This window comes from Idiomarina zobellii (assembly GCF_900100855.1).
GTDB classification, from domain to species: domain Bacteria; phylum Pseudomonadota; class Gammaproteobacteria; order Enterobacterales; family Alteromonadaceae; genus Idiomarina; species Idiomarina zobellii.
The window spans coordinates 1-57,183 of sequence record NZ_FNCB01000014.1 but is presented as its reverse complement, the minus strand read 5'-3'; the positions used below and the strand labels follow the sequence as shown (position 1 = coordinate 57,183).

Sequence of the window (57,183 nt, the reverse complement as noted above, 5' to 3'; positions counted from 1 at the left end):
CGGCGCTGCCGGCACTGAAGCTCATTTCAGCAGGCAACGAGGAATTGCGTCAGGCGCGGGCAAGACGTTTGGTGCAACTAACGTTTCGCTGGTTTATTGGTGTCATGAAGTGGACGGGTGTGTTCAACTTCGACTTCAAAGCGGTAGAGCAACTTAAACAGGTGAAAGGGCAGGTTATTATTGCGAACCACCCTTGCCTTATTGACGTAGTGGCGCTTATTTCCTTTGTGCCCAACCCAGATTGTGTCGTTAAGTCACATTTATGGAAAAACCCTTTTATGAAGGGGGTGATAAAGTCGACCGGTTACTTGAGTAATGAAGACCCGGATGAACTGGTGAAGGACTGTCAGGAGTCGCTCGAGCAAGGCTGTAACCTAATTATATTCCCGGAAGGCACACGTACAACGCCCGGTGAGAAGATTCGGTTTCAGCGGGGGGCAGCGCATTTAGCGTTGCGCACAAAAGCGAAGGTGACGGCGCTTTGGGTTGACTGCTCGCCAGTCACACTGATTAAAAATGAAATGTGGTATCAGGCGCCTAAAGAAAAACCAACACTTTCTGTTCATTATTTAAAAGAAATTGATACCCAAGCGTATCGCGATGAAGAAAAACTGAGTATTGCCGCACGCCACTTAACGCGTGACTTGCAGAATTTTTATGAAAAGGTGTTACAAGATGACAGACAGTCTGAAAACAGAGATCAAGCAGTTGATTATCGAGTCGTTGGATCTTGAAGATGTAGAAGTATCCGATATTAACGACTCAGCAGCACTATTTGGCGACGATGACGATGGCTTAAACCTGGACTCTATTGACGCATTAGAGTTGGGGTTAGCCATTAAGAAACAGTTTGATGTAAAGCTGGATGCGAATTCGGCGGAGACAAAAAAGCACTTTTATAGCGTGGATACCATAGCTGACTTTGTTGCGGCAAATCGCGGTTAATGAACGAGGGAAAGATGAAAACGAAAGACGAAGTATACGCTAGACTCACCCAGATTCTTGAAGAGGACTTCGAGATTGAGTCGGATGAAATCGCATTAGAAGCCAACTTATATGAAGATTTAGATTTGGACTCGATTGATGCGGTAGACCTGGTCGTTAAGCTACGCGAAATTACGGGTAAGAAAATTAGCCCCGATGCTTTCAAAGCCGTCCGCACAGTAGATGACGTTGTCAACGAAGTTTATAAGCTTGTTCACGGCGAATAATGAAACTCTTGCTGCGCACGTTAATCAGTATAGTGCTGATTGCCTACCCACTTTTAGTCTGGTGGTTAGCGCAGCAAGGATTAACTGACGGGCTGCTATTAATCCTGCTTGCCGTACTTGTGTCACAAGTGGCAATTCAAGGTATAAAAAACCCCAGGAGCTGGGTGTCAGCAGTCGTTCTTATTGTGGTCGCTATCACCTTCTTGTTTACTGACCAGCTTACCAGTGTATTGCTTTACCCTGTTTGGATGAACGCAGCAATGCTGACTGTCTTTTTACTGTCTTTATGGTTCAAGCCTGCCGTCATCACTCGCCTGGCTCGCTTAATGGAAGGGGAGTTATCGGAAAAAGCCGTTGCTTACACCGAAAAGGTCACTTGGGTCTGGGTGGGCTTTTTTCTGGTGAATGGTGCCGTTTCACTGGCCACGGTGCTCTATGGCGATATGGACATCTGGACTCTTTATAACGGATTTATCGCCTACGTGCTGATGGGCTTATTGTTTATTATTGAATGGAGTGTTCGTCGTGTTGTTAAAGACAAACACTAACTGCTGGGAGCTGTCCTGGCAGGCATTAAATGCGCCTTGTATGCAAACACCGCAAGGTGTCGTTTGCGCTCAGCAATGGCTTAATGATGTGCGCGGCGCCGCTCAATGGCTGGACGACCACTCTGGCAGAGTACTTTTGTACCGCAGCGATCTCTACGAGTTTAGTGTTTGGTTCTTTGCGTTCTTAAGCCTTGGCCGCGATATCGTATTACCCTCGAACGATAAACCAGTAACCCTGGCTGAACTAAGCCAAAGTTATGATGTGAGGGTGCCGTCAAAGTTACCAGACCTTAGTGAGCAGCAACAGCTTCAGACGTTGAGCGGCTCGTTAGACAGTCAGTTAACGTTTTTCACATCAGGCAGTAGCGGTAAGCCCAAACCGGTCATCAAAACAATTCGTCAGCTGCTCAATGAAGTTGAGACGTTGGAAGCGACCTTTGGCGAGTTGATAGCGGGTAGCCGTATAGTTTCAACCGTCACCCATCAACATATTTATGGTTTGTTGTTTACGGTATTGTGGCCGTTAGCCAGTGGTCGGGTCGTGAACACACAGTTAATTGAGTATCCGGAGCAGCTTGCCGAAGTGCTAGCGGATGACGGTCAGCGTCATGTATTGGTCGGTAGCCCTGCACACTTACAACGTCTTGATAATCTGGACGAGCTGAGTGCCCGGAATGAGGCGTTAAAGGCCATTTTCTCATCGGGCGGGCCGCTACCGGAACAGGTCCCCATCGATTTTAAAAAGCATGATTTAGTTGTTCCTATTGAGGTTTATGGCAGTACCGAAACCGGCGGTATTGCCTGGCGTCAGCGTAACAACGGCGGCGAGGCATTTACCCCGCTTGTTGGTGTTAAAGTCCGGGCCACCGAGCACGGCGTTTTGGCTGTGACATCACCTCATCTGGCGAACCCAGAGGATGAATTTATCTCTGAAGATCAGATAAAAATCGAGCAACAGGGTCGCTTTCATTTGTTAGGCAGAAAAGACACCGTGGTAAAAATTGCTGAGAAACGTGTGTCTTTAAATGAAGTTGAGCGCTTCACCCTCCAACAAGACTGGGTAAGTCAGGTAAAGGCTTGTTTGCTGGAAGGTAAACGCAATGAAATTGGCTTGGTGATAATACTGACGGACTCTGGCAGAAAGGCGCTGGAAAGCGAGGGACGCTTTGCTGTGCGTCAGGCATTAAGGCATCATTTGCAACAACGCTTTGAAAAAGTCGTGGTCCCCAAACGGTTTCGCTATGTTTCTGCGCTCCCAATTAACGATGCCGGAAAAGTCACTCAGGCCGCACTGCAAAACCTCTTTACCGACGTAACAAGGAATGACTGAAATGAAAACGCAGCTACCGGAATTTTCATCCTTGAGCGAGCGAGTGAACGATGCTGATAACGCTGAAATAGTCGGCAGTTTTCGGTTGAGTGAAGACTGTATCTATTTGCAGGGGCACTTTCCATCGGCGCCCATTCTTCCGGGCGTTACACAGCTTGACTGGGTGGTTCAGCTGGCATCGCAGCACTGGTCTACACCGGTCAGCATTCAGCGGGTTGAGGTGTTAAAGTTCAACGATATGATTTTACCCGGTGCCGACGTTGACTTGGTGATACAGCGTAAACGAAAAGACTGCATTACGTTTAACTATAAAAAAGGCGACACGGCGTTATCGTCCGGTCGTTTGGTGTTTTAAGTGACTGTTATGTCTGAGCCGAAGTTTTGCTTTCTCGTTCCAATTTATAATCACCACCGCACTATCGAAGCAACGGTGGAGAAGCTGTTGAGCTATGCGGTGCCCATTATTATTGTTGATGATGGCTCTAACGAAGAGACAAAAAAAGTACTGTTTCAGCTGGCTGAGCGTTTTGCATCCGAGGTGTTGCTGCATACGCTTCCTGAGAACAGTGGTAAAGGCGGTGCTTGCCTGGAGGGTTTCAGGGTCGCTTCAGAACAAGGGTATACTCATGCGCTGCAAATTGACGCTGACGGTCAGCACGACAGCGCTGATATTCCTCAATTTTTAGAACTCGCTAAACAGCGGCCAGAGGCGTTAATAAGCGGACATCCGCAGTATGATGATTCCATGCCAACCGCCCGTCGAATTGGCCGAAAGATTACGCATTTTTGGGTGCATATTGAAACACTCTCTATGTCAGTGAAAGACACCATGTGCGGATTTCGAGTGTACCCGTTAGCGGCTACCACTGAACTTATGGATAAGGTCAACATTGGCACGCGAATGGACTTCGACATCGAAATTATGGTTAGGCTGTATTGGCGGGGAGTACCCGTTTTGTTTATCCCCACTAAGGTTATTTACCCGGAGCAGGGGCAGTCACATTTCCGAGCATTTAAAGACAATGTGAAAATATCCTGGCTACACACCCGGTTGTTTTTCGGGATGCTGCCAAGAGCGCCGATGCTATTGGCCAGAAGGTTTAAGAGCTAGATTATGGCAGAGCAGCATTGGGCAAAAACCGAAGAGCGTGGCAGCTATTGGGGTATTCTTTTTGTCCTAAGAGCCTACCAGTACGGTGGACATTGGCTGATGCGTTTGGTGTTGGCACCTGTTATTACCTATTTCTTTTTAACGGGCAAAGCGTCGCGGCGAGCGTCCTGTCAGTTTTTAAAGCGAGTCCATGAATTTGCGGGGGGCAAGAGCCCGTTTACCCAGCCGCCCGGTTGGCGGAAAAGCTGGTATCATTTCTGGCAGTTTGGTTTGCATGCCCTGGAAAAGATTGATGCCTGGGTAGGCAAATCTCCAAAATATGCCGTCCGCAACTGTGGCGATACGCAATTCTCTGAACTGGAAAAGCGACCCGAAGGCGGGCTGCTTATTGGCAGCCACCTGGGGAATCTCGAGGTGGCCAGAGCAATGGCGGGTAAGAAGTACAGTCGACGGTTGAATGTGCTGGTGTTCACCCAACATGCCCAGTCGTTCAACAAGGCTTTAAAAGCTGTTAATCCGAAGGCCGATATAGACCTTATTCAAGTGACTGACATTGATATGGGGCTGGCCATTATGCTTAAAGAGCGCATTGATAATGGCGAGTATGTCGTTATTGTCGGCGACAGAACGTCGGTAACAGCACCAAGGCAGTCAGTCACTCATGAGTTTTTGGGGCAGCCAGCGCCATTTGCTTTGGGGCCGTGGATACTCGCGAGCGTGCTAGAATGCCCTGTGTACTTTTTATTCTGTTTGAAGAACCCGGAAGACGGTAACTACGATCTGTATTTAAATTTCGCTTGTGAGCAGTTAAAGCTTCCGCGAAAGCGTCGGCAAGAGGCATTACAGCCGGTGCTGAAGCAATACGCCGAGCAATTAGAGCAGCTCGCTATTCGCTACCCATACCAGTGGTTTAATTTTTTTGATTTTTGGCATAAGGACAGTCAGTAGTATGACGACATCAAACGTTTGTTTTGGCGAACAGCCGGTCACCATAGAAGATGTTGTAGCGCTTGCTAACAATGAGGTGACAGCAACCTTGAGTAAAGCGCCGGAGTTTGTTGCCCGAATTGACGCTGGTGTTCGTTTCCTCGATGACTTGTTAGAGCAGGATGGCGTGATTTACGGCGTGACCACGGGCTATGGTGACAGCTGTACCGTTTCTGTACCTGACAACCTGGTTTCAGAGCTGCCTATTCATTTAACACGCTTCCACGGCTGTGGGTTGGGCGACTACTTTAACGAGCAGGAAACGCGCGCTATTTTGGCGGTGCGCCTGGCATCGCTGACTCAGGGTTATTCAGGAGTGAGTCGGCCGCTGTTAGAACGTTTGGTACTGATGCTGAATGAAAATATGCTGCCACTAATTCCGAAAGAGGGCAGTGTTGGCGCCAGTGGTGATTTAACACCGCTGTCTTATATTGCTGGCGCTTTAATTGGCGAGCGGGATGTCCGCTTTAACGGTGAAATTATGACAAGCGCGGAAGCCTTCAAGGCTCTGGGTGTCGAACTTCATAGGCTGCGCCCCAAAGAAGGTTTAGCGATAATGAATGGCACGGCGGTGATGACCGCACTGGCTTGTCTTGCCTGGGATCGTGCCGACTATTTAACGCGCCTGTCTAGCCGTATTACTGCGTTAGCCAGCATTGCATTAGAAGGTAATTCAAACCATTTTGACGAACTGCTGTTTGCCGTTAAACCGCATAAAGGCCAGCAACAAGTCGCCAAGTGGATACGTGACGACTTGAATCATCATGAGCATCCGCGTAATTCCTCCCGGTTGCAGGATCGCTACTCCATTCGCTGTGCGCCGCACATCATTGGTGTGTTGAAAGACGCTTTACCGTGGTTCAAAGACACCATTGAAAACGAGCTGAACAGTGCTAACGATAACCCGATTATTGATGGCATTGGCGAACATGTTTTGCATGGAGGCCACTTCTACGGCGGCCACATTGCTATGGTCATGGACTCGATGAAGGCAGCTATAGCAAATCTGGCCGATTTGCATGACCGGCAAATGGCGTTGTTGCTTGATACGAAAATGAATCATGACTTGCCATCGAATTTATCGGCGGCTGAAGGCGAGCGAAAAGCGATTAACCATGGCTTTAAAGCGGTGCAAATTGGTTGTTCTGCCTGGACAGCAGAAGCATTGAAGCTGACTATGCCAGCGAGTGTTTTTTCACGCTCTACTGAATGTCATAACCAGGATAAAGTCAGTATGGGAACCATTGCCGCTCGCGATTGTATGCGGGTACTCGAGCTCACGGAGCAAGTGACAGTGGCCACCTTGTTAGCGTCCTACCAGGGCAGTGTTCTGCGCGAACGTATGGCAGGGAAGCTGCGTGAAACCGGGCCAGAGTTGGCGGCAATGCGAGCGTCGCTAGCCGCTGAATTCGAACTGCTAGTAGAAGATAGACCGCTGGAACACGAACTTAGAGGCTGGTTAGAGAAAATTCGCAGCAAACCATGGAACCTGTATGGGGAGTCCGCATGAAGCAAGCCAGTTTAACCATTAATGTGCCATTTTTTGATGTCGACGCCATGCAGGTGGTTTGGCACGGACATTATATTAAATATATTGAAATGGCACGCAGCGAGCTGCTGAGAACTTTCGACTACGACTATCCCACGATGGAGGCTAACGGGCACCTGTGGCCGATAGTCGACTTACGTTTGAAGTATGTTGCCTCGGCCACTTACGGTCAGGACATTCGGGTGACGGCAACATTGGTCGAGTGGGAGCACCGGCTGAAGATGAATTACGAAATTCGCTGTGTTGAAACCGATGAGTTATTGACCAAAGCGACCAGTGTGCAAGTGGCTGTCTGCAAAAACACAAAAGAAATGCTGTTTGAGTCGCCGGATATCGTATTTGAAAAGCTTGGGGTCACACGCTCATGATGCGTTTATTCGTACTAATTCTGGCGTTAATGCTAACTGCGGGCGTGAAAGCGGAAACAGCAACTTCTGAACAGGCACTAAAAAAGCTATCAGAGCAAGCTCAGCCATTGCCGCTGACAGTCATATTTGAGCAGCGTAAGTATTTGTCGGGTTTACCCAGAGCGCTAGTGAGCTCTGGCGAAATGACCATTACTGAAGAGGCCATTTTGTGGGAAACGCAGAAGCCACAGAAACAATCATTAAAAATAACTGAGCAGGGCATTTTTAAAGGTTCACAGCAAACGTCAGCAACGGGCAGTGAAACCATCGCTGAGTTGCTGCTGGCGATTCTGAAACAGGACGAACGAGTTCTGCAAGAGCAGTTTAGTTTGAGCTTACAAAAAAACTGCGTACAGATGGTGCCAAACTCCGACACACTGGCTGGTGTCATGCAACGTATCCTCAGTTGTGGTAATACGCGGGTCGAGCGTGTCGAATTGCACGAAACGAACGGCAATAGAACCGAAATAAACTTTGCTGAGGCGCCGCAGTGAAACGGGTGAGTCGCGTTGTCTCCCTATTAATACTTCTGGGTCTACTGGCGGCGGGCTTAAGCCAGCAGTTACCCAAAGTCAGTTGGCAAAGCAGCTTAGCGGATGCGTTACCCAATCAAGTGTCAGAAACCCAGCGCGCTTATCTTGAGAGCCAGCAGCCCAATACACAGCAATTACTGATTGCTTTCGAGCAAAGCGGACATATAGCTGGCGAACTACGCGCGACAGTGGAGTCGGAGGTTGCTGTATTGCTACAGCGTGAACCGACGTTAAAACGAGCCGAGCTGACAGACACCAAAGCGTTTTTATCATTTTACCGTGAGCATGCGGGGCGTTTGGCCACGAGACAAGATACTGAGCGGTTACGTGCGGGGCAGTTCGGTGGGCTTATTAGCGATGCTCAAAGCCTGTTGCAAAGTCCTGAACCCGTATTGGTTCCAGTGACTCAAGACCCTTTATTGCTGACACAGCGCTACCTTAAGAGCTTACCGGATTTAATGCCGGGCTATAAAAACCATAAAGGTCTTTATAGCCGCACTGACGGAGAAACGGTGCAAGTACTGGTGCCACTGCAAATTGCGGGTGACGCATTAAGCATTAACCAGACACAACAAGTGGTTGCTCAGCTTAATGACTTTATCAGTGCGGTAAAGCAAACCGATGCTGACATAAGCAGTTATCGAAGCGGCTTAATTTTTCACGCGGATGCTGGCGCTAAGCAAGCCAAACAGGAAATGACTTGGTTTGGTGGGCTGTCTTTATTATTGGTTCTAAGTGTTTTAATTTGGGTGTTTCGCTCCCCCTTCCAGCTGTTTTATACACTAAGTTTACTGGCTGTTGCGTCGGCCTTTGGGCTACTGGCAACGCTGTTTTGGTCGTCTTCACCGCATGTGCTGATGTTGGTATTTGCAACCAGCTTCATCGGTCTGTGTATTGATTATGTTATCCATGGGTTTATTGCGCGCAGTCACGGAGCGTCAGCCTGGAAAGCATTGACCCCTGCACTTTGGTTGGGTGGTTTAACAACGATAGCCGGCTACGTTCTGTTGTTAGCGGTTCCGCTTCCTCTGTTACAGCAGCTGGGTGTGTTTATGGCGGCGGCATTATTCAGCGCGGTTTTGTTGGTGACTCTTACCTTGCCTTGGTTACCTAAACCTAAGCAACCGCAAGCGAAATGGCAGCGGTTTTGTGAAAAAGCCGAAACAGGGTATTGTCGACTACAACGACAACTACCGAGTCGTTGGCTAACGGTGCTGCCGGTGATCACGGTGGTCATTCTGATAGCCGCTCATGCATCTAATGACAGCGTCCGTTTGCTAGCCAGCTCCCCCAAACCGCTGTTAGAAGAAGAAAACTATTTGCGAGAGCATACGTCGTTTTATTTCAGTCCCGAGGTTATCCTTGTCGCCGGCGATACTCGTCAGCAGGCGCTTGAAAGAACCAGTCTTGTCGACGAGAGCTATCACGCCATTGGTATTAGCGACTATTATTCGCCAACTTCCCAGCAGCAAGATGTCATCGAGCTGCAACAACAGCTATTTGAATCCAGTGAAGGCGTTGCTTTTTTGCAGTGGTTGGGGATATCAGCACCCAAACTTAATGCTGCAGACGCAGTTCATCCGCTCGAACACCAGTTTTTGTACCCTTTTAACGACCGTTGGCTAAGTGTTGTGCGCCTACAACAGGGGAACGCCGCTGCGAGTTTTTATGACAAACCGTGGGCGCAAGTTTTCGACCCAATAGAGCATGCCTCTAGTGCGCTGGGCGAATACCGGCAGTCTATGCAGGTTTGGTTGGGCGCGCTGTTGGCTTTAAGCTTCTTTGTACTGTTTATATTCCTGAATCGGGGAGCGGCACTAAAAGAGAAAGCGAAAGCTTCCTGGCAGGTATTCAGTGTTATTTTGCTGTCGGTGTCTACGGCATTACTGGTTGCGCAATTAAGCCAACCGTTGAACCTGTTCCATTGGATAGGTGCCATGTTTGTGCTAGTTCTGAGCATTGACTATGGCGTGTTTTGCGCTAGTAGACTGCAACGCTCACACGCACTACAGGCTATTTACTTATCGGCTTTAACCACGTTAGTGGCTTTTGGCGCACTGACGTTCAGTTCAACACCGGCAATAGCCGCCTTTGGGCAAGTGGTCATGGTAGGCGTATTTGTGAGTGTGCTTTTTTGCCCGTTGATAACAACTGCCCCAACAAAAGACGTTAAAAAGGACGAAGGACAATGAAGGATCAAATCTACGATGTGGCTATTATTGGCGCGGGCCCGTCTGGGGCTACGGCCGCCGCCATGCTGGCTGATGCCGGGAAAAAGGTACTGGTGATTGAGCGTCAGCAGTTCCCTCGCTTTTCTATTGGTGAAAGTTTACTGCCACAGTGTATGGCTTATTTACAGCAAGCCGGGTTGGAAAGCCTGGTGACAGAAAACGCTGATGAGCTCGGTTTTCAGTTTAAAAATGGCGCGGCTTTTTATTGTCAGGGGCAGCATGTGAACTTCGACTTTCGAAAGAAGTTTAGTGAAGGACCAGGCACTACGTTTCAAGTAAAACGCGAACGTTTTGATCAACTGCTGATTCAAGGCGCAGCAAACAAAGGTGCGCAGGTTGAACATGGTGTGACGCTAACCGATATCGACTTTTCGTCGCCTGACTTTGTCTCTCTGAGCGTCACAACAGAACACGAGAGTTTTGATATAAAAGCGGCTTATGTACTTGATGCCAGCGGCTTTGGCAGGGTTCTGCCAAGATTATTGTCGTTGGAGTCTCCGTCAGACTTTCCGGTTCGGCAGGCGGCATTTTGCCATGTAAAATCAGACTTGGCGGGTGGCAACTTTGACCGCAACCAAATACTCATTACGGTTCACCCGACCAATCCGGAAATTTGGTATTGGCTGATTCCTTTCGCCGATGGTACCGCGAGTATTGGTGTGGTTGGCGCAGAGCAGCTGTTCGCGGAGCATGACAGCCCGTCCGATAAACTCTGGAGTAAGGTCAAAGAAGAGCCTTACTTGCTTGAAGTGTTGGGGAATTATGAAGTCACCCGCCCTGAGCAATGCATCACCGGTTATTCAGCTAGTGTGAGTCGCCTTTACGGAGACCGCTTTGCGCTGTTAGGCAATGCCGGCGAGTTTCTGGACCCGGTCTTTTCGTCGGGTGTGACAATAGCAATGAAGTCATCATCGTTAGTTGTACCGCTTGTTTTAAAAGAGTTAGAAGGGCAAAAGCAAGACTGGGAAAACGATTTCAGCAAGCCGTTGCGGGTTGGCATTTCAACGTTCAGAACCTTTGTGGAAGGATGGTATGATACGCGTTTCCAAAAGGTAATTTTTTACCCGGAACAGCAACAACAAGTGAAAGAAATGATTAGCTCCATATTAGCCGGCTATGCTTGGGACGAGAAGAACCCATACGTTAAGGAAAGCGAACGTCGCTTAAACGTATTAGCGGAGTTGTGTGCATGACCGGTGTGTTTCGGTGTGTAACGCTAGCCTTAGTGCTTTTCGCTGTCGCGGGTTGCGCGACTCTGGGCAGTAAAGACCGTTTGCAGGTACCGGTGGGCGCAGGTTATTACAGTTTACAGTGGCAGTGGCCGGGTGAGCCTTTGCAGGTGTGGCAGGAAGTCCGGTGGTCACAAAAAGCAGAGCAGGTGAAAAATCGAGAGTTCGTGGTTTCTGTGTTACTAGAAAGTGAGCGCTTGTTACTCGTCGCATTGTCACCGTTGGGGAATGAGCTGTTTCGCTCAGAGCTCACTGCCTCAGGACACAGCTTTAAAGGCTCCGACTTTCTTGATGAACCCAAGTTAGCATTACAGGTTTGGGCCGATTTACAGCTTGCGTTATGGCCGTTAGAAACAGTAAACGCTCACATGTCGTCTGGCGCGCTGCAACCAGAAAATGGTCGCAGAAACTTACGAGACGACGGTGAGCTGGTTTGGTCCTCAGGGGTTACAATGAACACCAGTGGCACCATAGAAAATAAGCAACGGGGCTATGAGTTGACGGTTAATACATTACAGTACGACGTGTTAGATAATGATGAAAATTAGCCTCAGTAAGCCCGGTGCCGTTTGTGCCGCCGGCGTATCATGCGATGACATTTGGTCTGCCGCACTTGCGGGAGACAATACAGGACTGTCGTTGGCAAACGACAAGCTTAACGACGGCAGTGGCTATTATCATGGCAAAGTAGCGGATAATAAGTTGCCAGCGTTGAGTGAGCTCCCCGTAACTATGCGAACCCGAAATAACCAACTGCTGCTCTGCGCTTTAAAGCAAATTGAGGTGCCACTACGGACTGTCATTGGGCAGGTTGGGGCGCACCGTGTTGCTGTGGTTTTAGGTACCAGTACCTCTGGTATTGCATCAGGAGAAGAGGCGCTGGCACACCATGAGCAACATGGAGAGCTGCCTGACACGTTTAATTATAAAATGCAGGAAATGGTGGCTCCGGCTGAGTGTCTGGCCGAGGTGATGGGCATTGAAGGACCGACCTACGGGATCTCGACAGCTTGCTCATCGAGCGCAAGAGCCTTTATGAGTGCACGCTCATTACTGGCGTCTGGGTTTGCGGACGCTGTTGTAGTGGGGGGTGTTGACTCCTTATGCAAGCTGACTCTGAATGGTTTTAAAGCGTTGGAATCAATGGCGGCTGAGCGCTGTAACCCATTCAGCATTAATCGCAGCGGTATTACCATTGGCGAGGCTGCAGGGGTGTTTATAGCCACACGGAAAGAAGACGGTCTGCAGGATGACTTGGTGTGTTTAACGGGCGCTCAATCGACCTCTGATGCGCATCATATGTCAGCGCCCCATCCGGAAGGACGAGGAGCCGTTGCCGCCATGCGTGGCGCGTTGTATGAGGCGGGTATTGAAACCGCAGACCTTAGCTATATCAACTTGCACGGTACAGCCACGCCGCTTAACGACAAAATGGAAGCTCATGCGGTCACTGAACTCGGCTTGCAGGATATACCGGCTAGCTCAACCAAGGCACTAACAGGGCATACGTTGGGCGCAGCTGGCGCAACAGAAGCAGTGATGTGCTGGCTGGCGCTGGAGCGACAAAATGGATTGCCCAAACATGTCTGGGACGGTCAGCAGGATCCTGACATCAAACCGCTGAACCTGTATCAAGGTGAGCCGCTTGCTAAAACGGTTAATCATTGCCTGAGCAACTCGTTTGCGTTTGGTGGTAATAATGTTTCGCTTGTATTTAGTAAGGGTGAACTGTGACTTATACACTCAATGAATTAATTAAGCACCAACCACCAATGAAGCTCATTGATGAGTTGATATCGGTGGATGACACAAAAGGACGTTGTCGGCTGACAGTCACAGAAGATAACTTGTTTTACAATGATGTATTAAAAGGTCTGCCAGCACACGTTGGTATTGAGCTTATGGCGCAGAGTATTGCTGCGGTTGCGGGTAACCGACACAAAAGCCAGGGTGATGACATCAAGTTAGGCTTTTTATTAGGGACTCGAAAATACACCTGTGACATCGAGTGTTTCGATGTCGGGCAAAGTTATGACGTAGATGTTGAAGAAATTCATGCCGAGGAATCGGGTTTGAGTGTTTTTGAGTGCAGTATTTCTCAGCAAGAGGCTGTAGTAGCCAAAGCGAGGCTTAATGTGTATCAGCCACCCGATGAAAAAGCATTTATAGAGGAAAATTATGGCGACTAAGATGACGACAAAAGAGGCTAGCGATAACAGTCATCGCGTTTTAGTTACAGGCTCTGGCAAAGGGATTGGGCGCGCTATTGCATTGCAGCTTGCCGAGGACGGCTATGATATTGCTGTGCACTGTCGCTCCGATCGCGCATCCGCGGAAAAGGTCGTGGCGGAGATAGAAGCGCTGGGACAAAAAGCATCACTTTTGGTTTTTGATGTTAGTGACAGAACGGCCGCTAGAGAGGCTATAGAATCAGACATTGAACAACACGGGGCCTATTACGGCGCAGTGTGTAACGCGGGCGTGACTCGTGACGGTGCCTTCCCTTCGTTAACAGAAGATGACTGGGACAGTGTGTTGGAAACGAACTTAGGTGGCTTCTATAATGTATTGCATCCGCTCATTATGCCAATGATTCAAAAGCGTAAGGGCGGCCGCGTTGTGACAATTGCATCAGTTTCAGGGATTGCCGGTAACCGCGGGCAAGTGAATTACAGCGCCTCGAAGGGCGGTGTTATTGCGGCGACAAAAGCATTGGCATTGGAGCTGGCAAAGCGCAAGATCACCGTTAACTGTGTGGCACCGGGACTTATTGAAACTGATATGACAGAAGAACTGGAACACGAGAAACAAATCATGTCGATGATTCCGCTACGTCGAGCAGGTAAACCTGAGGAAGTTGCCGGTTTGGTCGGTTACTTATTCCAGCCGTCTGCTGCTTATATCACGCGACAAGTATTCTCAGTTAATGGTGGGTTAGTGTAATGAAACGGGTTGTCGTAACAGGGATGGGCTGCGTAACTGCCTTTGGTGATAACTGGCAGGATTTTCGTCGGCAGTTAGAGGCGGGTAAAAATGCGGTTGTCACTATGCCGGAATGGGAGCGTTTTGAAGGCTTAAATACGCGCTTAGCTGCACCTATTCAACCGCCTTTTAAAAAACCGAAACATTATTCGCGCAAAGCGGTGCGCTCAATGAGCACAGTTAGTTTGATGGCTACCCGCGCGACAGAAATGGCGTTAGAAGATGCCAGGCTACTGAATGATGACTGTATTACCGACGGGCGCTGCGGGGTTGCTTATGGCTCTTCAACGGGCGATACCGAGCAGATGAAAATCTTCGGAAATATGCTATCCACAGGCGATATGACCGGCTTGAATGCTACAACCTACATAAAAAGCATGGGCCACACTACGGCTGTGAATTTAGGTGTTTTTTATGGTGTAAAAGGGCGAGTTCATACCACCAGCTCGGCCTGTACTTCCGCATCACAAGGCCTGGGTTATGCTTATGAAGCCATTCGCTATGGTCATCAGAAAGTGATGATAGCCGGTGGTGCTGAAGCACTGTGTCCGTCCGAAGCTGTAGTATTTGATACTTTATACGCGACCAGTACCCGCAATGACGAACCCGAAGCGACACCGCGCCCGTTCGACAAAAACCGTGATGGCCTGGTAATAGGCGAAGGCGCGGGTACTTTCATACTGGAAGAATTAGACCATGCTCTTGAGAGAGGCGCGCCCATTTATGCTGAGCTAGTGGGTTTTGGAACCAACTCAGATGGAGCCCACGTGACTCAACCGACGGCTGAAACAATGGCTGTAGCCATGAAGCTAGCGCTGGAGCAAGCGCAGCTAAGCCCAGATGCTATCGGATACGTAAATGCGCACGGAACGGCGACTGACCGCGGTGATGTTGCCGAGTCGAATGCCACCGCATCTGTTTTTAACCGGGCGGTGCCAATCAGTTCATTAAAGAGTTACTTAGGGCATACATTAGGTGCTTGCGGCACTATCGAAGCCTGGGCATCGATAGAAATGATGAAAGACCAATGGTTTGCACCTACCGTTAATCTAAGTGATGTGGATGAAGAATGTGGAAAGCTGGACTATATTGTCGGCAAGGGACGTAAGCTCAATACTGATTATGTCATGACAAACAATTTTGCTTTCGGTGGTATTAATACATCACTGATCTTTAAACGTTGGAATAACTCTAATAAATAAGGAAATACTCATGAAAAACTTACTTGTTGCTAGTGCTTTGTTTGCCGCTGCGTTACTGTCGTTCTCAGCGGAAGCCAGAGATGATGTGGTTACTTTGGAAATTAAGCCAGCAGTAGAGACTGCCAAGGCAAAAGAAGCTCTACATGATGTGCCTTTCTATTTTGCGGGGCAATCGCACCCGGAAGTGGCTCAATCCATGGGCGTTATTAGCACAAGCCGTAAGACGAACGCTTTTGGTAAGTCAGACCGAGAAGCCTGTGAATGGGTGTTGTTGTCGGCACTAAAAGTATTACAGGAAAACGCTCGTGAAAATGGTTACGACGCAGTGATTAACATTAAGTCGAACTACAACCATAATGAGTTTGCGAGTGCCGAAGAGTTTCAATGTGGCGCAGGTTTCTTAATGGCCGGCGTTGCGCTAAAAGGTGAAGTCGTTAAGTTCAAATAAGGATAACAACAATGAAATACTTACTAGGAGCGGTTGCCGTAAGTTTGCTGACAGCCTGCTCACAGTCACCAAGCAATGATGAAGAAGTGAATAATCAGATGCAGTATCCGGAAACGCGTAAAGGCGATGTCGTAGACACCTACTTTGACACTGAAGTAGCAGACCCGTATCGCTGGTTAGAAGACGACCGTAGCGAAGAAACGGAAGCTTGGGTAAAAGCGCAAAATGAAGTGACTTTTAGCCATTTGGAGAAAATTCCATTCCGCGAAAAAATTGAAGAGCGCTTAACGGAATTGTGGAATTATGAAAAAGTCAGCGCGCCTCGTTTTGAGGGTGACTACATCTATTTCTACAAGAACGATGGTTTGCAAAACCAGTATGTTGTTTATCGTAAGAAAAGTGAAGACGCCGAAGCGGAAGTCTTTTTAGACCCGAACAAGTTCAGTGAAGATGGCACAACGTCGCTGGCTCAGCTAACGTTCAGTGAAGACGGCTCTATTGCGGCTTATTCTATTTCTGAAGGCGGCAGTGACTGGCGTAAAATTATTGTGATTGACGCAGAAACTGGCGACCAGCATGAAGAACCGTTAGTGGACGTGAAGTTCAGCGGTATTTCGTGGAAGGGCAACGAAGGTTTCTACTACTCAAGCTATGACAAACCGGAAGGCAGTGAGCTGTCAGCAAAAACAGACCAGCACAAGCTGTATTACCATGAGATTGGTACGCCTCAGTCTGAAGACGACCTAATTTTCGGTGGTACGGAAGCTGAGAAGCACCGCTATGTTGGTGGTTATGTCACTGAAGACGATCGTTTCCTGGTGGTTTCGGCCGCTAATTCGACATCTGGTAACAAGCTGTACATTAAAGATTTGACTCAGCCGGACTCTGAACTGGTCTTGGTTGACGGTAACATGGACTACGATACTTCAGTACTGACAAGTCAGGACGGTACCTTGTATCTAGAGACCAATATGGATGCGCCTAACGGTCGTGTTGTTACCGTGGATGCGAGCAACCCAACACCTGAAAACTGGCAGGACTTTATTGCACACAGCGAGCATGTGCTGAATCCATCAACCGGTGCGGGTTATATCTTTGCAGAGTATATGGTTGATGCGGTATCCAAAGTCGAGCAATACGACTACGACGGTAAGAAAGTGCGTGACATCGCATTGCCGGGAGTAGGTAGTGCGAGTGGCTTTAGTGAAAAGAAAGACGCTGAAAAAGTGTATTACAGCTTCACGAACTACAGCACGCCAAGCACCATATACGAGATGAACCCTGAAACGGGAGAGTCGACCGTGTACGAAGAATCGGGCGCAGACTTTGACCCTAACCAGTATGTGAGTAAGCAGGTGTTCTATACGTCTAAAGACGGCACTGAAGTGCCTATGATCATCACTCATAAAAAAGGTGTTGAGCTAAACGGTACGAACCCAACTATTCTATACGGCTACGGTGGCTTCAATATTAGTCTGACACCAAGTTTCAGCATTGCTAATGCAGCTTGGCTGGAAATGGGCGGTGTTTATGCGGTTGCCAACTTACGTGGTGGTGGTGAGTACGGTAAAGAGTGGCATAAAGCTGGCACTAAGATGCAAAAGCAAAATGTGTTCGATGACTTTATTGCGGCAGCGGAATATCTGATAGAAGCAGACTATACTTCGTCTGAGCGCCTGGCAGTTCGTGGTGGCTCAAACGGTGGCTTGCTGGTTGGTGCGGTAATGACACAGCGCCCTGAGCTGTTTGCGGTTGCGTTACCAGCGGTGGGAGTTTTGGACATGCTTCGCTATCACACCTTCACTGCGGGTGCAGGCTGGGCGTATGACTATGGTACAGCAGAAGACAGTAAAGAAATGTTTGAATACTTGCTGAACTACTCGCCAGTGCATAACGTAGAACAAGGTGTTGAGTATCCGGCAACGCTGGTTACTACGGGTGATCATGATGACCGGGTGGTGCCTGCCCATTCCTTTAAGTTCGCAGCAGAGCTTCAGGATAAAGCCGGGGGCGATAACCCGCAGTTAATTCGCATTGAAACCAATGCGGGCCACGGTGCAGGAACACCAGTTTCAAAAACGATTGAGCAGTATTCGGATATTTTCGGCTTTACGCTCTATCACATGGGCTTCGAGTCACTTCCTAACGAATGATAGGAGACTAATATGAACGTATTAAAATTAACCGCGATGGCAGGTGCGGCGGCATTGTTAGCCGCTTGCAGTGCCGAAGAAACGGAAACACAGTGCACAACGGCGCCACAATCAGAGTGGATGGATCAAGAACAGTTCCAGGCTGGTTTAAAAGAGCAGGGCTATGACATTAATGAGTTTAAAGTCACTCCCGGCAACTGCTACGAGATTTACGGCAAAAACCAGGCAGGCGAGAAGGTAGAAATTTACTTCAATCCTGTTGATGGCAGCGTTGTAAAAGAAGAGAAAGAGTAAGTTAATGAGTAAGCCAGTGGTGATTTGGGATAAGTTTATCCGCATTTACCACTGGCTTATTGTTATTGGCTTTACGCTAAATTATTTTGTACTAGAGCCAGGTGAAGCGGTCCATCAGTGGATTGGTTATAGTGTTTGGGCTTTAGTATTTGCTCGTGTTGTCTGGAGCTTCGTTGGGCCTCAGCGAGCAAGGTTGAGTGATTTTTTTCCGACCTCTAGACGAATATCTGAACATCTGCGTGAACTTAAAAATCGCAAGATTCCTAAAGAATCCGGGCATAACGCTGTTGGCGGTATGTTGATACTGCTGTTTTGGTTATTGCTTTTAGCGCAGGGCATTACCGGTTTTCTGCTCGAAGAAACAGACACCTTCTTTGGCAGTACGCTTGTCGAAAATATTCATGAATACATTGCCCATAGTTTATTTATAGGCGCTCTTATTCATGTTGCCGCAGTGCTTTTGACAGGTTGGTGGGGTCGCATTGAGCTTATAAAGCCCATGATTACAGGGCGTCGTAAATCTTAAATTTATAACAACCGTTCATCTTTTCTTTTATTAAAAACTACCGTAGAATCCTGCTTATAATCAGTGTTTAAAAAGTAGACAGGTTTGGAATCATCCCCTTTATTGGCGGCCCAGCCAATATACGACAGAAAAAACCGTTTTTACGCGGTAGAACTGTTGTACCGAAGCGCCATTCATTTATCCGCCGAAACCGTGGGCGATACCGCTGCTACCAGTGAGGTGGTGTTTAACCTTTGCGCGGGCATCACTGAGCAAACCACTCAGTACGATGCAACGGCTTTTATTAATGTTTCCAGCGACTTTCTGCTGTCTCAAAGCTTCCTGCCTATAGAGCCTGATAAGGTCGTTATTGAGCTTTTAGAAACCATAAAGCCAACGCGAGCTGTTGTGAATGCGGTAGCACGCTGGCATGAGAAGGGCTTTCGCTTTGCACTCGATGACTTCGAGTTTGACCCTGCCTGGGAGCCGTTACTAAAGTACGCGTCTTACATAAAGGTGGATGTGTCTACCGTCACTATTGACCAGGTTCGAGCCTTTAAACAGGAAACCACTACCTTCAAAGGCAAGTGGTTAGCAGAGCGAGTGGAAGACGAGGCGACCAAAAACGCATACGAAGAACTGGGTTTTGACTTGTTTCAGGGCTACTACTTCGCTAAGCCGGAAGTCATCTATGGTACTCGCCTAGAGCCGTCTTCCCTGCAGCTCGCAAAAGTGCTGTCTTTATGCTTTGAAAAAGAGCCGGATTTGACTGAGTTGTCGCGAGTGATATCAGAAGATCCTAAGTTGTCTGTCAGCCTTCTTAAAATTGTAAATAGCCCTTTGTATCCAACGGCGAGCCCAATTACCCGGGTCAAAGATGTGATTATGCGACTGGGTATTGAGAAACTGCGCCGCTGGATAGCGCTCATAGGCTCTGTAGCGGCTAGTAGTCAGGAAGCATCACGCATGGTGCTGGTGAGGGCACAAATGTGCTACGAACTGGCGAAAGGGCAGAGAAATAAAGACTTAGATCCTGATCAATGCTATTTCGTGGGGTTGCTATCAGGTATTGATATCATGTTGGGGGTGGATAAAAAGGCGTTTTTTGAAAAGTTGCCTCTGTCACCTGAAACACAAGCAGCAGTGAATAATTTAAAAGGGCCTATGGGTCAGTGTTTGAGTATTGCGTTGAAACTGGAACGCCTGATTCAAATGAAGCAGCGACTGGAAACTATCCAGCCGCGTCTGTTATCAACCTACCGCTCTGTATCCAATAACGTACAAGAGTTATTTAATACCATTTAAGCGCTGGCGTTTTTGGCCAACTGCTGGATTTTTCCAACAATAGCTCTTAATCCATTCCCACGTGTTGGTGTAATGTGGTTTTCTAGGTCAAGCTGGTTAAAGTACTGGTCAATATCAAACGCCAAAATCTGTTCAGCCGTTTTGTCATGGTAAGCCGCCATAACCAATGTTAGTAGCCCCTGCACAATGACCGCATCACTGTCGACGTGAAACAGCAACTTCCCGTCTTTCTCTTCACTAATCAGCCAAACATTACTCTGACAGCCGCGTACCAGATACTCTTCTTTATGCTGCTCTTCCGGCAAGCCTGGTAGTGCCTTGCCAAGATCAATAATGTATTGGTAGCGCTGTTCCCAGTCGTCCAGGAATTCTAAATCATCAAGAATTTCGTCAGTTGTTGGTAAGTTCATGGCTAATTCGGTATTCCTGTTTAGAAAAACACACCAGCTTCAAGCTGCGCTTCTTCGCTCATCATATCGCGCGACCAAGGAGGATCGAACACTAGGTTTACATTGACCTTGTCAACATTCGGCACCAGTGAGACACGATACTCAACGTCACCGACCAGTACTGGTCCCATGCCGCAACCCGGCGCGGTGAGAGTCATATCAATATTAACCCGCGAACTGTCTTGGTCTATATCGACTTTATAAATAAGCCCAAGCGACACTAAGTTAATGGGAATTTCCGGGTCGTAGATGGTTTCCAGTGCATCCCAAACTTGTTGCTCAGAAATTTGACCGTCTTCTGGCGCGGGAAAGTCGAGTTTCTCCGGCTTGCGGCCAATGGCGTCGCCATCGGTGCCGTCAATGCGCAGCATATTACCCTGCCAGGTCACGGTGTAATTACCGCCCAAATCTTGGGTAATATTAACAAATTCCCCTTTGGGAATGATTTTAGGTTCGCCGGATGGCACCTTACGCGCTTTGACTTCGCGTAAGGTATTCACCATTTTCTGTTGCATGCTGTTGTTATCTTTCCCGTTTAGGTAACGCTGAAGCTTTCGCCACAACCACATTCGTTAACAACATTAGGGTTGTTAAACTTAACAATGCCGTTAATACCCTCTTTGACGTAATCGATTTCTGTATTACGCACCAGTTCCAGCGCGTTGGGTGCAATAGCAACCTTAATGTTATCGTTAATTTCCACGACTTCATCACCGTCTTGAATGGCATCAACAGAGTCAAGAACGTAAGCATAACCTGTGCAGCCGCTCTGTTTGGTTGATAAGCGAATCAAATTGCCCGATTCGTTTTTCAGTCGTGACTCAAAATACTTAATGGCACTGTCCGTCATGGAAATAAGTGATGACGAAGGGCTAAAAGTTTCTACAGACATTGTGTCCTCCTGCCGTTAGGCTAGCATCATACGAGCTTTGTTGATGCCCGCAAAGAGCTGATCAACTTCGTCTAATGTATTGTAGATGGTAAATGACGCACGTGCGGTACCCGGCACATTCAGGCGCTTCATCAATGGTTGTGCACAGTGGTCGCCGGTGCGAATCGCAATACCTTGCTTATCTAACAAGAAACCGATATCAGCCGGGTGTGCACCCTCCAGAACAAAACTGAGTACGCCAATTTTATTGGGGGCGTCACCAATAATTCTCAAGCCTTCAGTTTGCTTAGCTAATTCGGTCGCTCGTGCCAGTAACGCTTGTTCGTGAGCGCGTATTTCTTCCGCGTCGTACTGCTGAATCCAGTCAAGTGCTGCGGCCAGGCCAATAACGCCTGCTATGTTCGGCGTGCCTGCTTCTAAACGGTTAGGAAGCTCGCCCCAGGTTGCATCCTGATAGCTAACGGTAGCAATCATTTCGCCGCCAACTAGCCACACTGGCCAGTCATTCAAAACATCGAACCGACCCCAAAGGACGCCAATGCCGGTGGGACCAAATACTTTATGGCCTGAAAATGCGTAAAAATCGCAACCAATATCCTGAACGTCTATTGCACCGTGAGCAACGCCCTGGGCTCCATCAATTAAGACTAAGGCGCCTTTGCTTTTAGCCGCGGCAGTCAGTTCTTTAATTGGGTTTACAGTACCTAGCGCGTTGGATACATGCGGCATGGCAACAAAAGCGGTGTTGTCACTCAATAACTCATGAAACGCATCAACATTAAGTTCGCCATTGTCATAAATGGGCACAACTTTTAGGGTAGCGCCAGAGCGTTTACAAGCCTGTTGCCAAGTGACCAAATCAGCATGGTGCTCCATTTCGGTGACCATGACTTCATCACCGGTTTTCAATCGTTGCGCAACGCCGTTAGCGACTAAGTTAATACCTTCAGTTGTACCGCTGGTCCAAATCACTTCTTCGTTACGGTTCGCATTAATGTATTTTGCAACCGTTTGGCGCGCAGCCTCGTAACGGCGTGTTGCTTCGTCTGACAGGTAATGAGCACCGCGATGCACGTTAGAGTTGCACTGCGTGTAATAGTCCACCAAGGCATTGATAACTGCCTGCGGCTTTTGAGTCGTAGCGGCGTTGTCTAAGTAGACCAACGGGCGACCATTCACTTCGCGTGACAAAATGGGAAACTGCTTGCGAATGTCTGCAACACTTAGGCTCATTGCTGCTCCATCATACGCTCGAAGCGTTGCTTAAGTATTGGCTGAAGCCAGTCTGCTAATGCGCGATTTGGCATTTGGAAAAGCAGCTCCTGTACAAAGCCGAAGTTAAGCATAACCAATGCCTGCTGCTTGTCGATACCGCGAGTCAGCATGTAATAAAGAGCTTCTTCATCAATTTCTGCGACAGTAGCACCGTGAGCACACTGAACATCGTCCGCGTAAATTTCCAGCTCAGGTTTGGTATTAATTTGTGCGCCACGAGTGAGTAACAAGTTACGGTTGTTCAGCTCAGCCAGGGTTTTTTGCGCATGGCGATGTATGTGAATACGACCGTTAAATACCGCTTTTGCCTTGTCGCCAATAATGCCGCGCGCATTTTCTTCGGTGGTACCGTTAGGCTGCGCATGCTCTATGGTGCTGTGTAAGTCGAAATGCTCTTTCGGTGCCAACAAATAAATGTTGTTGAACTTTGCAAAGGCGTGCTCGCCTGCGTGTTCAATATCGACATCCAGACGTGTCAGCTGAGAGCCGTACCCAACTAAGGTGCTGTTAAGCTTAGACTCATTGTGTAAGCGGAAATGGCTACCACCAACGTGAATGGCTTCGCCTTCGTGCAGCGCTAACCGGTAATGTTCTAAAGCTGCTTTGTCGGCAATGTCGTATTCTGCGAAGGCGGTATTCAGGCTATGACCATTACCCACACCGTGCTCAATAATAACGGCTTTGGCGCCTTCACCGACACGAACCAATGAGCGCTGATGCGACTCAACGCCATCGCTGGCAAAGTTAACAATGCGTATTGGCTGCTCAACGTTCGCGTTTGGCGCAATATCAATGACCACACCGTGCTGAGCGAGTACATCGTTCACCAAACCAAATAAATGATGCTGAGGCTTAACTTGCCCAAACACACTTTCCGCTGCATCACTTTTCGCGTCCAGAGAAGCAATTGTGACGCCTTCAGGCAATGTCAGGTTGGCAATGTCACTAACCAGGTGACCGTCAACGAAAACCAAGTCAATGCTGTTTAAGCCCTCAACCTGAGGCGCTTCGGCCGTTGTTGCTTCGCTTGTCGTTGCAAGGTTTAAGTCTGCGACTTTGTGCAAAGACGTGTAGCGCCAAGCTTCTGTGCGACGTCCTGGCCACTCTTTCTGTTTTAGCTCTGCTAACGCTTTTGAGCGCGCAGACGCTAACCAGTCGTCAACATTGCCGGCACGCTCAATTACTTGTGCTAGCCATTGACTCATGCGACTTCTCCTTCCTTAAGCCAAGCGTAGCCTGACTTCTCAACTTCTTTAGCCAACTCAGGGCCGCCACTTTTCACGATTTTGCCGTTTGAAAGAATGTGAACATAGTCCGGCTCAATGTAGTCCAGCAAGCGCTGATAGTGAGTCACAACGATAAAGCTGCGTTTGCCGTCGCGTTGGCTGTTAACGCCTTTCGCAACAACCTGAAGCGCATCAACGTCCAAGCCAGAATCTGACTCATCGAGAATAGCCAGCTTAGGCTCAAGCATAATCATTTGCATGATTTCGTTACGCTTCTTCTCACCGCCGGAGAAGCCTTCGTTAACGCCGCGCTTTAGGAAGTCGAGAGGCAACTCAACCTGCTTACAGGCTTCTTTGGCCTTTTTCAGGAACTCAGCAGAGCTTAGTGCGTCTTCACCGCGAGCTTCACGCATGGCGTTGACTGACTCTTTCATGAACTCCATATTGCTAACGCCTGGAATTTCGACTGGGTACTGAAACGCCAGAAATAGGCCTGCTTGCGCACGCTCTTCCACTTCCATATCCAGCAGGTCTTTGTCCTCAAGGCTAACGCTACCGCTTTCTACCTCATAGCCTTCGCGGCCTGACAGTACGTAGCCCAAAGTACTTTTACCAGCGCCATTGGGGCCCATAATGGCATGCACTTCACCCGGCTTAATGTCTAGGTCAAGGCCTTTAAGAATCGTTGTTTCTTCCACGCGAGCGTGTAAATCTTTAATTGATAGCATGTCTTACCCCACTGAACCTTCAAGACTGATTTCAAGCAACTTACCGGCTTCCACAGCGAACTCCATTGGCAGTTCGCGGAATACTTCCTTACAGAAGCCATTCACAATCATTGAGACTGCTTTTTCAGGGTCGAGGCCTCGTTGCTGACATAAAAAGAGTTGGTCGTCACTCACCTTAGAGGTGGTGGCTTCGTGTTCAACAATCGCGGTTGGATTGCTGCTTTCGATATACGGGAATGTGTGTGCGCCACATTGGTCGCCAATAAGCAGCGAGTCACATTCGGTAAAGTTACGCGCGCCTTCAGCGCCAGGACCCATGCGGACCAAACCACGGTATGCGTTATTACTGCGACCGGCAGAAATACCTTTGGAGATGATGGTCGACTTGGTGTTTTTACCTAAGTGGATCATCTTAGTACCGGTATCGGCCTGCTGTTTACCGCGGGTGAGGGCGACTGAGTAAAATTCACCGACGCTGTTGTCACCTTTAAGAATGCAGCTTGGGTATTTCCAGGTAACCGCTGAGCCTGTCTCAACCTGAGTCCAGGAGATTTTTGCGTTTTTCTCACACAATCCGCGCTTGGTTACAAAGTTATAAATACCACCTTTACCGTCTTCGTCACCCGGGTACCAGTTTTGTACGGTCGAGTATTTAATCTCAGCATCATCTAGTGCGACAAGCTCAACCACTGCTGCGTGCAGTTGGTTTTCGTCACGTTGCGGTGCCGTACAGCCTTCGAGGTAGCTGACGTAACTGCCTTCTTCGGCAATAATCAGTGTGCGCTCGAACTGACCCGTATTCTGCTCGTTTATACGGAAGTAGGTTGATAGTTCCATCGGGCAGCGAACGCCTTTTGGAATATAAACAAACGAGCCGTCGGTAAACACCGCACTGTTTAACGCCGCAAAGAAGTTGTCGCCTTTTGGAACCACGGTTCCAAGGTACTTCTTCACGAGCTCTGGGTATTTGTGAAGAGCTTCGGAAATTGGGCAGAAAATAACGCCGGCTTCCTCTAGCTTCTCGCGGAAGGTGGTCACCACGGAAACCGAGTCGAATACGGCATCAACTGCAACACCTGCTAGCATTTCTTGCTCGTGCAAAGGAATGCCCAGCTTTTCATAAGTGCGTAAAAGCTCAGGATCAACTTCGTCGAGCGACTTGGGTTTATCTTTCATGCTCTTAGGTGCTGAGTAATAAGAAATAGACTGATAATCGACTTTTGGGTAGTCGACATGCGCCCATTCGGGCTCATCCATTTTCAGCCATTTGCGGTAGGCCTGCAGACGCCATTCGGTCATCCACTCCGGTTCCCCCTTTATTTCCGATAAACGGCGAATGACATCCTCGTTTAAACCGGGAGCAAAGGTTTCCGACTCTATTTCAGACACAAACCCAGCATCGTATTTACGTTCTAGAGCCTGATCAATTTGTTCGCTCATGTTTACCACCTTACTTATATGCGAATACTGAGTATTATAAAATACCTGACTAAAACACTCAACTTTATCCGAAGCCTTGTTTTAAGCTGCGCGCATTATACGTTTGTTTGCATAATTTGTCGCCTTAGGTTGGAGCTTTGGGGCTGGTAGGATTTGGCTTTTTTGATAATTCATGTAGACTTTAAATAACAAAATGAGTCGTATAATTCGCATTGCGAACCCTTTAATTTTTAAGGGTTGTAACAAATTGTTACATATTGTTTGCCCGCGCTACCTTCCAAGTGATGCTTTTTTGCTATTATAAAGGGTCATGACTTTCGTATAAAAAATGTAAACAAGAATTGAAAGTCTTTGTAGTCGGTTCTAAGGGGTGTTATGACGCGCTTTTCTCAACTTGCTCTAATTGAACACCAAAAACGGACGCAGAACTTTGCTTTACTTGCAGAGTCACTGGAAATCGAAGTAATTCATCTAAGCCTACATGAGTTACTTAACCAGATTCCAGATAAAGAGATTATGGTTGCGTACTCGTTAAGCTCTGAGCAATTATCACGGACGAGCACAGCGAATGAAGTCGCTGCGCTTGCAAAGGGCTACGCCCTGTTTTTGGTGAATGTGAAGCCGGATTCTGTTAAGCCTTCGCAGGCTCTGAATTTAGGTGCGCGCGGCATTATCTATGAAAATGAACATTTAGACCGGGTGCTAACCGCATTGAAGGTGATTAGCCAGGGCGAACTTTATTACCCGCGATCATTACTGTCAGACAAAATAGAAGAAATGATGTTGCGCCGTCATGCTGATGATGACACGGCTACGTCTTTCTCACAGATAAGCTCTTTAACACCACAAGAGTTAAAAATTATCGAGTTGGTTGGTACCGGCGCCAGAAATAAAGAAATTGGTGAGCAGCTGAATATCAGTGCACATACTGTGAAAACGCACCTGTCTTCGATTTTCCGAAAGACAGGTGCGCGTAACAGAGTCGAGCTTTTGAAGTGGGCGAGTTACGCGTCAACTAATTAACGAGCAGGCACTAGCTATCTGCCCGCCAAAAGCCTCGCTCCTGCCCTTTTTCTATCAATTCTACTAACGCTTTTTCCATCGCTTGTTTCACAGAAAGTTGCACTGGCTCATTCGTGGAGTAGCCACCTTCGAATTCCGCTAAACGGTTTAAAGAAACATAGCGGAATAACCCCGCTCTTAGCTCTTGTGAGAAGACCTTCTTGTTAGCTGATACCGATAGCAGCACCTGGCCCGTGTAAACGTCGACGGCGCGCAAGTACACCGAGACCTGATCTTCACGGTAAAGTTCTGACGCCCCGATGCCAAAGTATTCAGCGCCGATACCACCGGTACTGACGTTAGTGTCATAGCTAATAATGCCACCTTCAAGCAGCAGTCTGGCCTCTCTTAACGGCGGTAAGTCAGAGTCTTTACTGGAGTTGTGAATTTTACGTTCAGTCAGCAGATTTTGAAGGTTTTCACGCTCCATTGGCAGAAACCAACCAGACTCAAGCAGCATCTGTGTCAGCATGGAGGTTGCACCTTGGGTCACCGCTGTTGAGAAGCTTGAGACATTAGCCTGTGGTTTATATTGCCCGGTTTGATCACGAAAAGCGTACACCGAAACAGGAATCCGGCTTTTTGGCACCGGCTGCTTCTGAAGCGTAACCATCATTGAACTCGGTGCGTCGATTTCAGCTGGGGTAATGTTTAAATCGGTTGGCTTTGGCATCATCGCACAACCTGACACTGCCAACGTTAAACATAGTAAAGTAATAATACGAATATTCATGGTTACTCTCTTTTAAATCGCTGGCATGGTAATGACAGTTTGCTCACCGGTCTCGTTATGCGTTATGTAAACCAGAACGCTGCCGTCAGGTTGCCCAATAACTTCTACGGTGTACTCACCGGTGTCATATAACCCTTCGACAATTTCGCCGTCGGCAATACGCCGAGTAAGAGAGTTGATAATGTTGCGTTCGAGGGCGTCGCGGAACCTATCAACAAAAGAGCGGCCTTCATCCGGCGCGGTATGAGCATTTTGGCTTTGAGCTTTTTGCAGAAGGAAGCTGCCATTCATAGGGTTACCGCCGAAACTTGGGTTTATTGGCTGATAGACTATCTCTGTTGCACTCACTGATGCCGAAGTGAGTAGTAGAACCAAAGTAACAGTTGAGAGTTTTTTCATAATTAACGCCTTGTTAAAATTCATTATTGTCTGGCGAGTCGAAAACGGAGTCAGCTTTAATGCGAGCGACTTCGTTAATACTAATAAGGATGGCCTGTTCGGCTAATTTTTTAACGTCGTTCTGGCGTCGCCCAAAATAGGTCTCGAACACTTTCTTTTGTTCCATTTCTACCCACAAATAGGTTCCAGCTTGTGGGTAAACGCGCTCGTTGACGACGACGGTAATACCGTTGGTTGACGGAATATCCCGCCAATAACTTGTGTAATAGAAGAAAAAGTCTTTACCAAAACGAGATATCGTTCGGTCTAAAACCATACCACCTAGCTCTATCTCATCGGCATGACTAAATGGCGTTATTAAAATTATTATAAAAAAGAGTTTTTTAATCATAAGAGCCTAAAAAGCGGCTACCTGAAAGTAGCCGCTTTACTATCGAGCCAATACTGAAATTAGTACTGAACGACGGTTGCTACGTTGTAATCGCCTTGCTGATAAACACTCATTGTGTTGCTATCGCTAAGTTGACCACCTGTAACAACGTTATTGTTACCAATTTGTTGAATATCAACATTACCACCATTGCCACCAACAATAAATGAACCTTCATCGCCAGCGATAACGTTGCTGTTACCTTCTTGAGCAAAGGCAATAACATTGTCGCTACCACCGATAATGGTATCAATTAAGTTGATGTCACCGGTTTGCGTAGATTGCAACTCGTTACCTGAAGTGGTTCCCGCATCGTAAGAGTAGGCAAGCAAGGTGTTACTGTCACCGTGTTGACGAGAGTAAAGGTCATTGTCGTCGCCGACGATAACAATCTCTGCGGTATTTACATCACCAATTTGTCGGCTATCAGCTTCGTTACCAGAGCCAATCAGAGCAACACCGTTAAAGTTTTCATCACCGCGGCTAGAGATATAGATATCGTTGAAAGAGCCATAAGACTCTGCAACCGCAATGTTGTTATCGCCGCGCTGATCCATTTCGATGATGTGATCATCACCTTCGGTAGCGAACACGGCGTAGTTGTTATCACCATTTTGGTCAGCGTCAACGGTATTGTAGTTACCGATCATGCCGGTAGCTGCTTCAACAACGTTAGTGTTGCCTTCCTGATTAACAACGATTTCGTTGACATCACCTTGAATTGGCTGGATAAGAAACTCGTTACTTGAGCCGTCTTGATAAACATCAACGAAGTTTTCATTACCCGAAAGACTTTGCGCGATGAAGATGTTAGCTGAACCAAATTGTTGGACATAGACTTCATTCATATCGCCGTTAGCACCAACAACACCGCCAACGTTTCCGTCACCTTCTTGATCCGCAATGAATGTGTTCATGTTGCCAGTTGCAGTGAAGTAACCGGCTTCGTTAGAAGAACCTGACTGATTTGCTTCAAAGTAGTTATCGCTACCTTCGATTTGGAAGTTTGCCCAGTTAAGGTCGCCTGATTGAGCGATAGACGCGCTGTTGTAGTCGCCTGCTAAATCAATGCCTGCAGTATTAGCGCTACCTGACTGTTCGACAATAGCTGTATTGGCATTACCTGTAAGGAATACTTCAGCAACGTTGTAGTCACCTTCCTGAAAGCTTGATAATACGTTCTCGTCACCTTGAATATCTGAATCTAAGGTGTTCCAGAAGCCATACTGTTCGCCTTCCACTAAGTTAAAGTCACCAGTGACATAAGCGTATGCTTCTTGAAGGCTGTCTAGCTGTAACAAGAAAGTGTCGTTTCCTTCACCGTATTGGTCAGCGTAAGCCCAGTTTAAGAAACCACCTTGCTCGATATACATGTTGTTGCCCGATTCAACTGCTTCTGATGAATCTTGGTTTACAACAGCAATGTGTGCTTCTGCCGCCGCATAACCTGAAAACGCTAAGGTTAACGCTAAAGCAACTGCACTTTTTTTAAGGATTGTATTAGACATGATTGTTCTCCGTTGATTGTTCTTATTTGAACTGCGTGATGGACATTTCAGCGGCAGCACCCGTCTGCTGAATGGTTATTGAGTTGCCATCACCAAGTTGTTGAAGCTGAATAACATTGTTAGCACCAACTTGAAGAATGGTCGCTGAATTACTGCGTCCAGACTGCTCTGCAGTGACAGAATTATTGAACCCTTGCTGCTCGACTGTCAGGGTATTTTCCAACCCATACTGAGCGAGATACGCGTAGTTTTGCTCGCCTGCCTGGGCAAGTGAAGTGAGGTTATATGAGCCTAGCTGAGCAATTTCCGCATGGTTTGCAAGGGACTGCCGCTCCAGTAACCCTGCTAAAGCAACAGGAATGTCAGAGGCTGCTCCTGGAAGAGAGACCAACATGACCACTGTTGCTGCTAAAAGTTGTTTAAAAATAGTCAAAGCGGAACACCTTTTGTTAATAATTCCGCTAACAAGAATAGCGATTGCTTTTCACTCAACAATCGTATGAATGGTGTATTTTTAAAATTGTTGTTGAACGTAAATTTTCATTTAATACAGTTAGTTACACTGTTTCTTTGTGTAAGCCCACCTAGATGTCCTAGTCCCTTTGTCGTATTTATCGTTAAAAAACGTAAATCTCTAACTTTTGGCGTAAATTGCTGTGGAAAATATGCTACTTATTTTTTTAGTGACGAGATGAGTAGTACGCACATTTGAATGAAATTCCTACAATAATAATGAGGAAGGAAGAATGACGAATTTGAAAAAATTAGTCGTCGGCGTATCCATGGCGCTCGCAACAGGTGCTGCTGCGGCGAATGGTAAACAGGCGGACGATGATTCATTGCTGGTGGTATTTAAGCACTCAGCGACAAAGGAGCAGCGTCAAGATTTAATAAGCCGCGCAGGTGGTACGTTACGAGCCTTGGATAATCGTGGTCGTGATATTGCGATGCGTAATATCGCAGATGGCCGAATTGCGAAGGTCAATGTTCGTAACGCAAAACAGCGTGATGCTCTTATTAAACGCTTATCGAACCACCCGTTAGTAGATGTTGCTGAACCAAACTACATCATTTCAATTAATGACACGAAAAGCTCTAACTTCAATATCTTAGCAACTCCTGATGACCCAGGTTTTAGTGATATGTGGGCGTTAGAAAATACGGGTCAAAGTGGCGGTACGCCAGGTGTTGATATTGATGCGCGTCCAGCATGGGATATCACGACAGGCGACTCAAACGTAGTTATTGGTGTTATCGATTCAGGTGTTGATTATACGCACCCAGACTTAGCCGGTAATATGTGGGTTAACCCGGGCGAAGTTTGTGACAATGGTCAAGATGATGACGGTAACGGTGTAGTCGATGACTGTTATGGTTACTCTGCGGTTAATGGTAATGGTGACCCAATGGATGAAAATGGCCATGGTACGCACGTTGCAGGTACTATTGGCGCAAGTTCAAACAATGGTGAAGGCGTAGCCGGTGTTAACTGGGACGTTGAAATTGTTGGTTGTCAATTCTTAGACGCTTCTGGATCAGGTAGCACCTCCGCGGCTATTGAATGTATCGATTACATGACCAACCTGAAAGTGAACCACGGTGTTAACTTAGTTGCGACGAATAACTCATGGGGTGGCGGTGCATACTCTGAGTCACTTAAAACCGCTATTGCTGACAGCATCGACCAAGGCATTATGTTTGTGTCTGCGGCAGGTAACGACGGAATTGACTCTGATGTTACGGCAAGCTATCCAGGCGGTTATGACCTGGACGGTATTGTTAACGTAGCGAACACCACACGAACTGACTCAATGGCTGCTTCGTCAACCTATGGGGCTGTTTCCGTGGACTTAGGTGCACCAGGTACTGAAATTCTGTCAACATACTTGGATGGTGGTTACGCGACTGCATCAGGCACGTCTATGGCGAGCCCGCACGTAGCCGGTGTGGCTGGCTTGGTGTGGTCTATTGCCCCACACTTGAGCGTGTCTGAAGTTAAGCAAATTTTGATGGACTCTGGTGAGAGCATTCCTGCATTGGCCGGTAAAACCGTGTCGGGCAACCGCTTAAATGCGTTAAATGCGCTAATTGCAGCGGACCCAGATCCAGCCTACCGGTTAACACTTGCGCCTTCGAATCAAGAAATTGTTGCCGGTGACAGCACAACGCTAACGCTAGATGTTGGCAGCATTGCTGACTGGTCTGGTGCGGTTGACTTAAGTGTTTCTGCTGAACCTCAGCTAGACGTTTCTCTGTCTTCGAACCAAGCGCAAAACGGCGAAACTGTTGACGTACAAGTGACGACAACGGAAGAAACTGCGTGGGGTGAGTACGTTATTACCGTTAGCGGTACCGATGTAGAAACGGGCGAAATGACTCGCGACGTAAGTGCTACTGTATACGTGCTTCCGCAAGGTCTTTCTGACTTTTACTATGAAGATGTACCAAATGCAGATATCCCGGATGATGACAGCAACGGTATCAGCCGTGTTATCAATGTGCCTGAAACCGGTATCGTTTTCGGTGCTGAAGTGAGCGTTGATATCACTCATACATGGCGAGGTGATTTGATTGTTACATTGACTTCACCTGAAGGTACGACCCAAACCTTGCACGACCGCGCTGGTAGTAGTGAAGATGATCTGGTTGCCACTTGGACTGTCGATACCTTTAATGGCGAAGACATGACTGGTGATTGGACTCTGAATGTGTCGGATAATGCGGGTGCTGATACGGGTACTCTTAACAACTGGTCATTAACTCTGACCGCCGTTGAAGAAGACGATGGTTTACCAGATGCGCCAGTAGCAGGTTTTGAGACGAGTGTTGAGGACCTGACTGTCAACTTTACCAACACCTCAAGCGATAATGATGGCGACATCGAAAGCTACTTCTGGGAGTTTGGTGATGGCAGCACTTCAACCGAAGCAAACCCTGTTTATGCATACTCTCAAGAAGGTACTTACGATGTGACGCTAACAGTGACTGACGCTACTGAATTGTCAGACACAGTCACGCAGTCGGTAACCGTTAGTCTGACGGACATCGAGTTGGATGTTTATCGTTCTCGCTTATTGCGTAGTGGCACTGCTTTAGTCGACCTTCGCTGGTCAGGCGCTGCAGGTGACGTCGACTTGTATCGCAACGGTGAGTTTGTTGAGACACTGTCAAATACGGGTCGCGTTCGTGATCGCTTTGATTCAGATGGTAGCGATGTTGTTTACCAACTGTGTGAAGCAGGCACAGAGGCCTGTGACTCGGTCACAGTTAGTTTTTAGTTAACATTGAACTAACAATCTAACTAGTATTATAATAGGGGCCATTACGGTCCCTATTTTATTTTTGGTGCTTGGTTATGCGACGCAGTAAAGGATTTACACTAGTCGAGCTTATTATCGTCATTGTTGTGCTTGGTGTGCTATCGGCTGCAGCCGCTCCTCAATTTATTAACTTCTCCAGTGATGCTGAGAAAAGCCGACTTTATGGCTTGGAAGCGTCACTTAAATCAGCGTTAGACATTACCTACAGTAAAGCCGCTATTCAGGGAATAGAGCAGCAAAGTGCGACCTGTTTGGGTGGTAAGTTTGATGACGTCAATACCAGTTGCCCGGACGGCGGAACGCTGCTTTTTTATGGTTATCCGGCAGCAAAAAGAAATGTGCTTAGTAATGTGATTAACTTAACCGACTGGACAGTATCCGAAGTCGGTTTAGGTAGTGTTATTCGTATTGCGGCAAGCAACGCCCATATCGATAATTGCTACTTAACATACTCAGAAGCAACCTCAACCAGTGAGCCCAGAATACAAATTTATGCCGATAACTGTTGAGGGGTATCGTTGTAAAAATTTTCTGTGACATCTGGGTGCGATCGCTTACGCCCCTTAAGGACATTCTCGCCCACCTTTCGTAGCAGTGGGTTGGCTGGATCGCTACTGGGTCCGTGCGCCAAACGCTTTAAGTGCTCTGGCAGTGCCAACACTGGAATATCGGCATCAAGTTGCGCGGCCATGAAAAAAGCCGACGAATAACGGGTAACTCCGGTGGGGGGGCTGACAACTCTGTGGTTCGTTGCTTTTAAATAGCCGTCTGATGCTAACTCAAGCAGCTCTCCAATATTTACCACCAAGGCCCCTTTACGCGGGCTTACCGAGTGCCATTCATTGTCAATTTCCACTTCTAAACCGCTGTGTTCGCCTTGCAGAACAAAGGTTAGATAGCCGGGATCTTTATGTGCGCCCACACCTTGATTACCGCCGGATTCACTGCCGGGGTACTTAATTAACTTGGTATGTCGATAAGGGCCGTTTTGCACGGTGGGTTGCAAGGCATCGGCTGGTTGCTCCAGAGCCTCACAAAGAGCGGACAATAATGTCAGTCCAACCTTGGTTAAACGATCCTGCCATGTGAGTAATGTTGAGCGCATGCGAGGCATTGCGTCAGGCCACTGGTTAGGTCCAATGAGCTTTTGCCACTCCTGAGTGACGAGCTGGGAATGTACTGCTGGCAGTTCATCCATGATGTCGAACTGCTCACGAAAGTCTAAAGCACCAGCTGTAAGCTCGGTATGCGTTTGATTGTAGCCACGAAAATGCGGTGAATTTGCCATTTTCACCTGTCTTTTTTCTTTTGCATTCAAAGCAAAAAATGACTTCGACAGTGAAATAATGTCGTCTTGCTCAGCTTGACTTAAGTCGTGACCTTCCAAATAGAAAAAGCCCACATCCCTTGCGGCAGCACCCAGCTGTCGTATAAACGACAGTCTGGTTTCATTATCAGTGCTTTGATAGTCAGCAAGTGACAAAACCGGAACTGAAGACGACATAACACTCCTCAATAAAGCGAATTGCTTTAAAATTTGATCTGGATTCTACGCCCAGGTGGAGCGGCACTGAAGAATCAAAACGTTCTATGGTAGATATATTGGCTATATTGCATCGGCTGTGTAAAATTACCGACTTCTGTTTTTTAAAAGAGAGTAAGACGATGGGTCGCGCCTACCAAAACCGTAAAGAGTCGATAGCCAAAACTGCCAATGCGAAGAGTAAAGTCTATAGCCGCTATGGTCGTGAAATTTATGTGTGTGCAAAGCAAGGCGGGGCAGACCCTGACGCAAACTTGTCTCTTCGCTCGCTTATTGACCGTGCTAAGAAAGACCAGGTGCCGGCTCACGTTATCGAGAAAGCCATAGACAAAGCACAAGGTGGCGCTGGTGAAGATTTTTCTCCCGCTCGTTATGAAGGTTACGGGCCAAGCAACTGCATGGTGATTGTCGAGTGTTTAACCGACAATCCGAACCGTACATTCGGCGACGTTCGTAATGCCTTCACTAAGAGCAAATCAAAAATTGGCGAGCAGGGCAGCGTCATGCACTCGTTCGAACATTGTGCGATTTTCGCCTTTAAACACGACAGTGAAGACGACGTGTTAGAAGCGTTAATGGAAGCCGATGTTGATGTCACTGACGTTGAGTTTGAGGACGGCCAGGTCACCGTGTTTGCTCCGAATACTGAATATGCAGCAGCCCGTCAGGCCCTCACTTCGGCATTTGAAAATATCGATTTCGACGCAGATGAAATTCAATTTCTGCCGCATGTCACTACGCCAATTTCGGAAGAAGACCAGCCTATGTTTGAGCGTTTAATGGACATGCTAAACGACTTAGATGACGTTCAAAACATTTATCACAACGCCGAACAGTAGATTGATAGAGATCAATACGCGCTATCATTAAACCTTATAAGCTTTATGGGTATTCAATAACAAGGAGTTACCCATGAAGCTTAAAGCGTTGTCTTATGGTGTATTGTTGAGCTTGCTAAGCACCCCTGCTTTAGCAAATGATTTTTCCCTCAATGTTGGTGCCATCTCGGTCATGCCTGATGACAGCAGCTCAAGCCTGAATGTCGTTGAAGGCGAAGCAGGGTTGCCGTCTAACAGCACGGGCGTTGGCGTTAATACCAATACGCAACTTGGTCTGACTCTAGACTACGCGGTTAACAACAACTGGACAGTGGAACTGGTTGCGGCAACACCGTTCAGTCATGATATTACCGCCACAGGCGCATTGGCTGGTTTGAAAGTGGGGAAAACCAAGCATTTACCCCAACACTACTAGCGCAGTATCACTTCGATTTAAACAGCGATACGTTTAAGCCGTTTGTCGGTATTGGCGTGAACTACACCGCTTTTTTTGATGAGCAGGTCGATCCGCAATTGCGTTCAACATTGGGTATCCTGGGTGTTGTTACCGACAGCGACTCGGTTGACTTAGCGCTTAAAAACAGCTGGGGTTACGCATTACAGGCGGGCGTGAACGTGGCCATTAATAACGACTGGGGTCTGCATTTTATGGTCAGCAAAATGGATATTGATACCACCGGTGACGTGCGTGTGAATGGCAACACCATTCAAAGCGTTGACGTTGATATCGACCCTTATGTTGCTATGGCAGGTGTGCGCTACAACTTCTAAAGCGGTCAGTTAACCACAATCTCTAGCAAGATAATGTCGCTATTATCATGAAATTTAAGGCAAAGCGGGATGCGACAAAAGGTAGCATCCCCAAAGGAATATCACTAAAGAGACGGACAGAATTTGGTTTTCAGCAACTTCATGAAGGCTTCGGTATCCGGATCTTTAATTGAATAGAAAACCGTTTGAGATTCTTTGCGAATGGTCACCAATTCTTGTTCCCGAAGTACCGCTAAGTGCTGTGAAAAAGCAGACGCACTTAAATCAAAATGTTGGTGTAATTCACCAACACTTTGTTCTCCTAATGCCAGGCGGCATAAGATTTGTAAACGATGGGGGTTGCCCAGCGAGCGCAGAAAGCTTGCCGCGTTCTGCGCTTCTTCCTGAAGCATCTCTTGTGATTCAGTTGCACTCATGGTGTCTTTATTTTCCTGCTTTTTCTAACTCGCGTTCAGTTTTAAGTCCGAATGCTTTTTTCATAAACATGCTGGCTGGACAAAACCCGGTAAAGGACTGTTGGAATAAGTTAGCACCAACAAACACAGTTAGCCACATCCAATTCGGGTGAACCCAGTAGGTTAAGGCCACGGATAACAATACCATAAAGCCGGCAAATGCGGTTAAAGCTCTTTCTACGCTCATCGTAAAACTCCTTCAGTTTCTCGCATTAAAAGGCGTATCTCATACGCAGATACGCATTGTTATTCTCTGTAAACTGACCGAAAAAGGTATTCGGAGTCTCGCGGAAGAACAGGTTAAAACCACCGCTGAATGACCAGTTGTCGTCAATGCGGTAGTCAAATGTGGGGCGCAAGTAGCCGTCGTTTTGATTCGGCGACACAAAAGCAAACAGTGATAGATTCAGGTCATCACGCTCGTCGCGCCAGGTTAAGCGGGTGGTGAGTACTGTACGTGTTTGGGTGTCGCCTTTCTCAATGTAGGCTTGAAAGCCGCCGGTAAATCGTGTCCACAGCTCTTGCTCATAGCCAACCAGTGCACGCCAGTGGTCTGCTGCGTTGTGACGGTTGTAATTGGCCACCTCGGTGTTAACCAGGCCTGGGCCAAAGGTCATTCGCACTGACGCCCCAACCACAGTTAAACGGCCAAAGGTAGGCTGAAAGTTTTCAGTAACGGCTTCGGGGCTTTTGGTGAAGCCGTCGTAACCATAAACAGCGTATTCCACACCATCGTAATTACGGAACAGGCGCACTGCGTACTCGTCGCGCGTAGGCTCTATAAACTGAATAGATGGGTCATCACCGGTTAATTGCCCGGTGAGTGGGTTAAAATAGGAGAGGCGCTCACCGCGAATGTAGTTATCGTGATCAAACTCCGGTGACCAGACAAAGTCGATATTAAACCAGTCGAAATAGCTGGTAATTCGCAATGCATCAGAAGGTGCTTTTAAGTACTCCTGGTCACGCCCGACAAAGAAGGACTGCCAGTCTTTCGGGAACAGGTCGTTCAGAAATAGGTAGTCGCCGGTGCCCCAGGTGAGTACCTGACGGCCAACTTTTATATCGGTATTATCGAAAACCGTGAACTGGGCATTCAGCTCGCGAATTTGGCCATGCCAGGTTTCATCGAAACCGTCGTACCAGCCGTCGGCTTTTGCTGTCCAGGTAATGTCCTGCCAGCGCTCGTCAAAACCGAGCTGAAGTCGAGGTTCGGCAATAGACAAACGCTTGTGATAGGGGGAGGATTCAAACCGTCCGCCTATTGCCGCCTCAACGAAACCATAGACATTAATACTCTGGTCTTGTTCCGTTCCCCAGTCACTGTCCCATTGCTCATCGCCCCAGGAGTCTTGCGCTGACGCGGCCTGAGCCAAAGTGAAAAGAACGGTAAAGAGGGAAAAAGCACGATATGTCATGACTAATCTCTCAGTTGCAGCCATTCTGCCGGCGGGTTACGCAGGCTACGCTCGCTGAAAATGCTGTCAGGCAAACCGATGTTGTACTTCATAAAGCGAAACTGCATTTCAGTTTGTCCGCCATTAGTTAAGTCAGACATGCGTGAATGAGTTACGGTTGGGTAGCCCTGTACCGTTTCCACTTTCAGGACTTCCATTTTTCGGTAGGCCTCGCCGCTGTCGTTATAGAAAGTGCTTTCTATCGGCAGCATGTGCTCTTTATCAATAACGACTTCGTAGTAGCTGAACTCGACGTTGTCAGGGTGTTTCGGCGTACCTTTTAGTACGTAACTGTCTTCATTTTCAGAAATAAGCTCGTAGTTATCCAGCGCTGTATTGCGGCCGGAAACGTCTTCATAAAAAAAGTGTGACCCCACAAAAGAGGTGCGCTTATCGCCGGCAGATATGCGTTTCACCAAATCGAGATCAGGTAAATACAACCAACGGTCATCGTCGTCGTTGACTTGTTTGACCACACGGAACACCGTGTCGCGCACGTCGGCAGGGCGTGAGAAAAATATCATCATGTCTTGTACGCCGCCGTCCTGCTGGTCTTTACGCAAAATGGTGAATTGGCGCATTTGTTGGCGGCCCTGATTATCGGTAATGATCATGCGCGCGGCACTGCGACCGTCATCGCCCGAGTAATAGGCGTTTAACTCGGCTTGTTCGACAATGTCACGAGCGCTTTTTTCAGCGCTAATAGCCTGGCTACTAACAAATAAAACGGCGGTGGATAACGCGGTTAAAAATAAAGCTTTCATGATTGACCTCCACGGAATATCAGGCGGCTAAAGGCAGTCATTACCGCCGGGAGCATAATAAGTGTCACTATGGCGGATATCGCCATAATGCTGGCCAGGAATACACCCACTGTAATGTAGGGCACTAACGGTGCGAACAGCAGTGGCGTAAAACCAATGGCAATGACAATGGCATTGTGGGAAATGGCACGCGCGGGCTCGTCAAACATAACCGCCAGCGTGTCTTGCCAGTTACCGGTTTGCTTGAAGGTAGCGCGGGTGCGTTCAATGAAGTGAATGGCAAAGTCCACCGACAGCCCAAGTGTCAGCGACGACAACACCGCAATAGGCATGTCGTAGTCTTTACCGACCCAGCCAATAAGGCCATAAATAAAGGCAATGGTTAGACTTAGTGGTAGCATAGCCAACACACCGAAGACCACCGAGCGGAACAGCAGTACCATCATAATAAACACCACCACAAAGGCGCTGATTAAGCTGTCCAGCATGCCCTCGACCATGGCTTCCTGCCATACCACGTTCAGGTAAGCTTTACCGGCCCAGTCTATTTCAATGTTGGCGGGCAGTGGGTTGTCCTGAATGTAGCTATCGACAGCGTTGACGACTTTAGTTACGTGCTGGTTGTCACCACTGGTCAGCTGCAGCCACATTAAGCTGCGTTTGTAGTCCGGTGTAACAAAGTGCCAGAGGTCCTGCGGACGGTGCGATGACTGGTATTGCAACAGGGTTTGCGCAACACCGTTGGCATTGTCCGGCAGCTCGTAGTCTTTCTCTTCGCCCGAGCGTAACTCGCGGTTCACCGTCTTAACCACGTCGGACAGACTGTTTGACTTGCCCACCAAGCCTGTCGTTTGCAGGTAAGCTTGCATCTCGCTCATGTAAGCCAGTAACTCGGGGCTTTGGAACGCCTTGCTGGCGGTATTCAGTTGCTCGAGCTCAGTCATTAAGCGCTCTAACGGCTCTAATTGGTCAGAGCCGACGCTGAAGAGCAAGTCATCAATAGCGATAATCCACTGGTTAAAGTTCACTTGCTCTTGCTCAAGCAGAGCGCTTAAAGCATCCCGCGATTCTTCAGACAGCGCGTCGTTATTCAGGGCGTCACGAACCGCTGAGCGCGCTTTTTCGGTCGTATCTAGGGTATTTTCAAATACTACATACGCGTTGTACGTCCCGGCAAAGTGGTCGTTTAATACTTCGTCAGCAATACGAACCTCGTGGTCAGGTTTAAACCAACGCACCGGGTTGTCGTTAATGTTTATTTGCTGAATACCGAACCAGGCAAAAGCCAAAACGGCCAGGAAAAAGGCTATCCACAGCTTCGCATGACGAGCTGCAACAGCGCCGAGCTTTTGTAGCCAGCCGTCTTTATGTTCTTCATGAGTCGCCTGCGCAAAGCCTTCCAGGGTTGACGGTTTCAACGCGCACAGGTAGGCAGGCACAAAAAATACCGTAATTAAGAACGCCAAAAGGATACCGGAACCAACGAAAGCGCCGAATATTTGTACTGGCGGAATCGGCGTTAACATTAATGAGTAAAAACCAATGGCCGAGGTGACTGAAGTAAACAGCATGGGGGTAAATAAGTGCCCCAACACATCTTTTATCGTGTCTTTCGCGTTTCCTTTTTCACGGTATCGGTCAGAGAACTCAGACATAATATGTACCGAGTCGACCACCGCAATCGGCATTAGGAAAATGGCTATCATCGACGACATAATGTGCACGGTGAAGCCAAACGCAATGAGCGCACCCATGGTGATGAGTACGGTCGACATCGCGACTATCATGGCGGCACTTATGAAACGCACATTACGGAAAAAGACCCAAAGCAATGCGAAAATAACAGCGGCCGCTAGCGGTGCAGAAATGCCCATTTGCACAAACATTTCAAAGCCGAACTGGTCTTCAGCTACCGGCAAGCCGGTAATATGCCAGTCGTCGCCGCTCTCTAAGGTACTGATTTTGTCACGCAGTTGCTCCGCCAGCGCATAGCTCTCGTCTTTACTTTCAATAGGCACATAAATAGCGGCGGCTTTGTTATCGCCGGAGACAATGGTGTTATAAAGCAGTGGCAGGTCTTCAACTTGCTGCTGAATGTAGCGAGCTTCAGCGTTATTTTCCGGAGGTTGCTTCATCATCCATTCAAAGCGAATGGTGCCGGGGCCTTCCTGAGTAATATTGTCAACGTTAGCCAGCGACATCAGGTCGTCACTAACCACCCCGTCCAAAGACTCGGCGTAACTCGACACGGTATGCAGGTCGGTTAATGTCTGTTGATTATAAACACTGTTCTCATTCACTACGCCAACGACAATCATGTCATGCATAGCGAAGGTTTCTTTTACCTCGTTATGAAAAAACCGCTGCGGATTGTTGTCCGGTAGCATGTTCTCAGGATCGGTATCAATGGTAATAGAGGGGATAAAAGCAGCAACGCCAAGCGTGATCAGCGTCAATAACCAAAACACGCTTCTGCGGTACCCTGTCGCCAATTTCATAATGACATCGATCATATTATTTCCGTATTTGCTAATTTAGATAAATACAAAATATAGTCGATCTTTTTCATTTTGTCATCTATTTTGGTTAAAAAACTATCAGAGTGATTTCTATGACAACACCTCATATTGCTGCACAACCAGGCGCTTTTGCCGAACTTTGTCTTTTTCCGGGTGATCCGTTACGCGCTAAGCACATTGCCGACACACACTTGAGTGATGCGGTACTCATTAGTGATACACGCAACATGCTGGCGTTTACCGGCAGCTATCGCGGCGTGCCTGTGTCGGTGATGGGGTCGGGCATGGGTATGCCGTCCTGTATGTTGTACGCACAGGAATTGTTTCAGCATTATGGCGTTCAGCAGCTGATTCGGGTGGGCAGCTGTGGCTCGGTAGCACCACATTTAACGCTTGGCGATATTGTCGTGGCTCAAGGCGCTTGTACTGACTCTGCGATGAATCGCCATACCTTTGGTGACTACGACTTTGCACCTATTGCTGATTACAGCTTGCTGAGTCGCTTTGTTAACCAATGCGAAGCAAACCATCAGCGCATTGCCGTGGGTAATGTGTTCTCTACCGACAGTTTTTATCATCCGGATAAAAAGCTAAACCAAAAAGCTGAAGCAATGGGAGCCTTGGCTTTAGATATGGAAGCGGCAGCCTTATATGCCGCTGCTGCGGTTCACAAACGTCAGGCGTTGGCCGTAATGACCGTGTCTGATGAGCTGCAAACCGGGCTAGGTTTGTCGGCGCTGGAACGTCAAACTGCTTTTAACGACATGACCGAAATGGTCTTAGAAAGTACGGTCATTTATTAAACTGATGTACTTTTTTGACCGAGATCAACTAACCGTTACCTATTAAGTTATAACTCTATATTTCATGTGACTAATGCCGATGATTAGGCACAATAGCGAGTTTGTCGCTCAATGTATTCACATGAAGTGGAGTGGTTATGAAGTGGTTGGATAGGCTAACGCGACCGATTCAAAAGTTGTTTAATGTGCTGAGCTTTCGCCGGAAGTTCAGCCTTATTGGTTTCCTGTTATTTTTACCGGTTATCGTGTTAAGTACACTGACTGTTAGCGACTCCCTTAATAAGAGCGGCGCGCTGGAGCAGAAACAGCAGGTAGCAACATACTGGCCCGAGTTTAAAGGCTTATTTGAGCATATTGCGAAGCATCGGGGCATGACCGGAACAGCAGATCAGCGACGCTCATTTTCAACGGAAATTCAGCGTTCGGCTCAGCGAGTTGACCAACACCTAATGGCGTTAGCGGACTTAGCCAGCCGTAATGACAACCTTTCTGAAAACCGTGTCAGTGCATTTAAACGCAGTTGGCAGCAGTTGAAAGGATCTACCGGCCAGTTTGACTCACATTCGCAGCTTATTGCACAGCTGCACCAAGCGTTAAAACAACTTAGTACCGATGCAAAACTGTTACTGGAAGATGACTTGGTCAGCCTGCAGTTGGCGCGCTTAAGCACAGAATCATTGCCGCAGCTGGTGGAGCTAAGTGGCCAGCTACGTGGTTTAGGTGCCCAATGGCTTAACAGCGCAAACTTGTCCTCTCAGCAGCAAGTTATGACCCTAAGTTACGTACTTGAAAGTGAAGTTGAACAATTCGTGCAGGCCGTTGAGGCGCTCACTGACAACAGCAACAACGAAACCCTAATGAGTCATGCTAAGGCTGCTGAGCAGCAGTTATCAATGTTCAGTGACTCTGCCGCCGAGCATTTAGCGCAGCGCACCATGTCGGCTGACGACTTTTTCCGTGAAGGGTCGGCAGCCATAGGCACCTTGCTGGGTTTTTACGATGCCGTTATTCCGGTGTATAAGCAACGCCTTGACGCACGCCTGGCGAAACTGGACAGCGTTATCTGGAAAAATATTATTCTGCTGGCGCTGGTGTTGTTGCTGCAACTGCTGCTATTCACGAGTTTGTATTTAGGCATTTATCGGGCCATAGCGGCTAACATCAACATGGCCAAACAATTGGCCAACGGTGACTTGAACAGCCTGGGCGTTGCCGAGGGTAAGGATGAGCTGTCTAAAATTACCGACTATCTGAATTCCGTTGCCATAGAAACCAGCTACTCGGTTGATGCCATTCGTAAGTCCAGCGACGGCATGGATCACCTGGGTGACGGCAACTACCAGGCGATAAAAGCCCTAGCGGAGCGAGCGAAAGAACAGGCGGCGCAAATGCAAAGCGCGGCGGCAGCGGTAGAGCAAATGACTGCCGCCATTAGCGAAGTGTCCGAGTCGACACAACGAGCTGCCACCGAGGCCGACAATACCATGACCTCTGCGCAAAACGGTCAGCAGGTGGTCAATACTATGGTCGAGGCTATTCAGCGGCTTGAGCAGGAAGTGTCTGAGTCTCAACAGGTCATAAAAACCTTATCGGAAGACAGCCAGGCCATTTCGAAAATTCTTCTGACTATTAACGATATTGCCGACCAGACTAACTTGTTAGCACTGAACGCGGCTATTGAGGCGGCGCGTGCCGGCGAATCGGGCAGAGGCTTTGCAGTGGTTGCCGATGAAGTTCGCCAACTGGCGCAGCGCGTGCAGGCATCGACGGGTGAAATTCAGAGCGTTATTGGGCGTTTGGAAACCAATACCGAGAACGCCGTTCATACCATGGAGCGGAACAAAGCGCTGGCTGGAGAAAACGTTGAGCACGCCAATAAAGCGTCGATGTCATTGACCGACATTGTCGAAAACGTGGGGGTGATTAACGACCTGAATACGCAAATTGCTTCTGCGGCCGAAGAGCAGTCCGCCGTCACCATGAACATTCAGGAAAACGTTAACTCGCTGTCAGAAAGCGCGAAAGTTATTGATGAGCGCTCTCAGGAGGCGTTGGAAAGCTCCGCGCAATTAACCACCCTGGGCGGCGAAATTAAGTCGCTGGGTGACCGGTACTACATTGAAAATGCAGTTATTGAAAAACGCCTACAAGAGCAGGATGTGCTCATCGAATGGTCGTCAAAGCTCGATGTAGGTATTGAAGAGATTAACCGTCAGCATCAGCGCTTAATTTATATTGCTAACGAGCTGTATCGACTGAAGTTGCGTGACGGCGACCAGCACGCCCTGCAACGCTTGGTGGACTCGTTAATAAACTACACGGCCACGCACTTTAATTACGAAGAGCTGCTCATGGAGCGAAACGGCTACCCGGACTTAGAAAACCACAAAGTGAAGCACAAAGAGCTGGTGCAAGATGTTATGCGCTTTAAACACCGCGTCGATAACCATGAAGACGTGATTGATGAGCTGTTGGACTTTGTGAAAGCGTGGCTAATGAACCATATTATGAAAAGCGATATGGCGTACAAAAGCCACTTAAACGGCAAAGGTATTCACTAACTTTTATAGAAATTTACAGCCCCAGAATAACCACTGGGGCTGCGTTTTTTACTTTAGTTAAAATGCAGGGATGTCGGTTTGAGCCCGACCGAGAATTAATGCGTGAATGTCGTGGGTACCTTCGTAGGTATTTACAGCCTCTAAGTTCATGACATGACGAATAACATGATACTCGTCGGCAATACCGTTACCGCCGTGCATGTCGCGAGACTGGCGAGCAATATCCAGTGCTTTACCACAGCTGTTGCGCTTAATCAGTGAAATGGCAGTTGGGTTTAAGGTGCCGTTATCGAGCTCACGGCCGGCTTGCAGACAGCCCAATAGACCTAAGCTAATTTCCGTTTGCATGTCCGCCAGTTTTTTCTGTATTAACTGGTTTGCTGCCAGTGGGCGGCCAAATTGACTGCGTTCTAACGTGTATTGACGTGCAGCGTGCCAGCAGAACTCCGCGGCACCCAGCGAACCCCAGGCAATGCCGTAACGCGCTTTGTTGAGACAGCTAAACGGACCTTTCAAGCCTTTCACTTCCGGGAAAATATGGTCTTCAGAGACTTCAACACCATCCATAACAATTTCGCCGGTGATAGACGCACGTAATGAGAATTTTCCGTCAATTTTAGGAGCGCTCAGACCTTTCATGCCTTTTTCCAGCACAAAACCGCGAATGTCTCCGTCCAGCTTTGCCCACACCACAAATACGTCTGCGATAGGCGAGTTGGTTATCCACATTTTCGAGCCGGACAGCACATAACCGTTGTCAGTGCGCTTCGCGACCGTACGCATACTGGCAGGGTCAGAGCCCGAGTCAGGCTCGGTCAGACCAAAGCAGCCGACCCATTCGCCGCTGGCTAGCTTCGGCAAATACTTTTTACGTTGTGCTTCAGTACCAAAGGTATAAATAGGGTGCATGACTAGGGAAGACTGCACACTCATGGCACTGCGGTAGCCGCTGTCAACGCGCTCAATTTCGCGGGCAATAAGGCCGTAGCTAACGTGGTTTACACCGCTGCCGCCGTATTCTTCCGGTAACGTCGAGCCCAAAAGACCCATCTCACCCAGCTCGCTCATTATGTCGCGATCAAAATTTTCGTTTCGGTTGGCTTCCAGCACACGCGGCATTAGCTTTTCTTGCGCGTACTGATGCGCACTTTCCTGAATCATTTTCTCTTCATCAGTGAGTGCGTTTTGCCAGTTGAGTGGATCGGACCAGTTAAACCCAGCGGATGACATGTAACCTCCTGCTTAGCGCTTAAACGACGCGACGCTCCAATGCGCTTAAATCATTAATTGTTAAAATGGACTGTTTGGTTTGAATGAGCTCTTGCTCTTTCAATGCAGTAAATATACGGCTGACCGTTTCAACTGCCAAACCCAGATAGTTGGCAATGTCGGTACGTGTCATGGGCAGTCGGAATTCACTGCGAGACAGACCATGTTGCTGCATGTGCGTGCTTATTGAAAGTAAAAACGACACCACTTTTTGCTCGGCGCTGGTGTTCACAATGTTTAAGTAATGCTTGCTGTTATTACCCAGGCGTCGGCTCATTAAACGCATCAGGTTACCTTCCACTTTAGGCAACTCTTGTGCGAATAGTTTATTTAACTTTATTTCGCACAGCATGGAGGTTTCCAGTGTTTCGCAATAAGTGCTGGCGTTGCCGTTGGCAAGAGACTCAAGCCCGACAATGTCGCCCACCATGTGGAAACTGGTAATTTGCTGCTTGCCATTGCTGTCTATGGTGTAGCACTTCACTGAGCCGCTTTTTATCGCAAAAACCGAGTTCAGTGCTTCGCCTTCGCTAAACACCACGCTGCGCTTATTGTATAAGTGCGGTTCACGGCTGCTTTTGTCGAGAATCTCGACATCGCTTGGAATAAGTCCCGCAGGTACACAAATAGATTGCATGCTGCATTGATTACATTGAATTGGAGTACGCATAGTCATCTCATCGACTGTATTATTGACCTGGCTCACTATACAAAACCCTCCAATTGATTTATGTACCTCTAAAGAGAGGGGGGACATACCCCTTTGCTTATAAAATATCGACTGCCTCTACCGGGCAAACCGCATAACAGTTAGGCGTGTCGTAATACCCCTCGCACTCAACACACTTATCCTGATTAATTTCGTAAATGTCGTCGCCCATAGCTATCGCTTCTGTTGGGCATTCGGGCTCGCACATATCGCAGTTAATGCAACCGTCGTTTATCTTAATCATGCCGCCTTCCTCGCAAGGTTTTCTTTGACCAAGAAACAGTAGGGGATGTCTTTTTCATCAATGGCGACAGGTGTGTTTAGCACCACTGTGTAGCCAGAGCCGGGCGCGCGAATTATGGCTTCGTCTCGTATCGAGGTCATATCCGTCAGTTGAAAGCGATGATTCCCTTTCGGTGTCATTAGCAGAAGCTCATCGCCAATGGCAAAACCATTTTTTACCGCCACCTGGTAGCGCCCGTCGCCGTGCGCATCACAAAGCTGGCCAACCAGTAAGTGTTGACCTTCGCTGTGTGAGCGTTCGTAATTTTGTAAGTCCTGCGGTGTATGGCGCTGCAAAAAGCCCGCCGTGAAACCGCGGTTTGCCATACCTTCTAAGTCGTTGAGCAACGCCGGGTTAAAAGGCTTACCGGCAACCGCATCATCAATGGCCTGACGATACACCTGAGCGGTCCGGGCAATGTAATAGTCGGACTTAGTACGGCCTTCAATTTTCAGCGAATGAACGCCCATTTTCACCAGATCGTTAACGTACTCAACGGCGCGCAAGTCTTTTGAATTCATGATGTAAGAGCCGTGCTGGTCTTCATCGAGCAGCATTAAGTCTTGCGGTTTTTTAGGGTCGCCAAGTAGCACTGGGTCGTACTGACCAACGGCATTTTCTTTGGCTTCGTGCACTTCATAGCCCCAACGGCATGCATTGGTGCAGGCGCCTTGGTTCGGGTCGCGTTTGTTCATGTAACCCGACAGCAGACAGCGGCCGGAATACGCCATGCAAAGGGCGCCGTGTACGAACACCTCGACTTCAATATCGGGCACCTGTTGGCGCATTTCGGCAATTTCTTTCAAACCCAGTTCGCGTGACAGAATGACCCGCTCAATGCCTTGTTTCTGCCAGAACTTCAGCGCCGCCCAGTTAATGGTGTTGGCCTGAACGGACAAGTGCAGCGGCTGCTCGGGGAAGTGCTCCTGCAGCAACATCACCACACCGGGGTCCGATACAATTAACGCATCGGGCTGCATGTCGACAATAGTGCGCATGTGTTCGACAAAGCGCGTTAATTTTGTATTGTGCGGAGCAATGTTTACGACCACATAGAAACGCTTACCCCGTTCGTGGGCTTCTTCAATGCAGTCGCCTAAATTGTCCAGCGTGAAAGAGTTGTTTCGCACACGCAGGCTGTAGCGTGGCTCGCCGGCATAAACGGCATCCGCACCATAGGCAAAGGCCATACGCATAGCTTCAGGGCTACCCGCAGGGCAAAGCAGTTCGGGACGGAAATTAGCGGCTGACGCAGACATAAAACACCTGTATGACCAAAGTGGCGGCAAAGATTAGCAAATTTCCCAGGTGCTCAATTTGATATGAATCAAAATCTATGGCTGGGGGAATCAGGGTATTACTTTTTCTTATTGGTCTTGTTGGTTAACCATCCAAACTGCTGCTTCGACACGAGAGCGCAGCCCGAGTTTTTTCAGTAAGTGCTTAACGTGTACCTTTACTGTACCGTCTGAAATATCCAACTCCCGAGCTATCATCTTGTTGCTCATGCCTTGAGCAATCAGGCTTAAAATTTCGTATTCGCGATTAGTCAACGAGCTTAGCGGCGAGTTTACTGATTTTGGCTGTCGTAAAGCGGTGGCTAAAATTTCAGTAATGGCCTCGCTTAGTACCATCTTCCCCGTTACCGCTCGGTGTATTTGTTCAAGTAAGAGCTCTGGCTCCATATCTTTTAACAGGTAGCCGTCGGCGCCATTTGTTATAGCCGCTACTACATCATCGTCCGCATCGCTAACCGTCAGTATAATAATACGAGAACTAACGCCTTTGTCACGTAGCCTTTTGAGCGTTTGAATACCATCCATACCTTGCATGTTTAAATCGAGAACAATCAAGTCAGGGTCATATTCTTCGGCGAGCTTCAATGCATCGAGGCCACTGCTTGCCTCAGCGACAACTTTCATGTCGTCTTCCATCGCAATCAGCTGTTTAAGGCCCTTCCGTAACAGTGGGTGGTCGTCCACCAGCATGATACTCGCGGCTTCGGTTGTCATTATTTTCTCCCTAAATAACAAACTGTTGCTAGTTTGGCATAGGTCGCGTGAAAATTCACTGCAAACAATTCTAATTGTCTATTTTGGTCATCTTTGGAGCAGGGTATATTAGTCTTTTGAACTTATTTTTCGAGATGTCCCCTGAGTATAAGCGAGAGCATTGGAAGACTTATCTGAAAGCTCCCAAATAGTACAAGACTTTCTTTTACTATGGTAAGACAGCTGGCACTATCACTGTTCGGTACTCGCACTTTCTAAAGGTTCGCCTTCTTCATCTTGCAGCTGATTATCGTACGCTGCCTGGAGACCTGCCTCTTCTTCAGGAACTTCACCCTCATGTTCATTATGGCCGGGGTAGAAAGGCGATATAAGGGCAATAAAAACGCCCACTGCGGCAAAAATAGAAAAGCTTTCGGCGTAGCCAAATTCACCAACTAATAAGCCAATAATGGGGGACCCAGCTGCCTGACCGAGAGCACAGGCCACAAAGGGCAACACTGGTCCCATTGAAAGGCGTCCGGGTAATAAACGAATGCCTGTCATTAAGTACAACCCGGTTAGGCTCATGTAAGCCAAGCCGAAAATCAATGCTGAAAACACAGCAAGATAGATCTGGCTTGGGCTGGCGGCTAATAGAGTTAAACTGGTTGTTAGCATCATTAGCATTAGTGCGTGGGTTATCGCCGGGTTATTTCTGTCGGCTAAGTCACTGACAATAGCACCACCCAAACCGGCTATACCTAGGGCTAACCATAGCCAACCACTTTGCTGAGACGACAGAGAGCCCAAATTGGTGACTAAGTCCGGCCCAAACGTCCAATAAGCTGAGGCTATAAAGCCCATGGCGAAGGCAAATAAGGACAACTTTAATAAACGCCACCATTGTCGAGCTTAACTGACTCACTAAAGCCAGACCGAAAACACCAAACAAAGCAGATAGCACTGTCGTGTTACGCGCACCAAAATACTTGGTGACTAACGGAGCCACTAAACTGATAAAAACGAAACTGATAAGGGGGAGTGCGGCGATAACACCAATTGTGTTAGCGCTAATTTCTAGGTCAGCACGTATTTGCGGGACAAACAAACCAAAGGCGAAACGAGCCAGCCCAAAGCTTATGGCAATAAGTGTGGCGCCTGTCAGCGCAAAACGGATGCCTGAAACTTGTCCCATAAATGCGTTTTAAACTAATGACTTGTACCATCAGTCTAGGACGCATTTTGGGGTTACGAAAGCCTCTTCATTTGCATCAAATATTACGGTGTAATTTGAACTCATTCGTAACCCAGCCTCAACTCTTGATCAAGTTGAGACAGCTCATCAAGGCTTTTAAGGCGCTCTTCTCGCAGCTTATCCTGATACGCACGAATATCAGTGAATTTAACCTTTCGTCGATTACCGACTCGATGATACGGAATTGCTTGCTCATCGAGAAGCTTTATCAAGGTGGGTCGAGATATATTGAGTAAGTCAGCAGCTTCTTGGGTTGTCAGCTCCATGTGAATAGGCATTAGCTTGACGGCATTCCCTTCACCTAACTCAGTTAACACATCGACCATTAACCGTAATGCCGATACCGGAATTTCGATTTGCTTAGCTTCGCCGCTGGACGAATTGATGGTCAGCGACTGAACTGAACCTTTTGTTTCCAAGACAGCTGCCAATTCTTGTCCGCATAGCTTGGCAAGCGCCGAATCTGATTCTGTTGGCAAGTTATGTTGATAGTCTTTCATGGCAGTACCCTCTTTTTAATTATCTTTATTATTCGCAATATTCGAAAATAAAGCAAGGTGTTTAATTTGGAACCGTGTCATTTTTTAGTGCTTGAGAGGTTTTAGCAAAATAAAATGCTCTACCGTCGCTAATGCCATCGCTTGGTTTATCGACATAAGTCTCAACAAAGCGAGTCCACTCGCTGTTTGAAAGAGCAAAGTCGCTCAACGCTTGTAACTTGCCTTTTACTGGTAAGGGGTTCAGTGGTTGTTTCCAAAATGGAAATAACCACTTCTGGCTTTAGTTCGCCACTCTCAAAAATATTCTTTAAATGCTTGGGTATAGCGGGAACGCTAACCCAAAAACTACCGCCATTCGATCTTGCGTTAGCCAGATGGTTTCACCGCTCAGCAGTGCGTACAAGTTTTGCACACGCTGAACCTCGCCCGAGTTTGCCGTCATTAGCTTGGTAAATCTCAATACTGTTTGTCATTGGAAAACCTTATCTGACATTATTCCCCGCAACTTACATTCTCCATTGATAAGCGATAAACCTTATGAGACCCATCAGTGGTACCTTTCGAGATCAAAGCTACGCTGTTGTCGCCTCGCTTTATATCAAAAACTTTAAGCCAACGTGTTTTTCCTACCTTGATTAATTCGTATCGGTTAAAGGGGAGTGGGCATTTTAAATACACGTGGTGATAAGCCGTCCCCATAGCACCGGGGTCAGCGGTGTATACGTAAAATGAATCTTGACCCGCGCTCTGTTCATAGTGGATGTAATCCTTCGGAGCCATTATTCCAAAGAATAAATTCCCCAATAGGAGCGTAGGAATTTGAACCCATGACAGTAAATAAAAAACACTGAAGAATGTGATTTTTAATACTTTTGAATGGAAAGCCTCAGCAATTATAGAGCGATTTTTAACCAGCAAATAAAGGCCAGCAACGACGCTCAATAATTTAACTAAGCGAACGATATCGCCGAGTGTATCCATTGCTCTGGGCGATTCGTAATGTAACCCCCAAAGAGTGCCTTCTCCTAAAGTTTCTAGTAGAGGGATGAGAATGCATAATAAAGCGACAACAATGTAACGGTTCCTTTTTAGCACGATAAATTCCTTTTTAATTACCTTGCGAGAGAAAGCTGGAACTCATTTGGACTTTTGTAAAGTACAGTGGTTCCGTCACTTGGTTGGTGATTTTAAAGCAGCCCTTTACTGCAACAAATAATCCGGGGTAAAGGTAAAGAACACTTCGGTGCCACCTTCTTCCAGTCGATTCAGACGAATGTCGCCGCCCAGGTTGCGGCTGCGCTCTTGCATAATCGCCAGGCCGTAGTGGTTAATTTTCTCGGCGTTTTCAGGCAGGCCAATGCCGTTGTCGCGAATGCTTAGCTCAACGTCTTGTCCGCTTGGTTGCGACAGGGTAATGCTGACTTCACTTCCTTCGCTGTGGTTTATCGCATTTTGACTGGCTTCACGAATAATCTGTAGCAGGTGAATTTCTTCGTGCGGCGCTAATGGAATATTGTTCAGGCGATAATCTAAGTTAATGGCCATGTCGCTTTGTTCGGAGAATTGTTTCACCGTGGTTTGCAGCGCGTTGTATAGGCCAGAGCCGTCGACTTTCAGGCGGAAGGTAGTCAGCAGTTCGCGCAACTGGCGGTAGGCGGCGTTCAGGCCTTCGCGCAGTTCGTTGCTCACGTCGTCAATGGTGTCACGGTCATCTTTGTCGACGGCTTTGTGCAGTCGCGTAACCTGAATTTTTAAGTACGACAGTGCCTGCGCCAGAGAGTCATGGAGCTCACGCGCAATAACGGTACGCTCGTGCATCAGTGCCAGACGGCGCACTTGCTCTTCTTCAGACTTAAGACTTTGCGACAAGGCCAGTTGGTCGGCGGTTGAGCTCATCAGCTGTTGTTGCCAGGTGGCCAGTGGTTCTGTTGGGTCGCAGCGTACAATGAGCACACCGTAGTTTTGGTCTTCGCGTTTTAACACAAAGCGATACACCATTTTGTCTTCAATAACCGACGCACCCGGGCCGGCTTTTATACAAGTGGCGCAGTCGCCGGCTTCACAGGGTTCATGAGAATTTGGGCGTGGCTGCAATTGCAGGAATGGGCGGTTCCCTTCTTCGGTCAGCAGACACAGCTCAATGTCTTCAACTTCGCCCACTTCGTAAAGCCTTTCAACAACTTCCTGATAATTGCTGTAATCGTAACCGTATTCGATGATAGAGCGGGCGGTGTCATACAAGAACGACAATACTTTGTTTTTACGAGAAAGTTCTTCGGTCTGCTGTTTGACACGGCGTTCCAGACCGCCGTAAAAGTAGCTGGCGGTGTCTGACATTTCATTCAGCGTTTGTGCCAGCTGACCAATTTCATCGTTATTATTAAGCTTAGATTTGGCGGTAAAGTCACCGCGACCTAACTGCTTAGAAACAGACATTAAGTGCGTGAGCGGCTCATCAATTTTGCGCTTCAGTACGGTTAATAGAAAAAAGACCACCAGGGCAATAACAAGCGACGCCAGCACTAAAGCAATGCGCACAGTGAGTATTCTTTGTTCTGTCTGAGCCTGCAGAACCTTTATAAGCTCGTTTAGGTCGTCGACGTATGAGTCAATTCGTTGTAGGTCGCTACTAGATAGTTGAGTAAAACCTCTGTTTTGAACTTCCTCAACAATGCTTTGCCATTCCCGATTTATACGAGCTGCGTAATTCTTAATCTCTGCATCGGCCTCTAATGTAAGAGATCTCAGAGCGGGACTCCCCCAAAGCCGTTGAATCTTTTCTGCGGTCGCCTGAGCTTGTTCTTTTTGGTTACTTATAAACTCGGTGGTGAACTTATGGGTGTTAGTGCGTATGGCGGTAGTAGTATTAATAAGCTTGGTATCTTTCGCTGAACTTTCTAGCAGACAGAAAGCAGATAAAGAGGATGCGCTGGCGGCAACCACAATAATCGCAAGAGATATTCGAAAGACATTGATAATTGACGCATTGCTCAGCATAAATAACCAGCGTTCTGTTACTAACAGTTCAATGATATAGCAACAGTGGGTCTTGAAACAATAATTGGTAAATTTGGTTCGCTTATCTTAGCTGAGGGTTAGCAGTAGCTGATTTTGAGCGTTGAGCCTTAGAATAAGAAGCGGACATTAAAGGTTTTGATTTTGTCAGTACCGGGTCGCCGCTGTTACAGTAGGGCTCAGTACTACTGGATTTTTAATGTATTTAAAGGCACCCTTCGTGGGTGCTTTTTTATTGGTAGTAATCGTTTTTGATTTAAGGAGTCACCATGGAAGCCAGCTTTTGGCATGAACGATGGGAAAATCAGCAAATTGGCTTTCACCGCCCGGAAGCTCACGAGATGCTGCGGCGCTATTTTAAGAAAGTCGCCAAGCCGGGTGCGACGGTATTTGTGCCGCTGTGCGGTAAATCAAACGATATGCTGTGGTTATTAGACAACGGTTACCGGGTGTTCGGTATAGAGCTGAGTGACATTGCGGTACAGCAGTTTTTCAGTGACAACGAGTTAACGCCGACAGTGACGCAAAAGGGTAAGTTTAAGGAGTACGCACTGGATGAACTGGTCATTTGGGTGGGAGACTTTTTTGAGCTAACCGGAGCCGACATGACTGACGTTGACGCTTGGTATGACCGCGCTGCCATGGTGGCGTTACCGCCGGAAATGCGTACCCGCTATGTGAAGCAGTTAAGCGAGCAGTTGCCTGAACGCGCTCGGGGGCTATTGATAACGTTGCAGTATCCTGCCGGTTATCGGGAAGGACCACCGTTTTCTGTCAGTGAAGGCGAAGTGGAATCCGGTTTTGGTCAGCGTTTTAGCATTGAGCAGTTAGAGGCCGACGAAGGTATCGTCAATGGCGAGAAGCCCGAAGATAACCCGGTGACAGAGCAAGTTTACCAACTCACGTAATAGCCAGTGACATAAAGTAGGTAACTTGACATATCTACCTACAAAGAGGGAATTTAACTTCCACTTTTTTAATGCTGTAAAAAAGTGGTTTTGTGGTATTCTCCGTTCGCATTTCAAATTCAGGCTGGAATGATCAAACACTTTTTAACCATTAACCGACAAGGAGAGTTGGTGCAAGTTATGTAGTCCGGCATAACTTGCGCTAAAAAAGCGCCATGACAAAATTACTGCTTACCGTCATTTCCCTGTTATTTTCGGTATCAGTACTGGCAGCAGAGCCCTCTGCTGACCGTATCGATTTAACCTCTTCCACCGTTGGCTACGCCGCCCTGATTATTTTCGCTCTCGCATACATTCTGGTAATGGGCGAAGAAAAACTTCACATGAGAAAGTCCAAGCCGGTGCTGGTCGCCGCCGGTCTTATCTGGATTCTCATTGGCGTTGTCTATACCGGAGAGCATGCGGCTTTAGCGGAGTCAGCATTTCGACATAACTTGTTAGAGTTTGCTGAATTGATGCTCTTCTTGCTAGTGGCGATGACCTATATCAATGCGATGGAAGAGCGGCGCCTATTCGACGCCTTGCGTGCCTGGCTTTTGAAAAAAGGCTTCAGCTACCGCAAGTTGTTTTGGATAACGGGCATTTTAGCCTTCTTTATTTCGCCCGTTGCCGACAACCTGACAACCGCATTATTGATGTGTGCCGTGGTTATGAAAGTGGCGCAAGATGACAAAAAATTCGTCGCTTTATGCTGTGTCAGTATTGTCATTGCGGCCAACGCGGGTGGCGCTTTCAGTCCCTTTGGTGACATTACCACGCTTATGGTTTGGCAAGCCGGACAGGTTACTTTTACCGAGTTTCTGCGATTATTCCTGCCGTCAGTGGCGAACTATTTAATACCTGCGCTTGTGATGAGTTTCTTTATTGAAAACAAGAAACCCAGCACACTGCATACAGAAGTGGAATTGAAGCGTGGCGCACTGCGTATTACTTCATTATTTTTATTGACCGTAGCAACCGCTGTTACCTGCCATATTTGGCTGCATTTGCCACCGGTATTGGGCATGATGATGGGTCTGGGCTACTTACAGTTCTTCGGCTACTTCCTGCGTATGACCTTACCAGGCTCACTAGCGCGTAAACGTGCTATGGCCGAGCGAGAAGGCGACCAAAAGCGCCTGGAGCAACTAGGTGGGGTAGTACCTTTTGATGTATTCAGTCGTGTCTCTCGAGCCGAGTGGGATACCTTGCTGTTCTTCTACGGCATTGTGCTGTGTGTTGGCGGTTTAGGTTTCATGGGTTATTTGAGCTTGTTGTCGGAGTCATTGTACGGCGGCGTGAGCCACACATGGGCCAACAGTATCTTGGGTGTGATATCTGCGTTTATTGATAACATCCCTGTTATGTTTGCGGTACTGTCTATGGATCCCGATATGTCGCACGGCCAGTGGCTGTTAATTACCCTCACTGCAGGTACCGGTGGTAGCTTACTCTCGATTGGCTCAGCCGCCGGTGTTGCCTTAATGGGTCAGGCGCGCGGCTACTACACCTTTGCCTCACACCTAAAATGGACACCCGTTATTGCACTAGGCTACATAGCCAGTATATTGCTGCACTTGTGGCTGAACGAAGCAACCTTCAATATTTAGGAGGGGAAAAAGCGTCGACGGGTTGGGTGTCTGTTATCAGAGAGTGTGTGGCGCCAAGGATGGCGCCACGCAAGCCCCCCACGGATGATGGGATGGACACCTCGCTTTACACGGCGTCGCAATGCGCCATTATTAAAGTGATGTGTTCAATAATCTCAAACGAGGTGTCCACCCATGAAAGTTACAACAATTAGTATCGATTTGGCAAAATCTGTTTTTCAAGTTTGCGGAACTAATCAAGGGGGAACCGAAGTGTTCAACCGCCAAGTCCGAAGAAACAAATTGCTCGAGACCGTTATACAGTTCCCAGATGCTGATATTGTGATGGAGGCATGCAGTGGCTCTAACTACTGGGGCCGTTTGTTTATTAAGCATGGTTTAACCGTCAAACTCATCCCCCCTCAG

At 47.8% G+C, this 57,183-nt stretch carries 58 protein-coding genes and 3 pseudogenes (1 of these 61 only partly in view); 33 read left to right on the top strand and 28 right to left on the bottom strand.

Features of this window, described 5'->3' with window-relative positions; genetic code table 11:
- From BLT32_RS10860 to BLT32_RS10755, 23 genes are all read left to right on the top strand, one after another.
- On the top strand, nt 1-734 hold the 3' portion of the coding sequence (locus BLT32_RS10860) for a lysophospholipid acyltransferase family protein (RefSeq protein ID WP_053954243.1). 103 nt of this gene lie to the left of the window's left edge; the window shows 734 of its 837 coding nt (coding positions 104-837); its start codon lies beyond the left edge, outside the window; the stop codon is at nt 732-734.
- Nucleotides 676-945: a phosphopantetheine-binding protein gene (locus tag BLT32_RS10855; RefSeq protein WP_053954244.1), complete on the top strand. Its 270-nt coding sequence runs from the start codon at nt 676-678 to the stop codon at nt 943-945. The genes BLT32_RS10860 and BLT32_RS10855 overlap by 59 nt, the downstream gene beginning before the upstream one ends.
- A 14-nt stretch (nt 946-959) precedes the next feature.
- Complete coding sequence (locus BLT32_RS10850) at nt 960-1,211, top strand: acyl carrier protein (protein WP_053954245.1); 252 nt, start codon at nt 960-962, stop codon at nt 1,209-1,211.
- Entirely contained in the window at nt 1,211-1,759 is a 549-nt protein-coding gene (locus BLT32_RS10845; protein ID WP_053954246.1) for a COG4648 family protein, read from the top strand. The genes BLT32_RS10850 and BLT32_RS10845 overlap by 1 nt, the downstream gene beginning before the upstream one ends.
- On the top strand, nt 1,737-3,089 hold the full coding sequence (locus BLT32_RS10840) for an AMP-binding protein (RefSeq protein WP_053954247.1): 1,353 nt from the start codon (nt 1,737-1,739) through the stop codon (nt 3,087-3,089). Before BLT32_RS10845 ends, BLT32_RS10840 begins: the two co-directional genes overlap by 23 nt.
- Before the next feature lies 1 nt (nt 3,090).
- A complete protein-coding gene (locus BLT32_RS10835; RefSeq protein WP_053954248.1) occupies nt 3,091-3,444 on the top strand; it encodes an ApeI family dehydratase in 354 nt (117 codons plus the stop codon).
- A gap of 9 nt (nt 3,445-3,453) precedes the next feature.
- Nucleotides 3,454-4,200, top strand: coding sequence for a glycosyltransferase family 2 protein (locus BLT32_RS12985; protein WP_053954249.1), 747 nt, complete (start codon nt 3,454-3,456; stop codon nt 4,198-4,200).
- 3 nt (nt 4,201-4,203) lie between these two features.
- Nucleotides 4,204-5,148 carry a lysophospholipid acyltransferase family protein gene (locus BLT32_RS12980; protein ID WP_053954250.1) on the top strand — a complete coding sequence of 315 codons (945 nt, stop codon included), beginning with the start codon at nt 4,204-4,206 and terminating at the stop codon, nt 5,146-5,148.
- 1 nt (nt 5,149) lies between these two features.
- The gene (locus BLT32_RS10825) at nt 5,150-6,697 is read left to right on the top strand and encodes an HAL/PAL/TAL family ammonia-lyase (RefSeq protein WP_053954251.1); all 1,548 of its coding nucleotides are present in this window, start codon (nt 5,150-5,152) and stop codon (nt 6,695-6,697) included.
- Nucleotides 6,694-7,104, top strand: coding sequence for an acyl-CoA thioesterase (locus tag BLT32_RS10820; RefSeq protein WP_053954252.1), 411 nt, complete (start codon nt 6,694-6,696; stop codon nt 7,102-7,104). Before BLT32_RS10825 ends, BLT32_RS10820 begins: the two co-directional genes overlap by 4 nt.
- Complete coding sequence (locus tag BLT32_RS10815) at nt 7,101-7,637, top strand: LolA family protein (protein WP_053954253.1); 537 nt, start codon at nt 7,101-7,103, stop codon at nt 7,635-7,637. Before BLT32_RS10820 ends, BLT32_RS10815 begins: the two co-directional genes overlap by 4 nt.
- Nucleotides 7,634-9,868, top strand: coding sequence for an MMPL family transporter (locus tag BLT32_RS10810; RefSeq protein WP_053954254.1), 2,235 nt, complete (start codon nt 7,634-7,636; stop codon nt 9,866-9,868). The genes BLT32_RS10815 and BLT32_RS10810 overlap by 4 nt, the downstream gene beginning before the upstream one ends.
- A complete protein-coding gene (locus BLT32_RS10805; protein ID WP_053954255.1) occupies nt 9,865-11,100 on the top strand; it encodes an NAD(P)/FAD-dependent oxidoreductase in 1,236 nt (411 codons plus the stop codon). The genes BLT32_RS10810 and BLT32_RS10805 overlap by 4 nt, the downstream gene beginning before the upstream one ends.
- Complete coding sequence (locus BLT32_RS10800) at nt 11,097-11,684, top strand: DUF3261 domain-containing protein (protein ID WP_053954256.1); 588 nt, start codon at nt 11,097-11,099, stop codon at nt 11,682-11,684. The genes BLT32_RS10805 and BLT32_RS10800 overlap by 4 nt, the downstream gene beginning before the upstream one ends.
- The gene (locus BLT32_RS10795; protein ID WP_235444002.1) at nt 11,671-12,870 is read left to right on the top strand and encodes a beta-ketoacyl-[acyl-carrier-protein] synthase family protein; all 1,200 of its coding nucleotides are present in this window, start codon (nt 11,671-11,673) and stop codon (nt 12,868-12,870) included. The genes BLT32_RS10800 and BLT32_RS10795 overlap by 14 nt, the downstream gene beginning before the upstream one ends.
- Nucleotides 12,867-13,325, top strand: a complete 459-nt coding sequence (locus BLT32_RS10790) for a hotdog family protein (RefSeq protein ID WP_053954257.1) — start codon at nt 12,867-12,869, stop codon at nt 13,323-13,325. Before BLT32_RS10795 ends, BLT32_RS10790 begins: the two co-directional genes overlap by 4 nt.
- Nucleotides 13,315-14,079 carry a 3-oxoacyl-ACP reductase FabG gene (gene fabG, locus BLT32_RS10785; RefSeq protein ID WP_235444003.1) on the top strand — a complete coding sequence of 255 codons (765 nt, stop codon included), beginning with the start codon at nt 13,315-13,317 and terminating at the stop codon, nt 14,077-14,079. The genes BLT32_RS10790 and fabG overlap by 11 nt, the downstream gene beginning before the upstream one ends.
- Nucleotides 14,079-15,320: a beta-ketoacyl-ACP synthase gene (locus tag BLT32_RS10780; RefSeq protein WP_053954259.1), complete on the top strand. Its 1,242-nt coding sequence runs from the start codon at nt 14,079-14,081 to the stop codon at nt 15,318-15,320. The genes fabG and BLT32_RS10780 overlap by 1 nt, the downstream gene beginning before the upstream one ends.
- 10 nt (nt 15,321-15,330) lie before the next feature.
- Nucleotides 15,331-15,768 carry a hypothetical protein gene (locus BLT32_RS10775; RefSeq protein WP_053954260.1) on the top strand — a complete coding sequence of 146 codons (438 nt, stop codon included), beginning with the start codon at nt 15,331-15,333 and terminating at the stop codon, nt 15,766-15,768.
- Nucleotides 15,769-15,779: 11 nt separating this feature from the next.
- Nucleotides 15,780-17,921 carry a prolyl oligopeptidase family serine peptidase gene (locus tag BLT32_RS10770; protein WP_053954261.1) on the top strand — a complete coding sequence of 714 codons (2,142 nt, stop codon included), beginning with the start codon at nt 15,780-15,782 and terminating at the stop codon, nt 17,919-17,921.
- 12 nt (nt 17,922-17,933) lie between these two features.
- Nucleotides 17,934-18,215, top strand: a complete 282-nt coding sequence (locus BLT32_RS10765; protein ID WP_053954262.1) for a PepSY domain-containing protein — start codon at nt 17,934-17,936, stop codon at nt 18,213-18,215.
- Nucleotides 18,216-18,219: 4 nt separating this feature from the next.
- Nucleotides 18,220-18,741 (top strand): cytochrome b/b6 domain-containing protein, encoded by a 522-nt coding sequence (locus tag BLT32_RS10760; RefSeq protein WP_074668977.1) that lies wholly within the window; start codon nt 18,220-18,222, stop codon nt 18,739-18,741.
- Between the two features lie 84 nt (nt 18,742-18,825).
- On the top strand, nt 18,826-20,025 hold the full coding sequence (locus tag BLT32_RS10755) for an EAL and HDOD domain-containing protein (protein ID WP_053954263.1): 1,200 nt from the start codon (nt 18,826-18,828) through the stop codon (nt 20,023-20,025).
- Here BLT32_RS10755 and BLT32_RS10750 read toward each other — a convergent pair.
- From BLT32_RS10750 to sufB, 7 genes are read right to left on the bottom strand one after another with little or no spacing between them, the layout of a single operon-like run.
- Nucleotides 20,022-20,435 (bottom strand): SufE family protein, encoded by a 414-nt coding sequence (locus BLT32_RS10750; RefSeq protein ID WP_053954264.1) that lies wholly within the window; start codon nt 20,433-20,435, stop codon nt 20,022-20,024. The genes BLT32_RS10755 and BLT32_RS10750 overlap by 4 nt on opposite strands.
- Nucleotides 20,436-20,455: 20 nt before the next feature.
- Nucleotides 20,456-20,989, bottom strand: a complete 534-nt coding sequence (sufT, locus tag BLT32_RS10745) for a putative Fe-S cluster assembly protein SufT (RefSeq protein WP_053954265.1) — start codon at nt 20,987-20,989, stop codon at nt 20,456-20,458.
- Nucleotides 20,990-21,009: 20 nt separating this feature from the next.
- A complete protein-coding gene (locus BLT32_RS10740; protein WP_053954266.1) occupies nt 21,010-21,366 on the bottom strand; it encodes a HesB/IscA family protein in 357 nt (118 codons plus the stop codon).
- 15 nt (nt 21,367-21,381) lie between these two features.
- Nucleotides 21,382-22,599 (bottom strand): aminotransferase class V-fold PLP-dependent enzyme, encoded by a 1,218-nt coding sequence (locus BLT32_RS10735; protein WP_053954267.1) that lies wholly within the window; start codon nt 22,597-22,599, stop codon nt 21,382-21,384.
- Entirely contained in the window at nt 22,596-23,846 is a 1,251-nt protein-coding gene (sufD, locus tag BLT32_RS10730; RefSeq protein WP_053954268.1) for a Fe-S cluster assembly protein SufD, read from the bottom strand. Before sufD ends, BLT32_RS10735 begins: the two co-directional genes overlap by 4 nt.
- Complete coding sequence (gene sufC, locus BLT32_RS10725; RefSeq protein ID WP_053954269.1) at nt 23,843-24,595, bottom strand: Fe-S cluster assembly ATPase SufC; 753 nt, start codon at nt 24,593-24,595, stop codon at nt 23,843-23,845. Before sufC ends, sufD begins: the two co-directional genes overlap by 4 nt.
- Nucleotides 24,596-24,598: 3 nt before the next feature.
- The gene (gene sufB, locus BLT32_RS10720; protein ID WP_053954270.1) at nt 24,599-26,035 is read right to left on the bottom strand and encodes a Fe-S cluster assembly protein SufB; all 1,437 of its coding nucleotides are present in this window, start codon (nt 26,033-26,035) and stop codon (nt 24,599-24,601) included.
- Nucleotides 26,036-26,410: 375 nt separating this feature from the next.
- Between sufB and BLT32_RS10715 the strand changes: the two genes are divergently transcribed.
- Nucleotides 26,411-27,058, top strand: coding sequence for a helix-turn-helix transcriptional regulator (locus BLT32_RS10715; protein ID WP_053954271.1), 648 nt, complete (start codon nt 26,411-26,413; stop codon nt 27,056-27,058).
- 10 nt (nt 27,059-27,068) lie between these two features.
- Here BLT32_RS10715 and BLT32_RS10710 read toward each other — a convergent pair whose 3' ends face one another.
- The 5 genes from BLT32_RS10710 to BLT32_RS10690 all read right to left on the bottom strand — a co-directional run bounded on the left by BLT32_RS10710 (nt 27,069) and on the right by BLT32_RS10690 (nt 30,600).
- Nucleotides 27,069-27,830 carry a CsgG/HfaB family protein gene (locus tag BLT32_RS10710; protein WP_053954272.1) on the bottom strand — a complete coding sequence of 254 codons (762 nt, stop codon included), beginning with the start codon at nt 27,828-27,830 and terminating at the stop codon, nt 27,069-27,071.
- A 12-nt stretch (nt 27,831-27,842) separates the two neighbouring features.
- Nucleotides 27,843-28,229 carry a curli assembly protein CsgF gene (locus BLT32_RS10705; RefSeq protein ID WP_053954299.1) on the bottom strand — a complete coding sequence of 129 codons (387 nt, stop codon included), beginning with the start codon at nt 28,227-28,229 and terminating at the stop codon, nt 27,843-27,845.
- A gap of 13 nt (nt 28,230-28,242) precedes the next feature.
- Entirely contained in the window at nt 28,243-28,545 is a 303-nt protein-coding gene (locus BLT32_RS10700; protein WP_235444004.1) for a curli production assembly/transport protein CsgE, read from the bottom strand.
- A gap of 134 nt (nt 28,546-28,679) precedes the next feature.
- Entirely contained in the window at nt 28,680-30,167 is a 1,488-nt protein-coding gene (locus BLT32_RS10695; RefSeq protein ID WP_053954274.1) for a hypothetical protein, read from the bottom strand.
- A 22-nt stretch (nt 30,168-30,189) separates the two neighbouring features.
- Entirely contained in the window at nt 30,190-30,600 is a 411-nt protein-coding gene (locus BLT32_RS10690; RefSeq protein ID WP_053954275.1) for a curlin subunit CsgB, read from the bottom strand.
- Between the two features lie 313 nt (nt 30,601-30,913).
- Here BLT32_RS10690 and BLT32_RS10685 point away from each other — a divergent pair, with 313 nt between their 5' ends.
- Entirely contained in the window at nt 30,914-33,445 is a 2,532-nt protein-coding gene (locus BLT32_RS10685) for a S8 family serine peptidase (RefSeq protein ID WP_053954276.1), read from the top strand.
- A gap of 77 nt (nt 33,446-33,522) precedes the next feature.
- Nucleotides 33,523-33,996 (top strand): type II secretion system protein, encoded by a 474-nt coding sequence (locus BLT32_RS10680; protein ID WP_053954277.1) that lies wholly within the window; start codon nt 33,523-33,525, stop codon nt 33,994-33,996.
- Here BLT32_RS10680 and BLT32_RS10675 read toward each other — a convergent pair.
- Complete coding sequence (locus BLT32_RS10675) at nt 33,978-34,991, bottom strand: isopenicillin N synthase family dioxygenase (protein ID WP_053954278.1); 1,014 nt, start codon at nt 34,989-34,991, stop codon at nt 33,978-33,980. The genes BLT32_RS10680 and BLT32_RS10675 overlap by 19 nt on opposite strands.
- A 161-nt stretch (nt 34,992-35,152) precedes the next feature.
- On the opposite strand from BLT32_RS10675, the gene BLT32_RS10670 reads away from it, so the two are divergent.
- Entirely contained in the window at nt 35,153-35,869 is a 717-nt protein-coding gene (locus BLT32_RS10670) for a YebC/PmpR family DNA-binding transcriptional regulator (protein WP_053954279.1), read from the top strand.
- 73 nt (nt 35,870-35,942) lie between these two features.
- Nucleotides 35,943-36,640 (top strand): annotated as a pseudogene (locus BLT32_RS10665) (OmpW/AlkL family protein).
- A gap of 104 nt (nt 36,641-36,744) precedes the next feature.
- On the opposite strand, the gene BLT32_RS10660 reads toward BLT32_RS10665, so the two are convergent.
- From BLT32_RS10660 to BLT32_RS10640, 5 genes are read right to left on the bottom strand one after another with little or no spacing between them, the layout of a single operon-like run.
- Nucleotides 36,745-37,056 carry an ArsR/SmtB family transcription factor gene (locus tag BLT32_RS10660; RefSeq protein WP_053954280.1) on the bottom strand — a complete coding sequence of 104 codons (312 nt, stop codon included), beginning with the start codon at nt 37,054-37,056 and terminating at the stop codon, nt 36,745-36,747.
- A 7-nt stretch (nt 37,057-37,063) separates the two neighbouring features.
- On the bottom strand, nt 37,064-37,282 hold the full coding sequence (locus BLT32_RS10655; protein ID WP_053954281.1) for a YgaP family membrane protein: 219 nt from the start codon (nt 37,280-37,282) through the stop codon (nt 37,064-37,066).
- A gap of 25 nt (nt 37,283-37,307) precedes the next feature.
- A complete protein-coding gene (locus BLT32_RS10650; protein ID WP_053954282.1) occupies nt 37,308-38,513 on the bottom strand; it encodes a hypothetical protein in 1,206 nt (401 codons plus the stop codon).
- Between the two features lie 2 nt (nt 38,514-38,515).
- Nucleotides 38,516-39,316, bottom strand: a complete 801-nt coding sequence (locus BLT32_RS10645; RefSeq protein ID WP_053954283.1) for an outer membrane lipoprotein-sorting protein — start codon at nt 39,314-39,316, stop codon at nt 38,516-38,518.
- Nucleotides 39,313-41,829 (bottom strand): efflux RND transporter permease subunit, encoded by a 2,517-nt coding sequence (locus tag BLT32_RS10640; protein WP_053954284.1) that lies wholly within the window; start codon nt 41,827-41,829, stop codon nt 39,313-39,315. The genes BLT32_RS10645 and BLT32_RS10640 overlap by 4 nt, the downstream gene beginning before the upstream one ends.
- 98 nt (nt 41,830-41,927) lie before the next feature.
- Here BLT32_RS10640 and deoD point away from each other — a divergent pair, with 98 nt between their 5' ends.
- Nucleotides 41,928-42,638 (top strand): purine-nucleoside phosphorylase, encoded by a 711-nt coding sequence (gene deoD, locus BLT32_RS10635; RefSeq protein WP_053954285.1) that lies wholly within the window; start codon nt 41,928-41,930, stop codon nt 42,636-42,638.
- Between the two features lie 137 nt (nt 42,639-42,775).
- Entirely contained in the window at nt 42,776-45,199 is a 2,424-nt protein-coding gene (locus BLT32_RS10630) for a bacteriohemerythrin (protein WP_082343252.1), read from the top strand.
- A gap of 57 nt (nt 45,200-45,256) precedes the next feature.
- Here the strand turns inward: BLT32_RS10630 and BLT32_RS10625 are convergent, their stop codons facing one another.
- From BLT32_RS10625 to BLT32_RS10585, 10 genes and pseudogenes are all read right to left on the bottom strand, one after another.
- Nucleotides 45,257-46,429 (bottom strand): acyl-CoA dehydrogenase, encoded by a 1,173-nt coding sequence (locus BLT32_RS10625; RefSeq protein WP_053954287.1) that lies wholly within the window; start codon nt 46,427-46,429, stop codon nt 45,257-45,259.
- 19 nt (nt 46,430-46,448) lie between these two features.
- Complete coding sequence (locus BLT32_RS10620; RefSeq protein ID WP_053954288.1) at nt 46,449-47,138, bottom strand: helix-turn-helix domain-containing protein; 690 nt, start codon at nt 47,136-47,138, stop codon at nt 46,449-46,451.
- 106 nt (nt 47,139-47,244) lie between these two features.
- Nucleotides 47,245-47,421: pseudogene (locus tag BLT32_RS10615) on the bottom strand (4Fe-4S dicluster domain-containing protein); the annotation flags it as partial.
- On the bottom strand, nt 47,418-48,719 hold the full coding sequence (locus tag BLT32_RS10610; RefSeq protein WP_053954290.1) for a peptidase U32 family protein: 1,302 nt from the start codon (nt 48,717-48,719) through the stop codon (nt 47,418-47,420). The gene BLT32_RS10610 and the pseudogene BLT32_RS10615, both read right to left, overlap by 4 nt.
- A gap of 108 nt (nt 48,720-48,827) precedes the next feature.
- Complete coding sequence (narL, locus tag BLT32_RS10605; RefSeq protein ID WP_053954291.1) at nt 48,828-49,472, bottom strand: two-component system response regulator NarL; 645 nt, start codon at nt 49,470-49,472, stop codon at nt 48,828-48,830.
- 231 nt (nt 49,473-49,703) lie between these two features.
- Nucleotides 49,704-50,336: an MFS transporter gene (locus BLT32_RS10600; RefSeq protein ID WP_235444006.1), complete on the bottom strand. Its 633-nt coding sequence runs from the start codon at nt 50,334-50,336 to the stop codon at nt 49,704-49,706.
- 411 nt (nt 50,337-50,747) lie between these two features.
- Nucleotides 50,748-51,206, bottom strand: coding sequence for a helix-turn-helix domain-containing protein (locus tag BLT32_RS10595; RefSeq protein ID WP_053954292.1), 459 nt, complete (start codon nt 51,204-51,206; stop codon nt 50,748-50,750).
- Nucleotides 51,207-51,513: 307 nt separating this feature from the next.
- The gene (locus BLT32_RS13125; RefSeq protein ID WP_268762570.1) at nt 51,514-51,648 is read right to left on the bottom strand and encodes a virulence RhuM family protein; all 135 of its coding nucleotides are present in this window, start codon (nt 51,646-51,648) and stop codon (nt 51,514-51,516) included.
- 50 nt (nt 51,649-51,698) lie between these two features.
- Nucleotides 51,699-52,301, bottom strand: coding sequence for a hypothetical protein (locus tag BLT32_RS10590; RefSeq protein WP_053954293.1), 603 nt, complete (start codon nt 52,299-52,301; stop codon nt 51,699-51,701).
- A gap of 105 nt (nt 52,302-52,406) precedes the next feature.
- Entirely contained in the window at nt 52,407-54,203 is a 1,797-nt protein-coding gene (locus tag BLT32_RS10585) for an ATP-binding protein (protein ID WP_053954294.1), read from the bottom strand.
- A gap of 287 nt (nt 54,204-54,490) precedes the next feature.
- Between BLT32_RS10585 and tmpT the strand changes: the two genes are divergently transcribed.
- The 3 genes and pseudogenes from tmpT to BLT32_RS12975 form a co-directional block, all read left to right on the top strand.
- On the top strand, nt 54,491-55,129 hold the full coding sequence (tmpT, locus tag BLT32_RS10580) for a thiopurine S-methyltransferase (RefSeq protein WP_053954295.1): 639 nt from the start codon (nt 54,491-54,493) through the stop codon (nt 55,127-55,129).
- A 215-nt stretch (nt 55,130-55,344) separates the two neighbouring features.
- Entirely contained in the window at nt 55,345-56,778 is a 1,434-nt protein-coding gene (nhaD, locus tag BLT32_RS10575) for a sodium:proton antiporter NhaD (RefSeq protein WP_053954296.1), read from the top strand.
- A 174-nt stretch (nt 56,779-56,952) separates the two neighbouring features.
- Nucleotides 56,953-57,183: pseudogene (locus tag BLT32_RS12975) on the top strand (IS110 family transposase); the annotation flags it as partial.

Coding starts and splice junctions, on each gene's coding strand:
- BLT32_RS10855 (WP_053954244.1), top strand. CDS start 676: ATGACAGACAGTCTGAAAACAGAGATCAAGCAGTTGATTATCGAGTCG.
- BLT32_RS10850 (WP_053954245.1), top strand. CDS start 960: ATGAAAACGAAAGACGAAGTATACGCTAGACTCACCCAGATTCTTGAA.
- BLT32_RS10845 (WP_053954246.1), top strand. CDS start 1,211: ATGAAACTCTTGCTGCGCACGTTAATCAGTATAGTGCTGATTGCCTAC.
- BLT32_RS10835 (WP_053954248.1), top strand. CDS start 3,091: ATGAAAACGCAGCTACCGGAATTTTCATCCTTGAGCGAGCGAGTGAAC.
- BLT32_RS12985 (WP_053954249.1), top strand. CDS start 3,454: ATGTCTGAGCCGAAGTTTTGCTTTCTCGTTCCAATTTATAATCACCAC.
- BLT32_RS12980 (WP_053954250.1), top strand. CDS start 4,204: ATGGCAGAGCAGCATTGGGCAAAAACCGAAGAGCGTGGCAGCTATTGG.
- BLT32_RS10825 (WP_053954251.1), top strand. CDS start 5,150: ATGACGACATCAAACGTTTGTTTTGGCGAACAGCCGGTCACCATAGAA.
- BLT32_RS10820 (WP_053954252.1), top strand. CDS start 6,694: ATGAAGCAAGCCAGTTTAACCATTAATGTGCCATTTTTTGATGTCGAC.
- BLT32_RS10815 (WP_053954253.1), top strand. CDS start 7,101: ATGATGCGTTTATTCGTACTAATTCTGGCGTTAATGCTAACTGCGGGC.
- BLT32_RS10805 (WP_053954255.1), top strand. CDS start 9,865: ATGAAGGATCAAATCTACGATGTGGCTATTATTGGCGCGGGCCCGTCT.
- BLT32_RS10800 (WP_053954256.1), top strand. CDS start 11,097: ATGACCGGTGTGTTTCGGTGTGTAACGCTAGCCTTAGTGCTTTTCGCT.
- BLT32_RS10795 (WP_235444002.1), top strand. CDS start 11,671: ATGATGAAAATTAGCCTCAGTAAGCCCGGTGCCGTTTGTGCCGCCGGC.
- fabG (WP_235444003.1), top strand. CDS start 13,315: ATGGCGACTAAGATGACGACAAAAGAGGCTAGCGATAACAGTCATCGC.
- BLT32_RS10780 (WP_053954259.1), top strand. CDS start 14,079: ATGAAACGGGTTGTCGTAACAGGGATGGGCTGCGTAACTGCCTTTGGT.
- BLT32_RS10775 (WP_053954260.1), top strand. CDS start 15,331: ATGAAAAACTTACTTGTTGCTAGTGCTTTGTTTGCCGCTGCGTTACTG.
- BLT32_RS10770 (WP_053954261.1), top strand. CDS start 15,780: ATGAAATACTTACTAGGAGCGGTTGCCGTAAGTTTGCTGACAGCCTGC.
- BLT32_RS10765 (WP_053954262.1), top strand. CDS start 17,934: ATGAACGTATTAAAATTAACCGCGATGGCAGGTGCGGCGGCATTGTTA.
- BLT32_RS10760 (WP_074668977.1), top strand. CDS start 18,220: ATGAGTAAGCCAGTGGTGATTTGGGATAAGTTTATCCGCATTTACCAC.
- BLT32_RS10750 (WP_053954264.1), bottom strand. CDS start 20,435: ATGAACTTACCAACAACTGACGAAATTCTTGATGATTTAGAATTCCTG.
- sufT (WP_053954265.1), bottom strand. CDS start 20,989: ATGCAACAGAAAATGGTGAATACCTTACGCGAAGTCAAAGCGCGTAAG.
- BLT32_RS10740 (WP_053954266.1), bottom strand. CDS start 21,366: ATGTCTGTAGAAACTTTTAGCCCTTCGTCATCACTTATTTCCATGACG.
- BLT32_RS10735 (WP_053954267.1), bottom strand. CDS start 22,599: ATGAGCCTAAGTGTTGCAGACATTCGCAAGCAGTTTCCCATTTTGTCA.
- sufD (WP_053954268.1), bottom strand. CDS start 23,846: ATGAGTCAATGGCTAGCACAAGTAATTGAGCGTGCCGGCAATGTTGAC.
- sufC (WP_053954269.1), bottom strand. CDS start 24,595: ATGCTATCAATTAAAGATTTACACGCTCGCGTGGAAGAAACAACGATT.
- sufB (WP_053954270.1), bottom strand. CDS start 26,035: ATGAGCGAACAAATTGATCAGGCTCTAGAACGTAAATACGATGCTGGG.
- BLT32_RS10715 (WP_053954271.1), top strand. CDS start 26,411: ATGACGCGCTTTTCTCAACTTGCTCTAATTGAACACCAAAAACGGACG.
- BLT32_RS10710 (WP_053954272.1), bottom strand. CDS start 27,830: ATGAATATTCGTATTATTACTTTACTATGTTTAACGTTGGCAGTGTCA.
- BLT32_RS10705 (WP_053954299.1), bottom strand. CDS start 28,229: ATGAAAAAACTCTCAACTGTTACTTTGGTTCTACTACTCACTTCGGCA.
- BLT32_RS10700 (WP_235444004.1), bottom strand. CDS start 28,545: ATGGTTTTAGACCGAACGATATCTCGTTTTGGTAAAGACTTTTTCTTC.
- BLT32_RS10695 (WP_053954274.1), bottom strand. CDS start 30,167: ATGTCTAATACAATCCTTAAAAAAAGTGCAGTTGCTTTAGCGTTAACC.
- BLT32_RS10685 (WP_053954276.1), top strand. CDS start 30,914: ATGACGAATTTGAAAAAATTAGTCGTCGGCGTATCCATGGCGCTCGCA.
- BLT32_RS10680 (WP_053954277.1), top strand. CDS start 33,523: ATGCGACGCAGTAAAGGATTTACACTAGTCGAGCTTATTATCGTCATT.
- BLT32_RS10675 (WP_053954278.1), bottom strand. CDS start 34,991: ATGTCGTCTTCAGTTCCGGTTTTGTCACTTGCTGACTATCAAAGCACT.
- BLT32_RS10670 (WP_053954279.1), top strand. CDS start 35,153: ATGGGTCGCGCCTACCAAAACCGTAAAGAGTCGATAGCCAAAACTGCC.
- BLT32_RS10660 (WP_053954280.1), bottom strand. CDS start 37,056: ATGAGTGCAACTGAATCACAAGAGATGCTTCAGGAAGAAGCGCAGAAC.
- BLT32_RS10655 (WP_053954281.1), bottom strand. CDS start 37,282: ATGAGCGTAGAAAGAGCTTTAACCGCATTTGCCGGCTTTATGGTATTG.
- BLT32_RS10650 (WP_053954282.1), bottom strand. CDS start 38,513: ATGACATATCGTGCTTTTTCCCTCTTTACCGTTCTTTTCACTTTGGCT.
- BLT32_RS10645 (WP_053954283.1), bottom strand. CDS start 39,316: ATGAAAGCTTTATTTTTAACCGCGTTATCCACCGCCGTTTTATTTGTT.
- BLT32_RS10640 (WP_053954284.1), bottom strand. CDS start 41,829: ATGATCGATGTCATTATGAAATTGGCGACAGGGTACCGCAGAAGCGTG.
- deoD (WP_053954285.1), top strand. CDS start 41,928: ATGACAACACCTCATATTGCTGCACAACCAGGCGCTTTTGCCGAACTT.
- BLT32_RS10630 (WP_082343252.1), top strand. CDS start 42,776: ATGAAGTGGTTGGATAGGCTAACGCGACCGATTCAAAAGTTGTTTAAT.
- BLT32_RS10625 (WP_053954287.1), bottom strand. CDS start 46,429: ATGTCATCCGCTGGGTTTAACTGGTCCGATCCACTCAACTGGCAAAAC.
- BLT32_RS10620 (WP_053954288.1), bottom strand. CDS start 47,138: ATGCGTACTCCAATTCAATGTAATCAATGCAGCATGCAATCTATTTGT.
- BLT32_RS10610 (WP_053954290.1), bottom strand. CDS start 48,719: ATGTCTGCGTCAGCCGCTAATTTCCGTCCCGAACTGCTTTGCCCTGCG.
- narL (WP_053954291.1), bottom strand. CDS start 49,472: ATGACAACCGAAGCCGCGAGTATCATGCTGGTGGACGACCACCCACTG.
- BLT32_RS10595 (WP_053954292.1), bottom strand. CDS start 51,206: ATGAAAGACTATCAACATAACTTGCCAACAGAATCAGATTCGGCGCTT.
- BLT32_RS13125 (WP_268762570.1), bottom strand. CDS start 51,648: ATGACGGCAAACTCGGGCGAGGTTCAGCGTGTGCAAAACTTGTACGCA.
- BLT32_RS10585 (WP_053954294.1), bottom strand. CDS start 54,203: ATGCTGAGCAATGCGTCAATTATCAATGTCTTTCGAATATCTCTTGCG.
- tmpT (WP_053954295.1), top strand. CDS start 54,491: ATGGAAGCCAGCTTTTGGCATGAACGATGGGAAAATCAGCAAATTGGC.
- nhaD (WP_053954296.1), top strand. CDS start 55,345: ATGACAAAATTACTGCTTACCGTCATTTCCCTGTTATTTTCGGTATCA.